This is a genomic window from Ramlibacter sp., assembly GCF_036383835.1.
In the GTDB taxonomy this organism is placed as follows: Bacteria; Pseudomonadota; Gammaproteobacteria; order Burkholderiales; family Burkholderiaceae_C; genus Ramlibacter.
The window spans coordinates 1-54,458 of sequence record NZ_DASVNN010000089.1 but is presented as its reverse complement, the minus strand read 5'-3'; the positions used below and the strand labels follow the sequence as shown (position 1 = coordinate 54,458).

The 54,458-nt window shown below is 68.6% G+C and carries 60 protein-coding genes and 2 tRNA genes (1 of these 62 running past the window's edge); 34 read left to right on the top strand and 28 right to left on the bottom strand.

The genetic code is table 11. From position 1 onward, the window contains the following. Positions 1-587, bottom strand: partial view of a maleylacetoacetate isomerase gene (gene maiA / locus VF522_RS14565; protein ID WP_330909004.1) — the 5' portion only. Its footprint begins 55 nt before the window's first position; only the first 587 of its 642 coding nucleotides appear in the window; its start codon is at positions 585-587; its stop codon lies off the left edge, out of view. A gap of 54 nt (positions 588-641) precedes the next feature. Here maiA and VF522_RS14560 point away from each other — a divergent pair, with 54 nt between their 5' ends. Further along, positions 642-1,583 carry an alpha/beta hydrolase gene (locus VF522_RS14560; RefSeq protein WP_330909003.1) on the top strand — a complete coding sequence of 314 codons (942 nt, stop codon included), beginning with the start codon at positions 642-644 and terminating at the stop codon, positions 1,581-1,583. 98 nt (positions 1,584-1,681) lie between these two features. Here the strand turns inward: VF522_RS14560 and VF522_RS14555 are convergent, their stop codons facing one another. After that, positions 1,682-2,335, bottom strand: a complete 654-nt coding sequence (locus VF522_RS14555; protein WP_330909002.1) for an OmpA family protein — start codon at positions 2,333-2,335, stop codon at positions 1,682-1,684. Positions 2,336-2,432: 97 nt separating this feature from the next. Beyond that, positions 2,433-2,885 carry a MarR family winged helix-turn-helix transcriptional regulator gene (locus tag VF522_RS14550; RefSeq protein WP_330909001.1) on the bottom strand — a complete coding sequence of 151 codons (453 nt, stop codon included), beginning with the start codon at positions 2,883-2,885 and terminating at the stop codon, positions 2,433-2,435. Positions 2,886-2,973: 88 nt separating this feature from the next. On the opposite strand from VF522_RS14550, the gene VF522_RS14545 reads away from it, so the two are divergent. From VF522_RS14545 to VF522_RS14515, 7 genes are all read left to right on the top strand, one after another. Beyond that, positions 2,974-4,320 (top strand): FAD-dependent oxidoreductase, encoded by a 1,347-nt coding sequence (locus tag VF522_RS14545; RefSeq protein ID WP_330909000.1) that lies wholly within the window; start codon positions 2,974-2,976, stop codon positions 4,318-4,320. 10 nt (positions 4,321-4,330) lie between these two features. Next, complete coding sequence (gene gtdA / locus VF522_RS14540; protein WP_330908999.1) at positions 4,331-5,389, top strand: gentisate 1,2-dioxygenase; 1,059 nt, start codon at positions 4,331-4,333, stop codon at positions 5,387-5,389. After that, on the top strand, positions 5,386-6,087 hold the full coding sequence (locus tag VF522_RS14535; RefSeq protein ID WP_330908998.1) for a fumarylacetoacetate hydrolase family protein: 702 nt from the start codon (positions 5,386-5,388) through the stop codon (positions 6,085-6,087). Before gtdA ends, VF522_RS14535 begins: the two co-directional genes overlap by 4 nt. Before the next feature lie 111 nt (positions 6,088-6,198). Next, the gene (locus tag VF522_RS14530; protein WP_330908997.1) at positions 6,199-6,687 is read left to right on the top strand and encodes a TRAP transporter small permease; all 489 of its coding nucleotides are present in this window, start codon (positions 6,199-6,201) and stop codon (positions 6,685-6,687) included. Beyond that, entirely contained in the window at positions 6,684-8,003 is a 1,320-nt protein-coding gene (locus tag VF522_RS14525) for a TRAP transporter large permease (protein WP_330908996.1), read from the top strand. The genes VF522_RS14530 and VF522_RS14525 overlap by 4 nt, the downstream gene beginning before the upstream one ends. Before the next feature lie 66 nt (positions 8,004-8,069). Continuing rightward, positions 8,070-9,140, top strand: coding sequence for a TRAP transporter substrate-binding protein (locus tag VF522_RS14520; RefSeq protein ID WP_330908995.1), 1,071 nt, complete (start codon positions 8,070-8,072; stop codon positions 9,138-9,140). 52 nt (positions 9,141-9,192) lie between these two features. Beyond that, entirely contained in the window at positions 9,193-9,741 is a 549-nt protein-coding gene (locus tag VF522_RS14515) for an NUDIX hydrolase (protein ID WP_330908994.1), read from the top strand. A 7-nt stretch (positions 9,742-9,748) separates the two neighbouring features. Here the strand turns inward: VF522_RS14515 and VF522_RS14510 are convergent, their stop codons facing one another. The 15 genes from VF522_RS14510 to VF522_RS14440 all read right to left on the bottom strand — a co-directional run bounded on the left by VF522_RS14510 (position 9,749) and on the right by VF522_RS14440 (position 24,536). Continuing rightward, on the bottom strand, positions 9,749-11,854 hold the full coding sequence (locus tag VF522_RS14510; protein ID WP_330908993.1) for a serine/threonine-protein kinase: 2,106 nt from the start codon (positions 11,852-11,854) through the stop codon (positions 9,749-9,751). A 72-nt stretch (positions 11,855-11,926) separates the two neighbouring features. Next, the gene (locus VF522_RS14505) at positions 11,927-13,027 is read right to left on the bottom strand and encodes a type VI secretion system-associated FHA domain protein (protein WP_330908992.1); all 1,101 of its coding nucleotides are present in this window, start codon (positions 13,025-13,027) and stop codon (positions 11,927-11,929) included. A gap of 2 nt (positions 13,028-13,029) precedes the next feature. Then, positions 13,030-13,917 carry an adenylate/guanylate cyclase domain-containing protein gene (locus VF522_RS14500; RefSeq protein WP_330908991.1) on the bottom strand — a complete coding sequence of 296 codons (888 nt, stop codon included), beginning with the start codon at positions 13,915-13,917 and terminating at the stop codon, positions 13,030-13,032. Between the two features lie 85 nt (positions 13,918-14,002). Next, a tRNA-Pro gene (locus VF522_RS14495) sits at positions 14,003-14,079 on the bottom strand. A gap of 55 nt (positions 14,080-14,134) precedes the next feature. Next, positions 14,135-14,590 (bottom strand): MerR family transcriptional regulator, encoded by a 456-nt coding sequence (locus tag VF522_RS14490; protein WP_330908990.1) that lies wholly within the window; start codon positions 14,588-14,590, stop codon positions 14,135-14,137. A 155-nt stretch (positions 14,591-14,745) separates the two neighbouring features. Next, complete coding sequence (locus tag VF522_RS14485) at positions 14,746-15,096, bottom strand: integration host factor subunit alpha (RefSeq protein ID WP_330908989.1); 351 nt, start codon at positions 15,094-15,096, stop codon at positions 14,746-14,748. A gap of 47 nt (positions 15,097-15,143) precedes the next feature. Next, complete coding sequence (gene pheT / locus VF522_RS14480; RefSeq protein WP_330908988.1) at positions 15,144-17,561, bottom strand: phenylalanine--tRNA ligase subunit beta; 2,418 nt, start codon at positions 17,559-17,561, stop codon at positions 15,144-15,146. Positions 17,562-17,581: 20 nt separating this feature from the next. Continuing rightward, on the bottom strand, positions 17,582-18,640 hold the full coding sequence (pheS, locus tag VF522_RS14475) for a phenylalanine--tRNA ligase subunit alpha (RefSeq protein WP_330908987.1): 1,059 nt from the start codon (positions 18,638-18,640) through the stop codon (positions 17,582-17,584). Between the two features lie 93 nt (positions 18,641-18,733). Next, positions 18,734-19,093, bottom strand: coding sequence for a 50S ribosomal protein L20 (gene rplT / locus VF522_RS14470; protein WP_330908986.1), 360 nt, complete (start codon positions 19,091-19,093; stop codon positions 18,734-18,736). 24 nt (positions 19,094-19,117) lie between these two features. Continuing rightward, the gene (gene rpmI / locus VF522_RS14465; RefSeq protein WP_013901101.1) at positions 19,118-19,321 is read right to left on the bottom strand and encodes a 50S ribosomal protein L35; all 204 of its coding nucleotides are present in this window, start codon (positions 19,319-19,321) and stop codon (positions 19,118-19,120) included. 169 nt (positions 19,322-19,490) lie between these two features. After that, on the bottom strand, positions 19,491-20,090 hold the full coding sequence (gene infC / locus VF522_RS14460) for a translation initiation factor IF-3 (protein WP_330909041.1): 600 nt from the start codon (positions 20,088-20,090) through the stop codon (positions 19,491-19,493). A 73-nt stretch (positions 20,091-20,163) separates the two neighbouring features. Then, positions 20,164-22,071, bottom strand: coding sequence for a threonine--tRNA ligase (gene thrS / locus VF522_RS14455; RefSeq protein WP_330908985.1), 1,908 nt, complete (start codon positions 22,069-22,071; stop codon positions 20,164-20,166). A 182-nt stretch (positions 22,072-22,253) separates the two neighbouring features. After that, positions 22,254-22,445 (bottom strand): hypothetical protein, encoded by a 192-nt coding sequence (locus VF522_RS14450; RefSeq protein ID WP_330908984.1) that lies wholly within the window; start codon positions 22,443-22,445, stop codon positions 22,254-22,256. Between the two features lie 118 nt (positions 22,446-22,563). Next, positions 22,564-23,901 (bottom strand): isocitrate lyase, encoded by a 1,338-nt coding sequence (gene aceA / locus VF522_RS14445; RefSeq protein WP_330908983.1) that lies wholly within the window; start codon positions 23,899-23,901, stop codon positions 22,564-22,566. Between the two features lie 233 nt (positions 23,902-24,134). Further along, positions 24,135-24,536: a gamma-glutamylcyclotransferase family protein gene (locus VF522_RS14440; RefSeq protein WP_330908982.1), complete on the bottom strand. Its 402-nt coding sequence runs from the start codon at positions 24,534-24,536 to the stop codon at positions 24,135-24,137. Between the two features lie 24 nt (positions 24,537-24,560). Here VF522_RS14440 and VF522_RS14435 point away from each other — a divergent pair, with 24 nt between their 5' ends. Next, positions 24,561-25,472 carry a DMT family transporter gene (locus VF522_RS14435; RefSeq protein WP_330908981.1) on the top strand — a complete coding sequence of 304 codons (912 nt, stop codon included), beginning with the start codon at positions 24,561-24,563 and terminating at the stop codon, positions 25,470-25,472. Here the strand turns inward: VF522_RS14435 and VF522_RS14430 are convergent. Next, positions 25,469-25,963, bottom strand: a complete 495-nt coding sequence (locus tag VF522_RS14430; protein WP_330908980.1) for an Lrp/AsnC family transcriptional regulator — start codon at positions 25,961-25,963, stop codon at positions 25,469-25,471. The genes VF522_RS14435 and VF522_RS14430 overlap by 4 nt on opposite strands. A gap of 616 nt (positions 25,964-26,579) precedes the next feature. Here VF522_RS14430 and VF522_RS14425 point away from each other — a divergent pair. Further along, positions 26,580-27,032, top strand: coding sequence for an SWIB/MDM2 domain-containing protein (locus VF522_RS14425; protein ID WP_330908979.1), 453 nt, complete (start codon positions 26,580-26,582; stop codon positions 27,030-27,032). 769 nt (positions 27,033-27,801) lie between these two features. Here VF522_RS14425 and VF522_RS14420 read toward each other — a convergent pair. Together VF522_RS14420 and VF522_RS14415 are read right to left on the bottom strand one after the other, a co-directional pair. Further along, a complete protein-coding gene (locus tag VF522_RS14420) occupies positions 27,802-29,199 on the bottom strand; it encodes a sensor histidine kinase N-terminal domain-containing protein (protein WP_330908978.1) in 1,398 nt (465 codons plus the stop codon). Further along, positions 29,186-29,860 (bottom strand): response regulator transcription factor, encoded by a 675-nt coding sequence (locus VF522_RS14415; RefSeq protein WP_330908977.1) that lies wholly within the window; start codon positions 29,858-29,860, stop codon positions 29,186-29,188. Before VF522_RS14415 ends, VF522_RS14420 begins: the two co-directional genes overlap by 14 nt. Before the next feature lie 220 nt (positions 29,861-30,080). On the opposite strand from VF522_RS14415, the gene hppD reads away from it, so the two are divergent. The 5 genes from hppD (at position 30,081) to VF522_RS14390 (ending at position 33,275) form a co-directional block, all read left to right on the top strand. Beyond that, on the top strand, positions 30,081-31,163 hold the full coding sequence (gene hppD / locus VF522_RS14410; protein ID WP_330908976.1) for a 4-hydroxyphenylpyruvate dioxygenase: 1,083 nt from the start codon (positions 30,081-30,083) through the stop codon (positions 31,161-31,163). A gap of 233 nt (positions 31,164-31,396) precedes the next feature. Then, on the top strand, positions 31,397-31,705 hold the full coding sequence (locus VF522_RS14405; RefSeq protein WP_330908975.1) for a hypothetical protein: 309 nt from the start codon (positions 31,397-31,399) through the stop codon (positions 31,703-31,705). 84 nt (positions 31,706-31,789) lie between these two features. Next, positions 31,790-32,473 carry a response regulator transcription factor gene (locus VF522_RS14400; protein ID WP_330908974.1) on the top strand — a complete coding sequence of 228 codons (684 nt, stop codon included), beginning with the start codon at positions 31,790-31,792 and terminating at the stop codon, positions 32,471-32,473. Beyond that, positions 32,474-32,851, top strand: a complete 378-nt coding sequence (crcB, locus tag VF522_RS14395; protein ID WP_330908973.1) for a fluoride efflux transporter CrcB — start codon at positions 32,474-32,476, stop codon at positions 32,849-32,851. It abuts the gene before it with no gap. Positions 32,852-32,930: 79 nt separating this feature from the next. Further along, positions 32,931-33,275 carry a hypothetical protein gene (locus tag VF522_RS14390; protein ID WP_330908972.1) on the top strand — a complete coding sequence of 115 codons (345 nt, stop codon included), beginning with the start codon at positions 32,931-32,933 and terminating at the stop codon, positions 33,273-33,275. On the opposite strand, the gene VF522_RS14385 is transcribed toward VF522_RS14390, so the two are convergent. Further along, positions 33,272-34,579 (bottom strand): hemolysin family protein, encoded by a 1,308-nt coding sequence (locus VF522_RS14385; RefSeq protein ID WP_330908971.1) that lies wholly within the window; start codon positions 34,577-34,579, stop codon positions 33,272-33,274. The two genes, VF522_RS14390 and VF522_RS14385, sit on opposite strands and share 4 nt — an antisense overlap. 44 nt (positions 34,580-34,623) lie before the next feature. Here VF522_RS14385 and VF522_RS14380 point away from each other — a divergent pair, with 44 nt between their 5' ends. Then, complete coding sequence (locus VF522_RS14380; RefSeq protein ID WP_330908970.1) at positions 34,624-35,571, top strand: DUF2971 domain-containing protein; 948 nt, start codon at positions 34,624-34,626, stop codon at positions 35,569-35,571. 8 nt (positions 35,572-35,579) lie between these two features. Then, positions 35,580-36,410 (top strand): symmetrical bis(5'-nucleosyl)-tetraphosphatase, encoded by an 831-nt coding sequence (locus tag VF522_RS14375; RefSeq protein ID WP_330908969.1) that lies wholly within the window; start codon positions 35,580-35,582, stop codon positions 36,408-36,410. Positions 36,411-36,516: 106 nt separating this feature from the next. Here VF522_RS14375 and VF522_RS14370 read toward each other — a convergent pair whose 3' ends face one another. Both VF522_RS14370 and ypfJ read right to left on the bottom strand, forming a co-directional pair. Next, the gene (locus tag VF522_RS14370) at positions 36,517-37,932 is read right to left on the bottom strand and encodes a DEAD/DEAH box helicase (RefSeq protein ID WP_330908968.1); all 1,416 of its coding nucleotides are present in this window, start codon (positions 37,930-37,932) and stop codon (positions 36,517-36,519) included. A gap of 67 nt (positions 37,933-37,999) precedes the next feature. Continuing rightward, positions 38,000-38,875, bottom strand: coding sequence for a KPN_02809 family neutral zinc metallopeptidase (gene ypfJ, locus VF522_RS14365; RefSeq protein WP_330908967.1), 876 nt, complete (start codon positions 38,873-38,875; stop codon positions 38,000-38,002). A 27-nt stretch (positions 38,876-38,902) separates the two neighbouring features. On the opposite strand from ypfJ, the gene pcp reads away from it, so the two are divergent. The 7 genes from pcp (at position 38,903) to VF522_RS14330 (ending at position 44,681) form a co-directional block, all read left to right on the top strand. Next, positions 38,903-39,571, top strand: a complete 669-nt coding sequence (gene pcp, locus VF522_RS14360) for a pyroglutamyl-peptidase I (protein ID WP_330908966.1) — start codon at positions 38,903-38,905, stop codon at positions 39,569-39,571. A gap of 44 nt (positions 39,572-39,615) precedes the next feature. Then, a complete protein-coding gene (locus tag VF522_RS14355; RefSeq protein ID WP_330908965.1) occupies positions 39,616-40,467 on the top strand; it encodes a 3',5'-nucleoside bisphosphate phosphatase in 852 nt (283 codons plus the stop codon). Then, on the top strand, positions 40,464-41,369 hold the full coding sequence (locus VF522_RS14350; protein ID WP_330908964.1) for a DMT family transporter: 906 nt from the start codon (positions 40,464-40,466) through the stop codon (positions 41,367-41,369). Before VF522_RS14355 ends, VF522_RS14350 begins: the two co-directional genes overlap by 4 nt. A 3-nt stretch (positions 41,370-41,372) precedes the next feature. Further along, positions 41,373-42,008 (top strand): L-threonylcarbamoyladenylate synthase, encoded by a 636-nt coding sequence (locus VF522_RS14345; protein ID WP_330908963.1) that lies wholly within the window; start codon positions 41,373-41,375, stop codon positions 42,006-42,008. 35 nt (positions 42,009-42,043) lie between these two features. Then, positions 42,044-42,712, top strand: coding sequence for a site-2 protease family protein (locus VF522_RS14340; RefSeq protein ID WP_330908962.1), 669 nt, complete (start codon positions 42,044-42,046; stop codon positions 42,710-42,712). A 1-nt stretch (position 42,713) separates the two neighbouring features. Continuing rightward, the gene (locus tag VF522_RS14335) at positions 42,714-44,009 is read left to right on the top strand and encodes a tryptophan--tRNA ligase (RefSeq protein ID WP_330908961.1); all 1,296 of its coding nucleotides are present in this window, start codon (positions 42,714-42,716) and stop codon (positions 44,007-44,009) included. A 78-nt stretch (positions 44,010-44,087) separates the two neighbouring features. Continuing rightward, a complete protein-coding gene (locus VF522_RS14330; RefSeq protein ID WP_330908960.1) occupies positions 44,088-44,681 on the top strand; it encodes a response regulator transcription factor in 594 nt (197 codons plus the stop codon). Between the two features lie 60 nt (positions 44,682-44,741). Here the strand turns inward: VF522_RS14330 and VF522_RS14325 are convergent, their stop codons facing one another. After that, positions 44,742-46,157, bottom strand: a complete 1,416-nt coding sequence (locus VF522_RS14325; protein WP_330908958.1) for a HAMP domain-containing sensor histidine kinase — start codon at positions 46,155-46,157, stop codon at positions 44,742-44,744. Positions 46,158-46,364: 207 nt separating this feature from the next. Here VF522_RS14325 and VF522_RS14320 point away from each other — a divergent pair, with 207 nt between their 5' ends. The 9 genes from VF522_RS14320 to VF522_RS14280 all read left to right on the top strand — a co-directional run bounded on the left by VF522_RS14320 (position 46,365) and on the right by VF522_RS14280 (position 51,640). Next, the gene (locus VF522_RS14320) at positions 46,365-46,601 is read left to right on the top strand and encodes a KGG domain-containing protein (RefSeq protein ID WP_330908957.1); all 237 of its coding nucleotides are present in this window, start codon (positions 46,365-46,367) and stop codon (positions 46,599-46,601) included. 169 nt (positions 46,602-46,770) lie between these two features. Next, a complete protein-coding gene (locus tag VF522_RS14315) occupies positions 46,771-47,037 on the top strand; it encodes a hypothetical protein (protein WP_330908956.1) in 267 nt (88 codons plus the stop codon). 103 nt (positions 47,038-47,140) lie between these two features. After that, the gene (locus VF522_RS14310) at positions 47,141-47,866 is read left to right on the top strand and encodes a Ku protein (protein ID WP_330908955.1); all 726 of its coding nucleotides are present in this window, start codon (positions 47,141-47,143) and stop codon (positions 47,864-47,866) included. Positions 47,867-47,878: 12 nt separating this feature from the next. Beyond that, positions 47,879-48,226, top strand: a complete 348-nt coding sequence (locus VF522_RS14305; RefSeq protein WP_330908954.1) for a hypothetical protein — start codon at positions 47,879-47,881, stop codon at positions 48,224-48,226. After that, positions 48,223-48,687 carry a BON domain-containing protein gene (locus tag VF522_RS14300; RefSeq protein WP_330908953.1) on the top strand — a complete coding sequence of 155 codons (465 nt, stop codon included), beginning with the start codon at positions 48,223-48,225 and terminating at the stop codon, positions 48,685-48,687. The genes VF522_RS14305 and VF522_RS14300 overlap by 4 nt, the downstream gene beginning before the upstream one ends. 28 nt (positions 48,688-48,715) lie before the next feature. Continuing rightward, positions 48,716-49,009 (top strand): hypothetical protein, encoded by a 294-nt coding sequence (locus VF522_RS14295; RefSeq protein WP_330908952.1) that lies wholly within the window; start codon positions 48,716-48,718, stop codon positions 49,007-49,009. A gap of 103 nt (positions 49,010-49,112) precedes the next feature. Further along, complete coding sequence (locus VF522_RS14290) at positions 49,113-50,474, top strand: hypothetical protein (protein ID WP_330908951.1); 1,362 nt, start codon at positions 49,113-49,115, stop codon at positions 50,472-50,474. A gap of 203 nt (positions 50,475-50,677) precedes the next feature. Beyond that, positions 50,678-51,142, top strand: a complete 465-nt coding sequence (locus VF522_RS14285; RefSeq protein WP_330908950.1) for a hypothetical protein — start codon at positions 50,678-50,680, stop codon at positions 51,140-51,142. Between the two features lie 339 nt (positions 51,143-51,481). Continuing rightward, the gene (locus VF522_RS14280; RefSeq protein ID WP_330908949.1) at positions 51,482-51,640 is read left to right on the top strand and encodes a hypothetical protein; all 159 of its coding nucleotides are present in this window, start codon (positions 51,482-51,484) and stop codon (positions 51,638-51,640) included. A 16-nt stretch (positions 51,641-51,656) separates the two neighbouring features. Here the strand turns inward: VF522_RS14280 and VF522_RS14275 are convergent. Beyond that, positions 51,657-51,747, bottom strand: a tRNA-Ser gene (locus VF522_RS14275). Between the two features lie 81 nt (positions 51,748-51,828). Continuing rightward, positions 51,829-53,145 carry a serine--tRNA ligase gene (serS, locus tag VF522_RS14270; RefSeq protein WP_330908948.1) on the bottom strand — a complete coding sequence of 439 codons (1,317 nt, stop codon included), beginning with the start codon at positions 53,143-53,145 and terminating at the stop codon, positions 51,829-51,831. A 52-nt stretch (positions 53,146-53,197) separates the two neighbouring features. Between serS and VF522_RS14265 the strand changes: the two genes are divergently transcribed. After that, entirely contained in the window at positions 53,198-53,614 is a 417-nt protein-coding gene (locus VF522_RS14265) for a VOC family protein (protein ID WP_330908947.1), read from the top strand. Here VF522_RS14265 and VF522_RS14260 read toward each other — a convergent pair. After that, a partial coding sequence (locus VF522_RS14260) for a threonine/serine dehydratase (protein ID WP_330908946.1) occupies positions 53,615-54,458 on the bottom strand: 844 nt, incomplete at its 5' end. It abuts the gene before it with no gap.

Sequence of the window (54,458 nt, the reverse complement as noted above, 5' to 3'; positions counted from 1 at the left end):
TGCATGCAGTTCTCGAACGCGCCCATGGTGCGCGGCAGGCCGCTGAAGTCGACGTCGAAGCGCTGGCCGTTGAAGATCTGCGGCACCAGGCAGCAGTCGGCGAGCGTGGGCGTGTCGCCGAAGCTGTACTTGCCGGCGGGCAGCTGCTGCAGTTCGCGCTCGAACATCTCCAGGCCGGTGCGCACCCAGTGGCGATACCAGGTGTTCTTGTCCTCCTCTTCCACCTTCAGGTCGCGCACCAGGTACTTCAGCACCCGCAGGTTGTTGAGGGGATGGATCTCGCAGGCGATCAGCTGCGCGAGCGAGCGCACGCGGGCGCGGCCGATCGGGTCCCGCGGCAGCAGCGGCGGATTCGGGTGGGTCTCGTCCAGGTACTCGATGATGGCCATCGACTGGCTCAGGAGCTGCCCGTCGTCGAGCGCCAGCGTCGGCACCAGCTGCGAAGCCGACACCGCGGCGTACTTCTCCTGCTTGTGCTCGCCCCTGGGCAGGTGCACCGGCAGGTAGTCGTAGGCCAGGCCCTTGAGTTCGAGCGCGATACGCACGCGGAAGGACGCGGAGGATCGGAAGTAGTTGTGCAGCTGCATGGCGCGAAGCATAAACCTTGACCGTACACTGCGGCCCGACACCAGGAGACGAGCATGCTGCATCCCCAGGCCCGCGCCCTCTTGCGCCTGATCGAGGAGAAAGGCGTCCCGCCGACGCACACCCTCTCGCCGGCAGAGGCGCGTGCGTTCTACCTGCAGCGGCGCACCTTCGTGCAGCCCGATCCGCCGGAGGTGGGCTCCGTCCGCGAGCTGGAAGCCAAGGGTCCGGCCGGCACCATTCCGCTGCGCAGCTATCGTCCTTTGGGTGCGCCGGCCGACGCGATGTTGCCGGTCCTCGTCTACTACCACGGCGGCGGCTGGGTGGTGGGCGACCTCGATACGCACGACGTCCTCTGCCGGGAGCTGTGCAACCTCTCCGGCTGCGCGGTGATCGCGGTCGACTACCGCCTGGGGCCCGAGCACCGCTTCCCCGCCGCGGTGGACGACGCGCTCGCGGCCGCGCGCTGGGTTCGCGAGGAAGCGGCGGCGCTGAAGGTGGATGCGTCGCGCATGGCCGTCGGCGGCGACAGCGCCGGCGGCAATCTCGCCGCGGTGGTGGCGCTGGCTGCGCGCGAAGCGGGCGACCTGCCGATCGCCTTCCAGCTCCTGATCTATCCGGCGACCGACCAGCGCCGCGGCGCACCTTCGCACACCACCAATGGCCAGGGCTACCTGCTGACGAAGGAGTCGATGGACTACTACCACGACCACTACGTTGCGGACCTGGCGCGGGACCTGGACTGGCGCGCTTCGCCGCTGCTGCATGCGGACCATGCGAAGCTGCCGCCGGCCTTCGTGCTGACCGCCGGCTACGACCCCCTGCGCGACGAGGGACTGCAGTACGCGCAGAAGCTGTCGGAAGCGGGCAGCCGCGCGAGCCTCGTGAACTTCGAACGGCAGATCCACGGCTTCATCACCATGGGGCGCGTGATCGACGAGGCGAACGTGGCGGTGGAGTTGTGCGCGGGGCAGTTGCGGCGCGAGTTGAACCCGTGACGCGCTGAGCGGATGCCGGACCCCATTCGGCCGGCAGGCAAGCTGCACGGCCGAACGGAATCGGTGCGACCACCGCAGCGGCCGCTAGTCCGCGCGGCTTAGCGCGAGGCGACGCGCTCGCCGAGGAAGATCTCGACGCGGCGATTGCGCGCGCGGCCCGCGTCGCTGGTGTTGTCGGCCACCGGCTCGTGCTCGCCGCGGCCCGCCACCACCACCTGGTTCGGGCTCACGCCGCGCGACACGAGATAGTTCTTGGTCGCCTGGGCGCGCTCCAGCGAGAGCCGGTTGTTCAGCTCGTCGCCGCCGGTGCTGTCGGTGTGGCCGATGATGCGCACCTCGGTGTTCGACTGCCCTGCCAGCCCGTTGGCGAACTGGTCGAGGATCGGCCGCATGTTCGACTTGATGTCCGCGCGGCCGGTGTCGAAGGACAGGTCGCCGGGCACGTTCAGCTTCAGCTGGTTGTCGGGCGTCTGCACCACGGCGACGCCGCTGCCCATGGTGGCGCGCTCCATGGCGACGCGCTTCTGCTCCATGTAGCGGGACCAGACGTAGCCGCCGGCCGCGCCGACGCCGGCGCCGATCAGCGCGCCCTTGGCGTCGTGGCCGATGGCCGCGCCGGCGAGCGCGCCGACGCCGGCGCCGATCGCCGTGTTGCGGGTGGTGGGCGACATGTTGCCCATGTTCATGTCGGCGCAGCCCGCCAGGACGGTGGCGGCGAGGGCGACGGACAGGGTGGCGTGTTGGATTTTCATGAGCTTTCTCCTTTGGTTTCGAAGCCCATGCATTGAAGTGCAGCGGAGCTCGCCTGCCCGTCGGACGAAGCCGACTCTTTAGCTTTGTTGCGACTGCTTACTCCACCGGCGTGGAGATGTTCTCGTGCGCGGCGACCACCCGGTCCAGCAAGGCGATCAGCTGCTCGCGCTCGCCGTCGTCCAGCGGTTCCAGGATGCGTTGCTGGACCTTGCCGACGGAGCGCTTCATGCGGCGCGCCGCGGCGGCGCCCTCCTCCGTCACCCACAGCAGCTTGCGGCGCCGGTCGTTGCCGGCGGGTTCGCGCCGCACCCAGCCGCGCGCTTCCAGCCGGGTGATGACGGAGCCGAAGGTGGCGGCATCGAAAGCGACCTTGCGCGCGAGCGTCACCTGGTCCTCGCCCGGATCCTCCAGCAGCGCGTTGAGGATCGCGAACTGCACCGGCGTCACCTCGAAGTCCGCCGTCTCTTCCATGAAGATCGCCACTGCCACCTGGTGCGCGCGCCGGATCAGGTGGCCCGGCGCATGCCGGAAATCGAAGCTCTTCGCCATGCGGGCCAGTGTAGCGGCGCACCCGCGCCTTGCGCCACGCCGAATTGATACGTATGCTTATCAATCTCCGAGCAGTTTTTTCCAGGAAATGACCCTCACCCTCATGGAACCCGCCCGGCAAGTGCCGGTGCACGGGGAATACGACGTCGTCGTGCTGGGCGGCGGCCCCGCCGGCATGGCCGCCGCCGTTGCCGCCGCGCGCAGCGGCCGCAAGACCCTGCTGGTGGAACGCTACGGCTTCCTCGGCGGCATGGGCACGGCCGCGGGCGTGACCAACTTCTGCGGCCTGCACGCCAACGTGCACGGCGAGATCCGCCAGGTGGTGCACGGCGTGGCCGACGGCCTGCTGGAACGCATCGCGCGGCTCGGGGGTCTCAACGCGCCGCATTCGCTGTTCGGCCACAAGATCGTCGCCCAGGCCTACGACACGGCGGCCTACAAGATCGCCGCCGACGACCTGCTGCTGTCCGCCGGGGCGGAGATCCTGTTCCATGCGCTCGCGGCCGGCGTGGCGATGGATTCGGCGCGGCGCGTGCAGGCGCTGCTGGTGGAAACCAAGTCCGGGCGGCGCGCCATCCTCGGCCGCGCCTTCATCGATGCGTCCGGCGACGGCGACCTCGCGGCCTGGGCCGGTGCGCCCTGGGACAAGGGCGACGGCCACGGCAACATGCTGTACCCCTCGACCATGTTCCGCCTCAACGACGTGGATCCGGAACGCGCCGGCAAGGCCTGGGAGGTGATCCCCAGGCTGATGGCGCAGGCGGAAGCCGAGGGCCGCTACCGGTTCCCGCGCAAGGGCGCGATCGTGCGGCCGCAGAAGAGCGGCATCGAGTGGCGCGTCAACCTGACGCAGCTGGCCAACCGCGACGGCAACGCCATGGACGGCACCGATGCGCAGGAACTCTCGGACGCCGAGGTGCTGGGCCGCCGGCAGATCGCCAGCGTCGCCGGCTTCCTGCGCGAAGTGCCCGGCTTCGAGCGCTGCTACGTGTCCGACATCGCGCCGCAGGTGGGCATCCGCGAAACCCGCCGCGTGCGTGGCCTCTACCAGCTCACCGAATCGGACGTGATCGATTGCGCGAGCTTCGACGACACCGTCGGCGTCAACGGCTGGCCGCTGGAGCTGCACCTGAAGGGCGACGTCGAATTCCGCTGGCCGAAGATCCCGGAGAGCCGCGGCTTCAACCAGCTGCCCTATCGCATGACGATCCCCCAAGGCCTGGACAACGTCTGGGTCGCGGGGCGCTGCGCCTCGATGTCGCACGAAGCGCAATCGGCCGCGCGCGTCACCGGCGCCTGCTTCGTCATGGGCGAGGCCGCGGGTGTCGCCGCGCACCTCGCGCTGCACGCTGGCGGCAGCGCCGCCGAAGTTTCCCTTCCCGACCTGCAGGCGCGCCTGGAAGACAATGGCGCGTACCTGGGCCGCACCTGGTGAGGAGTCCCGCATGAACGCCCCCCTGCCCACCGCGCAGCTGCGCCAGCAGCTGTACCGCGACATGGACCCGCACCACCTCACGCCGCTGTGGGAAGTGCTGCATGCCCTGGTGCCGCCGAAGCCGAACACGCCCTGCGTGCCGGCCTTCTGGAAGTACGACGAGGTGCGGCCCTACCTGATGCGCGCCGGCGAGGTGATCACCGCCGAAGAAGCGGTGCGCCGCGTCCTGATCCTCGAGAACCCGAAGCTGCGCGGGCAGTCGGCGATCACGCAGTCGCTCTACGCGGGCCTGCAATTGATCCTCCCGGGTGAAGTCGCGCCCAGCCACCGCCACACGCAAAGCGCGCTGCGCTTCATCGTCGAGGGTTCCGGCGCCTACACCGCGGTGGACGGCGAACGCACCACGATGAAGCCGGGCGACTTCATCATCACCCCGAGCTGGACCTGGCACGACCACGGCCACGAGTCCGACGGCCCGGTGGTGTGGCTCGATGGCCTCGACATCCCGATGATCCGCTTCTTCGATGCGGGCTTCGCCCAGAACGACACGAGCAAGTCGCAGCAGGTCACGCGCACCGAAGGCAGCAGCTTCACGCAGTACGGCCACAACATGGCGCCGGTGCGCTCCACCTCGCCCTACGGCAAGTCCTCGCCGATCTTCAGCTATCCCTACGAGCGCAGCCGCGAGGCGCTGGAACGGCTGGAACGCAGCGCGCCCGTCGACGCCTGGGACGGCGTGAAGCTGCGCTACGTGAACCCGCTCACCGGCGGCTGGCCGATGCCCACGATCGGCACCTTCCTGCAGAAACTGCCCGCGGGCTTCGACGGCCAGGGCTGGCGCCAGACCGACGGCGCCGTCTACAGCGTGGTGGAAGGCGAAGGCGAGGTGTCCATCTCGCGCGACGGCGGCGAGGAGGTGCGCTACGCCTTCGGACCCCGCGATCACTTCGTGGTGCCGTCGTGGCACACTGCCCGCCTCGCGTCCGCGAAGGGCTGCGTCCTGTTCAGTTTTTCCGACCGCCCCGTGCACGACGCGCTGGGCATCCACACCGAAGAAAGGTTGTCATGAGCTACGTTTTCCAACCCGCGCCCACGGTGGCCGTGCCCGTCGTCGGCCGCTCCGAGCGCTTCCCCGTTCGCCGCATCTACTGCGTGGGCCGCAACTACGTGGAGCACGCCAAGGAAATGGGCTTCACCGGCCGTGAAGCGCCCTTCTTCTTCTTCAAGCCGGCCGACGCCGCAGTGGTCGTGAACGCCGGCGAGACGGCGTCGATCCGCTATCCCAGCCTGACCAAGGACCTGCACCACGAGATCGAGCTGGTGGCCTGCATCGGCACGGGCGGCAAGAACATCAAGGCCGCCGACGCGAAGAAGCACATCTTCGGCTACGCCGTGGGCCTGGACATGACCCGCCGCGACCTGCAGGGCGAGCAGAAGAAGCTCGGCCGCCCCTGGGAGATCGGCAAGTCCTTCGAGGAGTCCGCCCCCATCGGCCCGATCACGCCCGCGGCGCAGGCCGGCGACGTCGAGAACGCGGAGATCTGGGTGCAGGTGAACGGCAAGGACCGCCAGCGCAGCAACGTCTCCAAGTTGATCTGGAACATCGGCGAGATCATCGAGCACATCTCCGCCGCCTGGGAGCTGGCGCCCGGCGACCTGATCTACACGGGCACGCCGGAAGGCGTGGCCGCCGTGGTGGCCGGCGACACGCTGCACGGCAGCGTGGGCGGCCTCACCGAGATCAAGGTGAAGGTCCAGGCGGCCTGACGCCGGCGGCCGCGCGCCCAGCGCGGCCGTTGGCCGATAATCGCGCATCCCGCGGGCGCCGCCGGCCGGCGCCACGCCGCCCCGCAAGCGAAGAACAACGAGGAGCAGCGTTTGCGCATCCTGGAACCCCTGGCCAAGTTCTGCGCCGCACTGGCCGGCCTGCTGCTGACAGGCATCACGCTCATGACCTGCGGCAGCCTGATCGGGCGCAACACCACCGGTGACTCCATCGTCGGCGCCTTCGAACTCACGGGGGTCGCGGCCGGCGCCGCGATCGCGCTGTTCATGCCCCTGTGCCAGGCCCGGCGCGGCAACATCATCGTCGACTTCTTCACCGCCGGCGCCAGCCCGCGCACCCAGTCCGCGCTGGACCGCTTCGGCGCCCTGCTGCTGGCACTGATCTTCGCCCTGCTCGCCTGGCGCACCACGCTCGGGGGCCTCAACAGCTACTCGTCCCACTCCGAGACCCAGATCATGGGCTTCCCGGAATGGGTGGTGTACGCCTTCATGGTGCCGGCCTTCGTGCTCGCCGGCCTGATCGCCCTGCACCAGGCGGTGTTCGGCTTCCACGTGGCCGAAGACGCGGAGAAGGCGATATGAGCCCGCTGATGCTGACAGCCCTGATCTTCGGCTCGATGCTGGTGCTGATGGCGATCCGCGTGCCGATCGCGGTCAGCATGTTCAGCGCCGGGGCCATCGGCTACGTCGCGCAGACCGGCTGGCTGCCGTTCGCCAATTTCCTCAACACGCAGGCCTTCGCGCGCTTCGCCAGCTACGACCTCTCCGTGATCCCGCTGTTCATCCTGATGGGGCACTTCGCCACCAAGGGCGGGATCAGCAAGGCGCTGTTCGAATTCGCGGCGGCCGTGATGGGCCGCTTCAAGGGCGGGCTGGCCATGGCATCGCTGCTCGCCTGCGCCGCCTTCGGCGCCATCAGCGGCTCCTCCGTCGCGACGGCGGCCACGATCACGAGCGTGGCGCTGCCCGAAATGCGCCGCCACGGCTACTCCGGCCGCATCGCCACCGGCACCCTCGCGGCCGGCGGCACGCTGGGCATCCAGCTGCCGCCCTCGATCGTGCTGGTGATCTACGCGATCCTGACCGAGCAGAACATCAGCAAGCTGTTCGCCGCGGCCGTCCTGCCCGGCATCATCGCCATGTTCGGCTACATGATCGCCGTCGGCGTCTACGTGCGCATGGTGCCCGGCCACGCACCGAACGTGGAGGAAGCACCCCCGCCCATGACGCTGCATGCAGTCCTCGGCGTGCTGCCGATCCTGGTGATCTTCCTGCTGGTGTTCGGCGGCATCTACGGCGGCTTCTTCACGCCCACCGAAGGCGCGGCCGTCGGCGCGGCCACCACCTTCCTCACCGCGCTGCTCAAGCGGGAGATGGACTTCGCCAGGCTGCGCGAGTGCTTCTACGGCACCGCCACGAGCGCGGCGATGATCTTCCTGATCTTCCTCGGCGCCGACCTGATGAACTCCGCGCTGGCGCTCACGCAGGTCCCCAACCAGCTGGCCGCGGTGGTGGCGGGCTGGGGCGTGTCGCCGCTGCTGGTGGTCGTGGCCATCCTGCTGTTCTACGTGCTGCTCGGCGCGGTGATGGACGAACTGTCCATGCTGCTGCTGACCATCCCGATCTTCTTCCCGATCGTCATGGGGCTGGACTTCGGCATGCCCAAGGAATCGGCGGCGATCTGGTTCGGCATCATGGTGCTGATGACGGTGGGCTTCGGCCTGATCGCGCCGCCCGTGGGACTGAACGTGTACATCGTGAACGGGCTGTCCCGGGACGTGTCCATGGGCGAGACCTACCGCGGCGTGATGCCCTTCCTCCTGAGCGACGTCATCCGCACCATGCTGTTCCTGTTCTTCCCCATCATTCCGCTCTGGCTGGTGGGCTTCATCCGTTGAGGGAAAGCCCCGTGGCGCCGCCCACCCGCGCGGCATAAGTTCATCCAACCCCCACGGAGAAGCAGAATGATCCACAGACGTACGCTCCTGAAGTCCACCGCCGCGGCGGCGCTGGGCGCGCCCGGCCTGAGCGGCCTCGCGCAGCAGGCCGTCACGCTCAAGTTCCATACCTTCATGGCGCCGCAGTCCAACGTGTGGCTGACCATGCACAAGGCCTGGATGGAGAAGGTCGAAAAGGATTCGGGCGGCCGCATCAAGTTCGAGGGGTATCCGGCCATGCAGCTGGGCGGGACGCCCGTGCAGCTGTACGACCAGGCCAAGGACGGCGTGGTCGACATCGTGTGGACGCTCCCGGGCAACACGGCGGGCCGCTTCCCCCGCATCGAGGTCTTCGAGCTGCCCTTCGTCATGAACAACGCGGAGGCGACCTCCAAGGCGTACTGGGAGTACGTGCAGACGGTCGCGCCCGACGAATTCAAGGACACGCAGGTGCTGGCGCTGCACGTGCACGGCCCGGGCATGTTCCACACCAAGGAGAGGCTGGTGAAGACGGCCGACGACCTGCGCGGCCTGAAGGTCCGCGGTCCCACCCGCCAGATCACCAAGATGCTCGGCTTCCTCGGCGCGACGCCGGTGGGCATGCCGCTGCCGCAGATCCCGGATGCGCTGTCCAAGGGCACCATCGACGGCTGCGTGATCCCGTGGGAGGTGGTCCCCTCGGTGAAGGTGCACGAGCTGACGAAGTTCCACAGCGAGTTCGATCCCGCCGGCGGCGCGCTCTACACCACCACCTTCGTGATGGCGATGAACAAGGCGAAGTACAACTCGCTCGCGCCCGACCTGAAGAAGGTGATCGACGCCAACTCGGGCCTGGCCACCTCGGCCTGGCTGGGCAAGGTGCAGCAGGGCAACGACGCGGTGGGCCGCAAGTTCGCCGTGGACCGCAAGAACACGATCCACACCATCTCCGCCGCGGACGCCCAGGAGTTCAAGCGCAAGGCGCGCCTGGTCGAAGTGGAATGGGTCGAGGACATGAACAAGCGCCACTTCGACGGCAAGAAGCTGCTCGAAACCGCGCGCGCCCTGATCGACAAGCACGGCAAGGGCACCGCTGCGGCGCCCGCCAGGAAGGCTTAAACTTCCGGCAGAACCCGCCGCAAGGGCTCCCTCGGGAGCCCTTGTTCTTGTCGTGAACCTGCGCAGCCCCATCAAGCATTGCCGCAACTGCGGCGCCGCCGTCGTCTACCGCCTGCCGGACGACGGCGATACGCACGAGCGCGCCGTCTGCCCTGCGTGCGACACCATCCACTACGAGAACCCGCTGAACGTGGTGGGCACGGTGCCCTGGCTCGGCGACCGCGTGCTGCTTTGCAAGCGCAACATCGAGCCGCGCTGGGGCAAGTGGACGCTGCCGGCGGGCTTCATGGAACTGGGCGAGACCACCGCCGAGGGTGCCGCCCGCGAGACGCACGAGGAGGCCGGGGCGCAGATCGAACTGGAAGGCCTGTTCACGGTCCTCAGCGTGCCGCGCGTGGGCCAGGTGCACCTGTTCTACCGCGCGCGGCTGCTGTCCGACGTGTTCGACCCCGGCTTCGAGACGATCGAGGCGCGCCTCTTCACCGAAGCCGAGATCCCCTGGGAGGAGATCGCCTTCCGCACGGTGAAGGAAACGCTGGAGCGCTTCTTCGCCGACCGCGCCCGCGGGCAGTTCGGCGTGCACGCGCTGGACATCGTCTAGGCCGCGCTCAGCGCGTCTGCTTGCTTTCTTCGCGCAGGCGCGCCTCCTCGCGGCGCTTCACGCACAGCGGATGGCTGCGCGCACCCGGCTTGTCGCAATGCTCGGCCAGGCACAGTTCCTTGGAGAGGAAGATCTTGTCGCGGCACTGCTCGACGGCCTGGTAGCTGCTGGGAGTGGCGGCCACCGGGGGCGGTACGGGCCGCGCGGGCTCGGGATCGGCCCGCACCGGCGCGGCAACGGCGGCGACCGGCCGCGGAGGCTCCGGCGCGGACGTGGCCGCGGAGTTCTTCGCAGTTGCCTTGGCCGGTGCGGGCTCGGCCTTCTTCGGCACGGGCGCGGGAGCCTGCGTGTGCGCGGCCTTGCCGTTTGCAGCCGGAGTCGCGGCGGGCGCGGCGGCCGTCACCGCGGGTGCCGCGGGCGCATCGGCCGGGGCAGGCGGCGCCGCGTTGGAAGGATAGTCCGCGGCTGCGGCGGCCACCGCCGTCGCGGGCGCGCCGGCGCCCTGCGCGACCTGCTTGTCGCCGCGCGCCAGCATGAAGGCCAGGACGCCCGCCAGCGCGAGCACGCCGATGCCGGCCAGTGCCGCCACGGGCCGCTTCTTGCGGGCCGGCGCGGGCGGCACGCTCGTGTCGTCGTCCTCTTCGGGCACGCTGCGCACCGCGGGCGCGGCGGCAGGCGCGGCGGCGCGTGCCGCCACGGCAGCAGGCTGCGGGCGCACGAGTGCCTGGTCGCCCGAAGCCGCCGCGAGGGGCTGCGTGGCCGTGAAGTCCGTGTCCGTTCTGCCCGCAGCGGCGCCGGACGGGCTCGCCGTGGGTGGCAGCGGGAGGCGCGTGTACTCCTCCTGCACCCACTTGCCGGGACGCAGGACCGACGCTTCACCCGCGGCGATCGGGCGCGACGTGTCGGTGCGCAGGCGGGTGGCTTCGTCGTCGGGCGCTTGCGTGGACGGGAACTGGGTCGCGGCGAACACGCTGCCGGAGGTTCCCGGCTGGCTGCCGCCGATCGCCGTGGCTTCGCCGCCGGCCAGCTTGCGCAGGCGGCGCCGGGCGAGATCCGCGTAGATGCCGGCGGGGAACTTCTCCAGGAAGACCCGCAGGTCCTCCGGATCGCCGGAGTCCTTGACGTCCTTCCAGTAGACCAGTTCCAGCTCCTGCGTCACGGAGCTGGGGCTGGTGGGCAGGCTGCCGGGCACGCTGCCGGGAATGCTGCCCGGGGCCGTGAGCGGCCGCGAGCCGTTCTCGAGCCGCTTGTTCGGATTGAGCGGCGGCACCACCGTCTGGTCCTCGGCGCGGCGGATCGCCGCCTGCAGCGCGACGGCGAAGTCGCGCGCCGTGGCGAAGCGCTCGTCCCGCGTCTTGGCCAGCGCGCGCGCCACCACCGCATCGAGCGCCGCCGGCAGCCGCGGGTTCACCGAGCTGGGCGCCGGCGGATGGTGGCCGATGATCTGGTGGATGATGGAGAAGTCGTTGTCGCCGTCGAAGGGGCGCTTGTCCGTCAGCAGCTGGTACAGCACCACGCCCACCGAGAACAGGTCCGCGCGCGAGTCGATCTTCTGCCCCTGCACCTGTTCCGGCGCCATGTACTTGAGCGTGCCGACCATGCTGCCCTGCGTGCGCGTGGCCTCGCCGGAGTCCTGGATGCGCGCGACGCCGAAGTCGGTGAGCTTCACGCGGCCGCCGGGCTCGAGCAGCAGGTTGGCCGGCTTGATGTCGCGATGCACGATGCCCTGCTTGTGCGCGTAGTCCAGCGCGCTGAGCAGGTCGCGGATGATCTTCAGCGACTGCTCCAGCGAATAGCGGGTGCCGCGATCGAGGTGGTGCTTGAGGTCGTCGCCCTGGATGTACTCCATGACGAGGAAGGCGACGTCGCCGTCCCGGTCGGAGTCGTAGACGCTGACGATGTTGGGATGCTGCAGGCGCGCGGCGGAACGCGCCTCGGTGCGGAAGCGGTGTTCGTATTCGGCCGCCGCTTCCTCGGACAGGTTCTCGACCTTGACGGTCTTGATGGCGACGCGCCGATCGAGGTTCGGATCCCGGCCCTCGTAGACCACGCCCATGGCTCCCTTGCCGAGGACCCGGAGAACTTCGTACCGTCCCAGCTTTTTGAGAGTCACTTCAGTCGTCGCGCCAAGCGAAACAGATGGAAACGCATTCTAGCCCGCGCCCCGCCCTCAAGGCCGAGTTCCTCAGGGGCCCGCCCGGCCCGTTGTGTTGCGTTTCGCACGCATCAGAGCGCGGGCATACGCCACCGGGAAGTGCCGGGCCAGCAATTCCTGGATCCAGGCGGATTCGGCGATCCGGCGCTCCCCGTAATCCTTGGCGAAGGCGTCCCAGGCGCGCGCGGATTCGAAGATGCGGGCACCGCCACCGAGCAGGCGCTGCTTGAGCGCCTCGGGGTCGAATTCCCGCACCACGGCTTCCACGGTGTCCTGCAACGCCCCGGCCATGGTTTCCTCGTGCGTCGTGAGTTCCGCCACGAGCTGCGCGACCGCGCGATCCGGCGGCATGAAGCCGGCCGCGGCGGCCTGGCCGCCGAACAGGTAGTACAGCTTGTCCTCCAGGGGCATGTCAAGCCGCAGCGCGTTCGCCTCGCGCGGCTGCGCCTGCGTGGGCTCCTCGGGGCCCGCCTTCTGCCGGCTCGCGGCGGCCGCCTGCACGGCCTGCAGCAGGCCCTGCAGGGCGATGCGCGTGAGCCGGCCGATGGTCTCCATCTCGCCCTGCGTCAGCGCCTTGCGGGCCGAAGCTTCGAGCCCCAGGCCGGCGAGGAAAGGCTGCAGGTCCTCGGCCGGCGCCAGGGCGTCGGCATGCATGCTGCCGCCCGGCGAACCCGGCCCGAAGGTGCTGTGGAAGCCCCAGTCGCCGAAAGGATCGTCCTCGGGCGGCAGGCCGGGCACCGTCTCGGCGCCGGGCCCCATCTCGGCGGCCTGCTTCTGGAACTCGGCCCAGGGGTCCGGCTCCGGCAGGCCGGTGCGCGTGGGCTCCATCACCGTCACGTCGATGCGGAACGCCGACAGCACCAGTGCGTCGCCGGCGTCCAGCACGCCGCGCGTGCCCGGGGGCAACTCGCCGGTCGCGGTGTCGACGCCGTTGACCACCGACAGCACGTGGAAGTGCAGCTGGTCGCCGTGGTTCCACACGCTCAGGTGGCGGCGGGAGATGTTGCGTTCGGGGTCGGGCAGGCAGATGCTGCAATCGGCGTCGCGCCCGAGGACCAGGGGCGGGTCGCCGGGCTCCAGCCGCCGGGTGACGTCCAGCCCGGGGCCGGCGACATGCAGTTCCAGGGCCACGCTCAGCCGACGGAGAAGGTCGCGACCGGGGCGGCTTCGGAGTTGCGGTCGCAACCCAGCGCGATCTGGCCCTGCCCCACGAGGTAGCACTCGGTCCGGCGCAGGACCACGGGCTCGAGCTGGTTGCCGAAGTAGACCCAGGTGCCGAAGCTGGAGGCGTCGCTCAGCACGAAGTGCCCGCCGCGCCACTCGATGGTGGCATGCAGGCGCGAGACGCGCGAATCGTTCAACGGCAGGTCGGCCGTCGCCGAGCGGCCCAGCGTGATCGCCTCGCCGCGCGGCTGCAGCGTGCAGCTCTGGTCGCCGATGCGCACGGCGAGCCGCGCCTCGGAGGCCTCGGCGAACATGGACACGCCCATGACGGTGGCTTCCGCATCGCGGTCCGGCTGCCATTCGACGCGGAACACCTCGGTGACTTCGGCCTTGCCGCGCAGGTACATGGGTCCCAGGCTGCGCAGCTTGCCCTGTTGCGGCGGCAGCAGGGCGTCGCGCACCCGCTGCGAAGTGAGGATCTGGTCGGCGCCCGCCAGGTCCGCCAGGCGGGCGGCGCTGTTGACGGCGTCGCCGTAGCAATCGCCCTGGATCTCGACGACTTCGCCGGATTCGATGCCCATCTGCATCTGCACGGGACGGCCGGTGCCGCCGGGGCGCACGGGCTTCTGCAGAAGGCGTTCCTGGATGGCGATGCAGGCGGTGAGCGCCTGGGATTCGTCGTTGAAGACGACGAACAGGCCGTCGCCGAGCAGCTTCACCACCCGGCCCTTGTGCTGTTCGAAGATCTTGGCCAGTGCCGTCGTCAACTGGGTGACGAAGCGCCCGGCGGTCTCGTCCCCGAGCCGCTCGAAGATGCCGGTGCTCCCTACCAGATCAGCGAAAACAACGGACGCCATGCGCGGCCATTATGCCCGTACCACTCCGGGAACCCCAGCAATGAGAAAGCCGGTTGGCCTTTCGGTCCAACCGGCTGTTGTTTGTTGGTCGGCGTGGCGGGATTCGAACTCGCGACCCCTTGCACCCCATGCAAGTGCGCTACCAGGCTGCGCTACACGCCGAAGCCCTCGATTATAGCCGGTACTTTCACCCGGAAAAATCGGGAGTCGAATTTTCTCAGTGGATGGAGCTGAGGAGATCGCGGATTTCGAACAGCTCGCGCCGCAGGAGCTGCAGCTTCTGCGTGATCGCGTCGCGCTCGTCCGGCGGCGCATCCTCGAACTGGCTCTCGCCGAAGGTGGATTCCTCCACTTCGATCATCTCGTCGACGCCATCGAGCATCACCTCGCCGGCGCGGCGCTTGTCGCGTTCGACCTGCACGATCTCCTGCAGCTTGTTGCGCGCGCCGCTGATGGTGAAGCCCTGGTCGTACAGCAGGTCGCGGATGCGGCGGATCATCAGCACCTCGTGGTGCTGGTAATAGCGGCGGTTGCCGCGCCGCTTCATGGGCCGCAGCTGCGTGAACTCCTGCTCCCAATACCGGAGCACGTGCGGCTTGACGCCGCACAGCTCGCTCACCTCACCGATGGTGAAGTAGCGCTTGGCTGGGATTGCCGGGAGGCCTTTCTCCATTGAAATCAATCTACTAGGAGAGAAAGCTTCGAGGTTACTCTAAGACCGCCCGGCTGCAAAGCGGGTCGCAACCGGCGGTGTTGCGCCGCCGCGCTTTTCGGTTCTTTTCGGTTGAGCGTCGGGCGTTGGGGGTCGAGCGGTAGCCCGGCAGCCGCTCAACGCTCTTCGATCAACGCCGAACCGGCTTCCTGGCCGTTGCCCTGGATCTGTTCCTTGAGCTTGTGGCTGGCGTGGAAGGTGACGACGCGGCGCGCCTCGATCGGGATCGCCTCGCCGGTGCGCGGATTGCGTCCGGGGCGCGGCGCCTTGGTGCGGATCTGGAAGTTGCCGAAGCCGGAGATCTTGACGTCCTTGCCCTCGACGAGGCTGGCGGAGATCAGGTCGAAGAAGGCGTCGATCATGTCCTTGGACTCGCGCTTGTTCAGCCCGATCTGCTCGAACAGCAGTTCCGCGAGCTGCGCCTTGGTCAACGCCGGCGTCTCCAGGCTCTCGACGGCAAACTCCATGATGTCCTCTCGCGGCAGCGCGCTTGTCGTTGTCAGGTCCGCCATGCTCAGCCCCTCAGGCGGCCGCCCAGTTGCGCGGAGATCCTCTCCACCACCGCGCGCACGGCCGATTCGATCTGGTCGTCGGTCAGTGTGGCGTCGGGGCGCGCGAGCGTCAAGCGCACGGCCAGGCTCTTCTCGTTCATCGCCAGACCGGCGGTCGCCTGCTGCGGCTTGTACACGTCGAACAGCAACGCATCGCGCAGCAGCCCGCCGGTGTCGGCACCGCGGATCGCGGCCATCAGCTGGCCGTGCGTGACCTTCTCGTCGACGATCACCGCGATGTCGCGTTCGGCCGGCTGGAAGCGCGGCACGGGTTCGAATTGCGGCACCTGGCGCGCCGTCACGGCGTCGAGATCCAGCTCGAACAGCAGCGGCGTATGCGGCAGTTCCCACTGCTGGCGCCAGCGCGGATGCAGTTCGCCGACGAAGCCGGCTTCCCGGCCGTCGATGCGGATGGATGCGCAGCGCCCCGGATGCATGGCGGGATGCGCGCCGGGCGCGAACTCCGCCTGCAGCGGCGCAAGCAGCGCCTGCACGTCGCCCTTCATGTCGTAGAAATCCACGTTCTGCGGCTTGCGGGCCCATTGCAGGCCTTCGGGCGCGCCATAGGCGAGGCCGGCGACCTTCATCGGCTGGCGCACGCCGCGCACGGTGGTGTCGGTGGTCTGCACGGCGTCGTCGCGCACGAACACGCGCCCCAGCTCGAACACGCGCACGCGCTCGGCCTTGCGATCGAGGTTGTGCTTCAGCACCTGCAGCAGCGAGCCGACCAGCGAGGAGCGCATCACGCTCATCTGGCTGGCGATCGGGTTCAGCAGCCGGATCGGGTTCGGGTTGCCGGCGAGTTCCTTCTCCCAGTGCTCCTCGACGAAACTGAAGTTGATCGTCTCCTGGTAGCCCTGGGCGGCCAGCAGGCGGCGCACCGCGAAGCGGCTGCGGCGGTTCTCCGCCGGCAGCTTGGCCGTGATCGGCGCGAGCGGCGGCGTGGTCGGCAGCTGGTTGTAGCCGATGACGCGCACCACTTCCTCGATCAGGTCCTCCTCGATCGCGAGGTCGAAGCGGTACGGCGGCGGCGTGACGGTGATGACACCGCCCGCGGCCTGCGCCGGCAGGTGCAGGCGCCGGAAGGCGTCCAGGCACTGCTGCTCGCTCACCGGCATGCCGATCACCTTGGCGGCGCGCGCGACGCGCAACTGGACCGGCTTGCGCTCGGGCAGCTTCGCGACCTGGTCGTCCATCGGGCCGGGCTCGCCGCCGCAGATGTCCAGGATCAGGCGGGTGATGTAGTCGATGTGTTCGACGGTCTGGCTCGGGTCGACGCCGCGCTCGAAGCGGTGGCCCGCGTCGGTGGAGAAGTTGAAGCGGCGGGACCGGCCCTGCACCGCTTCCGGCCACCAGAAGGCGGCCTCGACGTAGACGTTCCTCGTGTCGTCGGACACCGCGGTGGCGTCGCCGCCCATGATGCCGGCGAGCGATTCGACTTCCCTGTCGTCGGCGATCACGCCGACCTTTTCGTCCACCTCGATCGTGTTGCCGTTCAGGAGCTTGAGCTGCTCGCCCTTGCGGCCCCAGCGCACGTCCAGCGCGCCGTGGATCCTGTCCTGGTCGAAGATGTGCGAAGGCCGGCCGAACTCGAACATCACGTAGTTGGAGATGTCCACCAGCGCGGTGACGCTGCGCTGGCCGCAGCCGGCCAGGCGCTCCACCATCCACTGCGGCGTCTTCGCCTTCGTGTCCACGTTGCGGATCACGCGGCCGGAGAAGCGGCCGCAGAGATCGGGCGCGCTCAACTTCACCTTCAGCTTCTGGTCGTGCGTCGCCTGCACCGGCGCGATCTTCGGCTCGGCCAGCGGCGCACCCGTGAGCGCCGACAGCTCGCGCGCGACGCCGTATACCGACAGTGCATGCGCGAGGTTGGGCGTGAGCTTCAGCGTGAAGACGTGGTCGTCGAGGTTCAGCACCTCGCGGATGTTCTTGCCGACCGGCGTGGACGCATCCAGCTCCAGCAGGCCGCCGTGGTCCTCGCTCAGCTTCAGTTCGCGCGCCGAGCACAGCATGCCCTGGCTCTCGACGCCGCGCAGCTTGCCCAGCTTGATCGCGAAGGGCTTGCCGTCCTCGCCCGGGGGCAGCTCGGCCCCGACCAGGGCCGTCGGCACCTTGATGCCGACGCGGGCGTTGGGCGCGCCGCACACGATGTTCAGGAGAGCGCCCTGCCCCACGTCCACCTGGCACACGCGCAGGCGGTCGGCGTTGGGATGCTGCACGGCTTCCTTGATCTCGCCCACGACCACCTGGCTGAAGGGCGGCGCGATGGGGCGGAGCTCCTCCACCTCCATGCCGCCCATGGTGAGCACGTCGGCGATCTGTTGCGTGGTCAGCGGCGGGTTGCAGTACGCGCGCAGCCAGGACTCGGGGAATTGCATGTGGTCTCGAACGGAAATCGTTAGCGGAACTGGCGCAGGAAGCGGATGTCGCCTTCGAAGAACAGGCGCAGGTCGTTCACGCCGTAGCGCAGCATGGTCAGGCGGTCGGGGCCCATGCCGAAGGCGAAGCCGATGTGCTTCTCGGGGTCCAGGCCCATGTTGCGCACCACCGCCGGGTGCACCTGTCCGGAGCCGGCCACTTCCAGCCAGCGGCCGGCCAGCGGCCCGCCCTGGAACTGGATGTCGATCTCGGCGGAAGGCTCCGTGAAGGGGAAGAAGCTCGGGCGGAAGCGCAGCGCGAGGTCGTCGCTCTCGAAGAAGGTGCGGCAGAAGTCCGTGAACACGACCTTCAGGTCCTTGAAGCTCACGTTCTCGCCCAGCCAGAGGCCTTCGCACTGGTGGAACATCGGCGAGTGCGTCGCATCGCTGTCCACGCGGTAGGTGCGGCCGGGCGCGATCACGCGGATCTCCGGCAGCGGCTCGCCGCGCTTCACGGCGTCCGCGTAGCGCTTGATGTGCTGGTGGGCGAAGCGCACCTGCATCGGGCTGGTGTGCGGCCGCAGGTTGTAGGGGATGCCGTCGTCGCCGTCGATGTCCACGTAGAACGTGTCCTGCATCGAGCGCGCGGGATGGTTCGGCGGGTTGTTCAGCGAAGTGAAGCTGTGCCAGTCGCTCTCGACTTCCGGGCCGTCGGCCACGTCGAAGCCCATGCTGGCGAAGATCTGTTCGATGCGCTCCAGGGTGAGCGACACCGGGTGCAGGCCGCCCGGCTCGCGCACGCGTCCCGGCAGCGAGACGTCCAGCGCCTCGGCTTTCAGCTGCGCTTCCAGTTCGGCGCCGGCCAGGGCCTGGCGGCGCTCGTTCAGGGCCACCTCGATCGCCTGCTTGGCCTGGTTGATCGCCGCGCCGCGCGTCTTCTTCTCCTCCACGGAGAGCGCGGCCAGCCCCTTCATCAGCTCGGTGATGCGGCCGGACTTGCCGGTGTACTGCGCCTTGGCGTTCTCGAGGTCCGCGGGCGTGGCGGCGCGCGCGAAAGCTTCACGGGCGCCGGCGACGATCGAGTCGAATTCTTGGTTCATGGAGAGAAAAAAACAGGGCTAGCGCCTTTCAGCCCTAGCCCTGTCCTTATGGGTTGCACCGGATGCGGCCCGAAGGCCGCATCACCGCGAAACTCAGGCAGCCAGCTTGGCCTTGACCTGGTTCACGATGCCGGTAAACGCCGCCGGATCGTGCACGGCGATATCGGCGAGGACCTTGCGGTCGATGTCGATGCCGGCCTTGCGGATGCCGTTGGCGAACTGGCTGTAGGTCAGGCCGTTGGAACGCGCTGCGGCGTTGATACGGGCGATCCACAGTTGGCGGAAGACGCGCTTCTTGGTACGACGGTCACGGTAGGCGTACTGGCCCGCCTTCATCACCGCTTCCTTGGCAATGCGGAAGACATTGCCGCGGCGGCCGCGGAAACCCTTGGCGAGGGCGAGGACCTTCTTGTGACGGGCGCGAGCCGTTACACCACGTTTGACGCGAGGCATGTGTGTTCTCCTTGTCTCGGTGGTTTACAGGCCGGCGAACGGCAGCATCTGCGCCATGTGACCCATGTTGGTCTCATGCACAGCGACTGCACCACGCAGGTGGCGCTTGTTCTTGGTGGTCTTCTTGGTCAGGATGTGACGCTTGAAGGCTTGGCCGCGCTTGACGGTCCCGCCGGGACGCACGCGGAAGCGCTTCTTCGCGCCGCTCTTGGTCTTCATCTTGGGCATGTACATGCTCCTTCTTCGTTGTGCTCGTGAGGCGTCAGGGGGAAATTCCCCCTGCCTTGATGGCCCCGAGCCACTTTTGAGTGGCGAGACTGGGCTCTCCACTTGCGAGGGGACAAAAGCCCCCTCTTCTCACCGCCATCGCGGCGACCAACCGTGATGGCTTTGAAACTTACGCCGTCGTCGCCGGCGTGCCGGCGGGTTCGGTGGCGGGCTTGACAGCCGCCTTCTTCTTGCCCGGCGCGATCATCATGATCATCTGCCGGCCTTCGAGCTTCGGGAACTGCTCGATGAGGATGGTGTCCCCGAGGTCGTCCCGCAGCCGCTGCAGCAGCGCCATGCCGATTTCCTGGTGCGTGATCTCGCGGCCGCGGAACCGCAGCGTGATCTTGCACTTGTCGCCTTCGGCCAGGAAGCGGCGGATGTTGCGCAGCTTGATGTTGTAGTCACCGTCGTCGGTGCCCGGCCGGAACTTGACTTCCTTGATCTCGATGACCGTCTGCTTCGACTTCGCTTCCGCAGCCTTCTTCTGTTCCTGGTACTTGAACTTGCCGTAGTCCATCAGCCGGCAGACCGGCGGAATGGCGGTGGCGGCAATTTCCACCAGGTCCACGTCCAGCTCGCCTGCCATCCGCAGAGCCTCCTGGAGGCTCACGATGCCCAGGGGCTCGTTGTTGGGCCCGCTGAGGCGGACTTCCGGGGCCATGATCTCCCGGTTCAGGCGGTGCTTGCGTTCCTCGCGCTGGCGGCGGTCGCGAAATTCAGTAGCGATGGTCTTGCGTCCTGTTCAAAATCTATAGCAACACCGTCAAGGTGCGCGCGGCTCGCAGCTGCCTCCGTGAGATTCAGCGCTTGCTGGCGATGTCTTCGGCGATCCTCTTTCCGAACGCCTCGATCGACATCACACCCAGGTCCTGGTTGCCCCGGGCGCGCACCGCGACGGCACCAGCCGCCTTCTCTTTCTCGCCGACGACGAGGAGGTAAGGCGGCTTTTGCAGCGAATGCTCCCGTATTTTATACGTGATCTTCTCGTTGCGCAGATCCGTCTCGACCCTAAGCCCTTGATTCCTCAGCGTTTTGGCCAGATCCCGTACGTAATCGGCCTGGCCGTCGGTGATGTTGAGGATCACGGCCTGCGTCGGCGCGAGCCAGGCCGGCAGCGCCCCGGCGTGCTGCTCGATCAGGATGCCGATGTAACGCTCGAGGCTGCCGACGATGGCCCGGTGCAGCACCACCGGCCGGTGGCGCGCGCCGTCCTCGCCGACGTATTCGGCGTCCAGCCGCGTCGTCAGGTTGAAGTCAACCTGCATCGTGCCGACCTGCCACTGCCGGCCGATGGCGTCCTTCAGCGTGTATTCGATCTTCGGGCCGTAGAAGGCGCCGTCGCCCGGGGAGATCGTGAACTCGCAGCCCGAGCGGCGCAGCGATTCCATCAGCGCGTTCTCCGCCTTGTCCCACAGTTCGTCGGAGCCGATGCGCGCCGCCGGCCGCGTCGCGACCTTGTAGATGATCTCGGTGAAGCCGAAGTCCGCGTAGACCTTGTGCAGGACCTTCGTGAATTCCTCGCACTCCGGCAGGATGTGGTCCTCGGTGCAGAAGATGTGGCCGTCGTCCTGCGTGAACCCCCGCACGCGCATGATCCCGTGCAGGCCGCCCGAAGGCTCGTTGCGGTGGCACTGGCCGAACTCGCCGTAGCGCAGCGGCAGGTCGCGGTAGCTCTTCACGCCCTGCTTGAAGATCAGCACGTGGCCGGGGCAGTTCATCGGTTTCAGCGCGTACTCGCGCTTCTCCGACTCCGTGACGAACATGTTCTCGCGGTACTTGTCCCAGTGGCCCGTCTTCTCCCACAGCGACTTGTCGAGGATCTGCGGACCCTTGACCTCCAGGTAGCCGTTGTCGCGGTACACCTGCCGCATGTACTGCTCCACGGCCTGCCAGATGGCCCAGCCTTTCGGATGCCAGAACACCACGCCGGGGGCCGTGTCCTCGAGGTGGAACAGGTCCAGCTCACGGCCGAGGCGGCGATGGTCGCGCTTCTCCGCCTCTTCCAGCATCGTCAGGTACTGCTGCAGCTCCTCCTTGGAGGCCCAGGCCGTGCCGTACACGCGCTGCAGCATCTCGTTGCGGTGGTCGCCGCGCCAGTAGGCGCCGGCCACCTTCATGAGCTTGAAGTGCTTGAGCTTGCCCGTGCTCGGCACGTGCGGGCCGCGGCAGAGGTCCTCGAAGCCGCCTTCGGCGTACAGCGAGACGTCCTCGCCCTGCGGGATGCTGCCGATGATCTCCGCCTTGTAGTGCTCGCCGATCTGCTTGAAGTGCTGCACGGCCTCGTCGCGCGGCAGCACGCGGCGCGTCACCTTCTCGTCCCTGGCGGCGAGCTCGCCCATCCGCTTCTCGATCGCGACCAGGTCCTCGGGCGTGAAGGGCCGCTTGTACGCGAAGTCGTAATAGAAGCCGTTCTCGATCACCGGGCCGATCGTGACCTGCGCGTCGGGATAGAGCTCCTTCACCGCATAGGCCAGCAGGTGCGCCGTCGAGTGCCGGATCACGTCCAGGCCCTCGGGGTCCTTGGCCGTGAGGATCGCGAGCCGCGCGTTGTCGCGAATCGTGTGCATCGTGTCCACCACCTTGCCGTCCACCTTGCCGGCGATGGCCGACTTGGCGAGGCCGGGGCCGATGGAGGCGGCGACGTCGGCCACCGTCACGGGAGCGGGGAACTGGCGAAGGGAACCGTCGGGAAGCGTGATTTCGATCATGGTGTCTGAGGCGTTCGAACAACAAAAAAGCGCGGTGGCAGCCGCGCTTTTCGGTGGACGAAGCAACTCAGTGCACGCGCGACGACCCGGCCGCTAGCAGGCCGTGGTTCCTTCCGGAGGAGTTCGCGGTGTCATAACCAGGGTGCCTTTCTCGTCCTTGTTGCCCGTGGGAGGGGCCGATTCTACCCCGCCACGTAGCCCGTGCCGGAGCAGCGGTGGCAGTCGGTGATCACCGTCTGCTTCTCGACCTCGAACTTCTCGTTGATGTTCTCGCTGTCGATGCGCAACTGGCCAGCGCCGCCGCAATCGGGACAGGGCTTGCCGCTGAGGCTGGCCATGTCGAACTTGCCGGTGTCATCGCTCGTCTCCGCCATCGGGTCTCCTCACTGCCGGGATAGCTCGACTGTAACGAGAAGCGAAGGAAACACAAAGCCCGCGGGCGATGCCGCGGGCTTGCGTTCGTCATCCCCGCGGAGGCGGGGATCGAGGGCTTCAGGCGACCTTCCGCTCCTCCTGGTGCCCGTCGAAGAACTGCTCGTCTTCGGTCGACCCTTTCAGGGCCGCCGTGGACGACAGGGCTTCGATCGTGGTGGTCACCGAATCGAAGTAGCCGGTGCCGACCTCGCGCTGGTGCTTCACCGCGGTGAAGCCCTTCTCGGCCGCCGCGAACTCCTTCTGCTGCAACTCGACGAAGGCGCTCATGTTGTTGCGCGCGTAGCCGTAGGCCAGTTCGAACATCGAGTAGTTGAGGCTGTGGAAGCCGGCCAGCGTGATGAACTGGTACTTGTAGCCCATGGCGCCCAGCTCCTTCTGGAAGCGGGCGATGGTGGCGTCGTCGAGGTTCTTCTTCCAATTGAAGGACGGCGAGCAGTTGTAGGCCAGCAGCTTGCCGGGGAACTTCGCATGGATCGCGTCGGCGAAGTCCTTGGCGAACTTCAGGTCCGGCGTGCCGGTCTCGCACCAGATCAGGTCGGCAACCTCGGCGTAGGCGAGGCCGCGGCTCACGGCCTGGTCGAAGCCCTTGCGGGTGCGGTAGAAACCTTCGACGGTGCGTTCGCCGGTGCAGAAGGGCTGGTCGACCGGGTCGACGTCGCTCGTCACGAGGTCGGCCGCTTCGGCGTCGGTGCGGGCCAGCAGCACGGTGGGCACGCCCATCACGTCGGCGGCCAGGCGGGCGGCCACCAGCTTGGCGACGGCCTCGCGCGTCGGCACCAGCACCTTGCCGCCCATGTGGCCGCACTTCTTGACCGAGGCCAGCTGGTCCTCGAAATGCACGCCGGCGGCGCCCGCCTCGATCATGGCCTTCATCAGTTCGAAGGCATTCAGCACGCCGCCGAAGCCGGCTTCGGCATCGGCCACGACCGGCGCGAAGTAGTCGACGTAGCCCTCGTCGCCGGGACCCTTGCCTTCGCTCCACTGGATCTGGTCGGCGCGCTGGAAGGTGTTGTTGATCTTGCGCACGACCTTCGGCACGGAATCCACCGCATAGAGCGACTGGTCGGGGTACATCTCGCCGGTGCTGTTGGCGTCGGCCGCCACCTGCCAGCCGGAGAGGTAGATCGCCTTGAGGCCGGCCTTCACCTGCTGCATGGCCTGGTTGCCCGTGAGCGCACCCAGCGTGTTCACGAACGGCTCGGTGTTGATCAGGTTCCAGAGCTTCTCGGATCCGCGCCTGGCCAGCGTGTGGTCGATCTGCAGCGAACCGCGCAGCTTCACCACGTCGGCGGCGCTGTAGCCGCGCTTGATGCCTTTCCAGCGCGGGTTCTCGGCCCAGTCCTTTTCGAGCTGGGCGATCTGCTGTTCGCGGGTGAGGTGGGTCCAGTTGCTCATGTTCACTCCAGTGCGTTGATGTCGAACCGTTTCGCGACGGGGGCCGCGCTGGAATGAACTTTAAGTCTTGTAGAAGACTTCGTGTGGCTCTTCTGTCTTATACAAGACTAAATATTTTCATCAACAAAATCAGAGACTTGCATTTTGCATTTCGCTATCCGGAAGAAGTTTTCCCATATTGGAAAATTTTGCGGCAGCGCACAAGCGTCGTTTTTTGCAATGCGAAACGCGAATCAGGCGCCGTGAAAAACGATCCAGTCGCCGTGCCCGATCACCTGCTTTTCGCGAACGCGCTCCGGATTGATCTCGTACACGAGGCAGCCCATCGAGTTTCCGTTCACCGCGACGTCGATCTCGCGCTTGAAGTACTCGCTGTCCGCCCCCGGCACGATCTGCTCGATCCGGTCGAGGACGACCTCGAGCTCCGGCGTGATGCGGTACACCTCGCCCACCACGGTGACGGCCTCCTCGCCACCGAGCGTCAGGCCCGGATACCGGTCGACGTGGTACAGCACGCCCTGCACCTCGCCCATGCCCACGTAGCCGGGCGCGGGCTGCAGGCGATTGATGTCGTTGCGGCCGCCGCGGCGCAGGGTGCCGTAGACGAAGACGTGGCGCAGGGGGGCTTCGGGCATGATGCGTCGTTTCGCGCATTGTCGATGAGCTTCACGCCCAGCCGCCCACTCGCCTACGCCTGCCTCGCCCTGAGCATGTCGCTGGTGGGCAGCTACGTGGCGCTGTCCAAGCCGCTGGTGGCCGCCATCCCCGTGTTCCTGCTCGCGTGGCTGCGCTTCGGCATCGGCGGCCTGGCGATGCTGCACTGGCTGCGCAAGCCGGCGAGCGAACCGCCGATGACGCCACGCACGCGCAGGCTGCTGTTCCTCGAATCCTTCCTCGGCAACTTCCTGTTCTCGATCTGCATGCTGTTCGGCGTGAGCATGACCAGCGCCGTGTCGGCCGGCGTCATCATGGCGGCGATCCCGGCGACCGTGGCGATCCTGAGCCGCATCTTCCTGCGCGAGCCGATCCCGGGCCGCACCTGGACGGCGATCGCCTGCGCGGCCCTGGGCATCGGCCTGCTCGGGCTCGCCAGGCCGTCGCACGAAGACGGCGCGACGGGTGCCGGCGGCCTCGCCTGGCTGGGCAACCTGCTCGTGTTCGGCGCGGTGCTGTGCGAGGCGTCGTATGCGGTGATCGGCAAGGCGCTCACCGGCGCCCTCGGACCCAAGCGCATCACGGCGCTGATCAACGTGTGGGGCTTCCTGCTGGTCACGCCGCTGGGCCTGTGGGCCGCGCTGCGCTTCGACTTCGGCGGCGTCGCGACGGGCAGCTGGCTGCTGCTGGTGTTCTACGCGCTGGCCGCCAGCGTGTGGACGGTGTGGCTGTGGATGACCGGCCTGAAGGTGGTGCCGGCGGCCCAGGCGGGCGTGTTCACGGCGATGCTGCCGGTATCGGCGGCGGTGGTGGGGGTCGCGGTGCTGGGCGAAAAGCTCACCTTCCTGCAGGGGATGGCCTTCGTGTCGGCGCTGGCGGGGGTGGTCCTCGCCACGCTTCCGGCGCGCCGGGACTAGCGCCCCGTGACCTTCCGGATCGCCGGCTTGATGTTCTCCCGCTGCGCCGGCAGCACCGCCGCGCTCTCCCGCGGCACGTTCAGCACGATCGAGGTCGAGGTGTCGGCCAGCAGGCTGAACTTCGTCACGACGGCGTCGAGGTGCTCGACGTCGATCACGGCGATCTCCAGGATCCAGCTGTCCGCGCCCGCGACGTTGAAGGCGTTCACCACCTCGGGCGTCTGCTCGATCAAGCCGAGGATGCGGCCGTACTCCACCCGGCCGACGCGCAGGATCGCGCGGATGCCGTAGCCCAGGCGCTGGTAGTCCACGGCCGCCCGGTAGCCCCTGATGAAGCCGGCGATTTCCAGCTTGCGCACGCGCTCGGTCACCGCCGGCTGCGACAGCTGCACCTGCCGGCCCAGCTCCGCCATGCTGATGCGGGCGTCACGCTGCAGTTCCGCCAGGATGTGCGCGTCGTGGGCGTCGAGCTCTGGAACTTCTGTCGGCATGGTGGTTGACCTTCAAAATCAAGGCAGTTGTCGCTCTCTGCCTTGAATGATGCACCCAATGGTTCAGCCGGGCAAGCCAGGATCGAGGCGGCAGCCCATCGGAGCACCGGATTCCGGCCGGAACCGCACGTCGACTCATTGGGGGCGGCCGCCGCCGCGATCGCAACGGTGCCGGTGCGCGGCACTGCGCGGCCTCGGGCAACGTCCGCACCTGCCACGCCCGCCCCGATCGCCGCGCTCCGTGCGCTTCGCGATCGGCTCGCGGGAGCCGCGGGCGCGCTGGTTTCTCCAGCGAAAACTCGTGTGGCGACGCGATGTTGATGGCGCTTTCTCTCGCAATGGGTGAGCAGCGCAGCACGCGGCGCGCTCGATCCCGCTCGCACCCGGAGAGTCCTGCACGGGAGGCGCGTGCATCGCGCGAGGCGTGTTCCGCGCGGGCGCGCTGCTGACTTTCAGGGGGAAAACCGCGTGCGCGCGCGGATGAAAAAGCAACATCTCCCAGCGAAAAACCGTTTTTTCCGCTTGGACGCACCCTTTTTCTCCTTTAGCATCCGCAGTGCCAGTGCGAGTGCAGTTTTCACTGGTGGTTCATCAACTTCTAGAAGGAAAATCGATCATGGCAACTGCAAAGAAGGTGGCGAAGAAGGCGCCGGCGAAGAAAGCTCCGGCCAAGAAGGCCGTCGCGAAGAAGGCGGCCCCGGCCAAGAAGGCCGCGGCGAAGAAGGCGCCCGCGAAGAAGGCTGCACCGGCCAAGAAGGCAACTGCGAAGAAGGCGGCCCCGGCCAAGAAGGCTCCGGCGAAGAAGGCGCCCGCGAAGAAGCGCACGCCCAACGCGGCGTTCATGAAGCCCCTGACCCCGGACGCATCCCTGGCCGCCGTGGTGGGCTCGAACCCGCTGCCGCGCACGGAGATCGTGTCGAAGCTGTGGGCCTACATCAAGAAGAACAAGCTGCAGGACCAGGCGAACAAGCGCATGGTCAACGCGGACGACAAGCTGCGCGTCCTGTTCGGCAAGGGCCAGGTGTCCATGTTCGAGATGGCTGGCCTGATCGGCAAGCACGTCAAGTAATCGGACCCGTCCGATCGCTGAAAAGGCCGGCTCTGCCGGCCTTTTTCTTTGGGCGAGCCATCCGCGCGCACGTCATCCCCGCGCAGGCGGGGATCCAGGGCGCACGTCATCCCCGCGCAGGCGGGGATCCAGGGCTTCCTGTCTTGAAGCGGCTGCGCCGCTTCCCGCTTTTGAGCAACGGGCCGCGTCACGTCAGGCGGCGCGGTCTCGTACCCTCGAATGGTGGGCAAGCAAGCTTGCCCACCCTACGCCAGGACCCATGACGGTGGTAATGGCAAGGCACCAATGCGCCACCGCCCTGCCCTGCTGCCAGCCCCCGTGCGGGCGGGGCCGGGGTCGCGCATGAAGGCATGGCGCCTGCGAGGACCGGGCAGGCGGCCCAGCGCGGCTACGAGAGCGCGTAGCGCGTATCGAGCCGCGCGTACGTTTCCGACTCGCGACACCGGTGTTCGAGCGGAATGTTTGACCGCGCGCGGGCAAACACGCAGCGAGTTCGGTCGCGGGGGCCGCCTGCCCGGGCCTCGCAGGTTTGCCGAGCGCCGCAGGCGCGAAGGACGCCATGCCAGCGCGACTCCGGCCCCGCCCGTGCGGGGGCTGGCAGCCGGCGGGATGCGAAAAAGCGGGAAGCGGCGCAGCCGCTTCGGAGACAGGAAGCCCTGGATCCCCGCCTGCGCGGGGATGACGGGGAGGCCGCCTGCGCGGAGATGACGAAGGGGCCGCCTGCGCGGGGATGACGAAGAGACTGCCTTCGCGGGGATGACGGGAGAGGTCAATCCTCCCGCGAATGGAAGAACACGCTGAACGTGTTTCCCACCCCGTCCACGTCCTCTTCCAGCGTGATCTCCGCGCCGTGCAGCGTCGCGATCTCGCTGACGATGGCGAGGCCGAGGCCGCTGCCGTCTTCCTGGTTGCCGAGGAGGCGGTGGAAGCGCTCGAAGATGCGCTGGCGTTCGGCCACCGGGATGCTCGGGCCGTCGTCGCTGATCGCGAGCCGCACCTGCTGGTCGGCGCTGCGGCCGGTGCGCACCGTGACGCGGCCGCCCGGCTGGCTGTAGCGGATCGCGTTGTCGATCAGGTTGTTGATCAACTCGCGCAGCCGGTCCCGGTCCGCGTCGATCACCAGCGGCTCGTCGTCGGTGCCCTCGAAGCCGAGGTCGATGCTGCGCTTGATCGCATGCGGCACCCAGTCCATGCTGACCTCCAGCGCGAAGGCGTTCAGGTCCAGCGGCTGCAACTGCACCTTGTCCAGGGCGTTCGGCTCGTTGCGCGCCAGCGAGAGCAGTTGCCGCACCAGGCGCGACAGGCGGTCGGCGCTGATATAGAGCTGCGCCAGCGAATGCTTCACGCGCTCTGGATCCGTTTCGCGCAGCGCCAGTTCGATCTGCGCCTTCAGGCCGCTCACCGGCGTCTTCAGCTGGTGCGCCGCATCGGCCACGAAGCGGTTCTGGAAATCGAAGGTGGTGCCGAGGCGCCCCATCAGCTCGTTGACTTCGTCCACCAGCGGCCGCACCTCGCCGGGCACGTCGTGCGTGTCGATCGCGCTCAGGTCCAGGTGGGAACGGTTGGCGAGCGCATCGCGCAGCCGCTGCAGCGGCTGCAGGCCGCGCGAAACGCCGAACCAGACGACCGCCGTCGCCATCACGATCAGCAGCAGCTGCGGCAGCACGGTCGAAACCACCATCTCCCAGGCCAGGCGCGTGCGCTTGTGCAGCGTTTCGGCCACCTGCACGTGCACTTCCGGCGCGCCGGGCGTCGTCTTGATCGGCATGCGCGCCGACACCAGGCGCACTTCCTCGCCATGCAGCTCGACGTCCCGGAAGCGCGGCTCGATCCGCCCGCGCAGCACGCCCGGCGCGGGCAGTTCCGCATCGCCGCCCAGCAAGGTGCCGTCGGTGGCGTCGACGCGGTAGTACAGGCGGTCCTGCGCGTCGGTGAGCAGCACGTTGGCCGCGGCGTCCGACAGCTCCATCCGCGGCCGCCCCTCGCCGGGCTTCGCGTGCAGCACGATCTCGCGCGCGATCTCGTGCAGCGCGCGGTCGTAGGCCAGGTTGGCGAAGCGCAGCGACACGAAGTAGGCGGTGGCGGTGTCCAGCGCCAGCAGCAGCAGCAGCGGCCCGAGCAGCCACGCGAGCAGCTTGCGCTGCAGCCGCGGCTCAATCCTCCGCATCGGCGCGTTCCATGAGATAGCCCATGCCGCGCACCGTGCGGATCTCGCAGCCGAGCGGCTCCAGCTTCTTGCGCAGGCGGTAGACGTACACCTCGATGGCATTGGCACCGACCTCGTCGCCCCAGCCATAGAGGTGGTTGACCATCTGCTCCTTGCTGACCACGCGGCCCTCGCGCATCAGCAGCAGCTCCAGCACCGCGAGTTCGCGCGGCGACAGGTCCAGCGACTTCTTGTCGTGGAAGACGCGCCGGCCCACGGTGTCGAAGCGCAGCAGGCCGTGCTCCAGGTAGGGCGTGGAATTGCTGCCCCGGCGCAGCAGCGCGCGCACGCGCGCTTCCAGCACCGGCAGGTCGAAGGGCTTGGCCAGGTAGTCGTCGGCGCCGAGGTCCAGGCCCTTCACCTGGTCCTCCAGGCTGTCGAAGGCCGTGAGCATCAGCACCGGGATGGTGGAGCGGCGCGCGCGCAGGCGCCGCAGCACGTCCAGGCCGCTCAGGCCCGGCAGGCCGATGTCGAGGATGGCCAGGTCGTAGATCGCCAGCGTGAGCGCATGGTCCGCCTCCTCGCCGGTGGACACGTGGTCCACGGCGTGGGCGGACTGCACCAGCGCGCGGGAAAGCGCGTCGGCCAGTACCTTGTCGTCTTCAACCAGCAGGATCCGCATCGGCGGCAATCCTAACGCGAGCGCGGCCGTGTGCCGCGCCGGTCTGGCGCCGTCCGCCGGGTCGCGGCACAATCGGGGCTCCATGCCCGGCTTTGCCCTCTTCATCGGCGACCACCTCGCACGCAGCGTGCGCGGCATCCCCGGTGCGCCTCCCCGCTGACGCAAAACCGCCGCGCGCCCCGCCGCGCACCGTGTTTCGTCATCGTCAAAGGAGTCCGCAATGGCCGATCTGTTCGAGAACCCCATGGGCCTGATGGGGTTCGAGTTCGTCGAGTTCGCATCCCCCGTCCCCGACCTGCTCGAGCCGCTGTTCGAGAAGATGGGCTTTTCCCTCGTCGCCCGCCACCGTTCCAAGGACGTGCTGCTGTACCGGCAGGGCGCCATCAACTTCATCGTCAACCGCGAGCCGAAGAGCCAGGCGGCCTACTTCGCCGCGGAGCACGGCCCGTCGGCCTGCGGCCTCGCCTTCCGCGTGAAGGACGCCCACCAGGCCTACTACCGCGCGCTGGAGCTCGGCGCGCAGCCGATCGAGATCCCGACCGGCCCGATGGAGCTGCGGCTGCCCGCCATCAAGGGCATCGGCGGCGCGGCGCTGTACCTCATCGACCGCTTCGAGGACGGCAAGTCCATCTACGACATCGACTTCGAATTCCTCGAGGGCGTGGAGCGGCGGCCGAAGGGCGTGGGCCTGAAGGTGGTGGACCACCTCACGCACAACGTGTATCGCGGGCGCATGGCGCACTGGGCGGCCTTCTACGAGAAGCTGTTCAACTTCCGCGAGATCCGCTACTTCGACATCCAGGGCGAATACACGGGCCTCACCTCCAAGGCGATGACCGCGCCCGACGGCCTGATCCGCATCCCGCTGAACGAGGAATCGTCCAAGGGCGCCGGCCAGATCGAGGAGTTCCTGATGAAGTTCAGCGGCGAAGGCATCCAGCACGTGGCGCTGCTCACCGACAACCTCCTCGACACCGTCGACCAGCTGCAGATGGCGGGCATCCCGCTGATGACGGCGCCCAACGACATCTACTACGAGATGCTGGCGGAGCGCCTGCCGGGCCACGGCCAAAACGTGCCGGAACTGCAGGCGCGCGGGATCCTGCTGGATGGCTCTACCGCGGACGGGCGCAAGAGGTTGCTGCTGCAGATCTTCAGCGAGACGCTGCTCGGCCCGGTGTTCTTCGAGTTCATCCAGCGCCAGGGCGACGAGGGTTTCGGCGAGGGCAATTTCAAGGCCCTGTTCGAATCGCTGGAACGCGACCAGGTCCGACGCGGCGTGCTCGCCGTCAACGAAGCCTGAGCCTTTCTTCACGGACGGTCCAGCCACCGGCGATACCGTCCTGCCTGCAAGCAAGACACGGCCGCCGCCGCCCCTTCGCTTCGGCGACGGGGCGGCGGTGCGCTTGGCCCACCCGCAGCCTTCCGGCGGTCCTACAGGCCCGTTTGGGTGTGCGGCGCACGATTCGCTCCCAGAAGCGCAGACCAGTCCTCGTCCCGTAGCCTGCAGATGCGCTCACACCTCAGGAGTTTGGAATGAAAGCCGTCGTCTTCTGCGCTGCCCTCGCCACTTTCGCCGTGGCTCCAGCCTTCGCCCAGGACCTGATCGCCCGCCAGGGCGACGATTCGGTCCGCCTCTCCGAGGAAGCCTGCAAGAGCGACCTCGTGCTGAGCCGCATCGAAACCGGCACCGCCGGCGAGTACCGCGCCGCCTCCGCGATGTTCCAGGGCCAGCGCTTCCAGGCCTGCTGGCGCATGGTGGGCAACGCCGCGTACCTCGTGTACGAGGACGGCGACCAGGGCATCATTCCCGCCCACGAACTGAAGCCCGAGCTTTCCGCTTAAGCAGCTTCCTGCCACCGACCGCGCAACCGGGCGTGGTCCTCGGCGGGTGATGCACTATCCTCGGGCTATCGCCCCTGGAAGCCCATGACCCGCGTCCTGATCCTCGAGGATGACCCGACCACGTCCGCCATGCTGGTGGGCGTGGTTCGCCGCCAGCAGTGGGAGCCCCACCCCTGCGACGAGCTTGCCGCTGCCTGGAAGCTGCTGCGCGAGCAGCCCGTCGACATGGTGCTGCTGGACCTGAGCCTGCCCGATGGCGAAGGCACGGACCTGCTGCAGAAGATCCGCCGCGCCACCCAGGGCGAACTGCCGGATGCCAAGACGCCGGTGCTGGTCGTCTCCTCGCGTTCGCAGCTGCAGTCGCGCCTCACCGCCCTGGACCTCGGCGCCGACGGCTACGTGATCAAGCCGGTGCACCTGGAGGAAGTGGCCGCCGTGATGCGCGCGCTGCTGCGCCGTCGCACGACGCTCTCGGCGGGACAGATCACCCATGGCGACCTCGTGCTCGATCCGAACAGCCGCTTCGTGCAGAAGAAGGGCGCGACCGTCGAACTGACGGAGCAGGAGTTCGCGGTGCTGCTGGCCCTGCTGGAAGACCGCCCGGGCACGCTGAGCCGCGCGGACATCCAGGCGCGCACCGGCAACCGCGTGGGCGACGGCAGCGCGGTGGAGGTGCACGTGCACCACCTGCGCCGCAAGCTCGGCGATCGGGTGATCCAGACGGTGCGCGGCGCCGGCTACCGCATCGGCCCGGTGGAGGCCGCCTAGGTGCTGGCGGCCGTCCTCGCGATTTCCGTCGGCGCTTCCCTCGGCGCGCTGCTGCGCTGGGTCCTGGCGCTGAGGCTCAATGCCCTGCTCCCGTCGCTGCCCCTCGGCACGCTGGCGGCCAACCTGATCGGCGGCTTCGTGATCGGGCTCGCGATCGGCTGGCTCGACCGCCACCCGGAACTGCCGCCGCAGGTGCGCCTCTTCATCGTGACGGGCTTCCTGGGCGGACTCACCACCTTCTCCACCTTCTCGGCGGAAGTGGTGCTGCACCTGGACCAGGGCCGGCTGCTGTGGGCCTTGATGCTGGCCGGCAGCCACCTGGCCGGCTCGCTCGTGCTCACGGCGCTCGGGCTGGCGACCGTCCGTGCCATGGCGTAACAAAAGGTTAGGCAAACGTACTATGGATGAGATGTCTTTCTCCTAGAGCGCGAGCTCTTGGGGGAGGGAGACTGCGTGCATGCTGACCTTGACCTTGGATGCACTGCGGAGGCTGCTGGCCCTGGGCCGTCGCGATGCGCAGGACGCCCCCGACGGCGGGGTCGCGCCATCCGTTTCAGGCCACAAGCTGCGGCGTGGCAACCTGATCTTCCGCCTGCGCGCATGGCCGCAGCTGGAGGAATCGGGGCGCACCGCGGAGATCTACCGCATGCTGTCGGTGATGAGCAGCCAGCCCGTCAACCGCGACTGGCTGGAATCCCGCTGCCGGATGGCGCCGCAGCAGCTCGACGCGCTGCTGCAGAAGCTGGTGGCGGAAGGCGCGCTGGAAGTGATCGACCCCGGGCGCTTCGCCGGTCCGGCCTAATCGTAGGTGCCGGCGTCGGCCGGCTCCCGCACCGCCTGCGCCAGCACCTTGTCGATGCGCCGGCCGTCCAGGTCCACCACCTCGAACACCCATTCGCCGCAGTCGATGCGCTCGCCCGGACCGGGCAGGTGGCCCGACACGGCCATCAGCAGGCCCGCGAGGGTGTTGTAGCGGCCCTTGTCCTCCTCCGGCAGCTCGCGGATCTCCAGCCGCGCCTTCAGCTCGGACACGGGCATCAGTCCTTCGAGCAGCCACGAGCCGTCGTCGCGCTGCGTGGCCCAGGCCTGCAGGTCGCCCGCCGGCTGCAGTTCGCCGGTGATCGCTTCCAGCACGTCGTGCGGCGTGATCAGGCCCTGCACCACGCCGTATTCGTCGACCACGAACACCAGGCGCGCGGCCTGCATGCGGAACTGCTCCAGCAATTCCATGCCGCTGAGCGTCTCCGGCACGAAGATCGCGGGCACCGCATGCGGCTCCACCGGTCCCTCGTGCTGCGGGCCGAGCGAGATCAGCCGCGAGACGCTCACCAGGCCCACGACGTCGTCCAGCGAGCCGCGGCACACCGCGTACCAGGAATGCGCGTCGCTCTCGCCCGCCCGCCGCAGGGCCTCGCGCACCGGGGTGGCCGCGTCGAACCACTGCACGTCCGAGCGCGGCACCATCATCGAGGTCAGCGCCCGGTCGTCGAGGTGGAACACGTTGCGCACCATCTGGTGCTCGTGCTGCTCGATCACGCCGGCATCGACGCCCTCTTCCAGGCTGTGCGCGATCTCTTCCTCCGTCATGCCGCGCGGCGTGGTGGTGTCGATCGCGAGCAGCTTGAGGATCGCCTGGGTGGAACCGGAAAGCAGCTTGACGAAGGGGCCGGCGGCCTTGGACAGCCAGCGCATGGGACGCGCCGCCCAGCGCGAGACCTGTTCCGGATAGAGCTGGCCGATGCGCTTGGGCACCAGCTCGCCGAAGATGATGGTGACGTAGGTGATGAGGGCCACCACGATCGCGGTGGCGGCGATGCCGGCGGGCCGCTCGGGCACGCCCCAGCGATGCAGCGCCAGCGCGACGTCCCCGCTGAAGGCGGCCTCGCCGATGATGCCGTTGATGATGCCGATGGAGGTGATGCCCACCTGCACGGTGGACAGGAACTGCGTGGGCTGGTCCATCAGCTTCAGCGCCGCCCGGGCGCCGCCGTCGCCGGCTTCCGCCATCGCGCCAAGGCGCGCCTTGCGGCTGGAGGCCAGCGCCATCTCGGACATGGCGAAGAGGCCGTTGAGCAGCGTGAGCAGCGCGATCAGCAGGAAATCCATGAATCAGGACAGAATGGGAGCATCGGACTTTACTGCAACGCATCGTGCCCGAAGAACCGCTGGACCGCGTGCTGTGGTCCGACATGCAAGCCCAGCCCGCGTCCGGCCAGCTGCCGCTGCTGGCCCATTACACCTCCATCGGCACCCTCGAACGCATCGCGCAGACGGGCGAGATCTGGTTTTCCAACCCGCTGTACATGAACGACGTGGACGAGTTGCGCTACGGCATGAACCTCGGGTTGCATGCGGTGCGCACGCACACGGGCCTGCGCGAGGCCTGCCCGCCGGACCACTACAACGCGCTGCTGGACGCCTTCGACGCCCTGTACAGCGCCTTCGACGGCGAGTCGGCCTTCGACGTCTACGTCTTCAGCTGCTCGGAGCACGACGACGAGATCGGCGACGACGGGCTGCTGTCGATGTGGCGCGGCTACGGCGGCGACGGCAACGGCGTGGCGATCGTGTTCGACATGGCGCCGCTGCTGGCCGCCCGCACGCCGCTGCTGGTGCGGCAGGTGCAGTACCTGTCGTACGAGGCGAGCGAAGCCTGGATGGAGCAGAAGCTGCAGCAGTTCGCCAACGCGCTGCGGCGTGCCGGCGGCCCGGTGTCGGGCATGCAGGCGGCCGCGCAGGCGCTGTTCGAGCGCATCAAGCTGTTCGCGCTGTTCACCAAGCACCGCGGCTTCCACGAGGAGCGCGAGTGGCGCATCGTCTACCTGCGCGAGCGCGACGCCGGCGGCATGTTCACGCAGCAGCTGTCGTACGCGATCGGCGGCCGCGGCATCGAGCCGCGCCTGCGCTTCACGACCGACGCGCTCGGCCCGCAGGGCAAGGGCCCCGAGCTGCACGACATGGTGCAGCGGATCATCCTCGGCCCGGTGCTCGCCACGCCGCTGGCGCTGCGCTCGGTGGTGCGCATGCTGGAGCTGTACCAGCCCGCGTGGTCCGATCGCGTGGCGCGATCGAGCACGCCGTACCGCTCGCAGCGCTGACGCTCCGCATGGCGAACTACCTCCTCGGCGACATCCAGGGCTGCGACGCCCCGCTCGAACGGCTGCTCGGCCAGCTCGCTTTCTCCCCGAGCCGCGACACGCTCTACGTGCTGGGCGATCTCGTCAACCGCGGTCCGGCGTCGGCCGCGGTGGTGCACCGGCTCATGGCGTACGGCGACGCGGCGAAGTGCCTCCTCGGCAACCACGACCTGAGCCTGCTGGCGGTGGCGCATGGCCACCGCGCGCCGCACCGCAACGACACCATGGACGACATCCTCGGCGCGCCGGATCGCGAGGCGATGCTGGACTGGCTGCGGCATCGCTCCATGGCCCTGCATGCGCACGGCCTGCTGATGGTGCATGGCGGCGTGCTGCCCCAATGGGACCTGCCGCAGGTGCTGTCGCTGGCGGGCGAGCTGGAGGCCGTGCTGCGCGGGCCGGACCTGCCGGCCTTCCTCGCGCGGATGTGGGGCAACCAGCCGGATCGCTGGGACGACGCGCTCACCGGCGCGGACCGCCTGCGCGTGGTCGTCAACGCGCTCACGCGCCTGCGCTTCTGCACGCCGGACGGCGCGATGGACATGAAAGCTTCGGGCGGGATCGGCAAGGCGCCGCCCGGCATGCTGCCCTGGTTCGACGTGCCGGGCCGGCGCACGGCGGACGTATGCATCGCCTTCGGGCACTGGTCGACGCTGGGTTACCTGCGCCGGCCCGACATCGTCTCGCTGGATACCGGGTGCGTGTGGGGCGGCTGCCTGAGCGCGCTGAAGCTGTCCGATGACGGACGCCACGAACTGGTCCAGGAGCAGTGCGAGCAGGCGCAAGCGCCGGGGGAGTGAGTTTCGTCATCCCCGCGCAGGCGGGGACCCAGGGCTTCCAAAAGAAAATGCCCGCAGCTGCGGGCATCCCTGAAGCTCCGGCCCCCCGCCTGCGCGGGGGTGACGGTCATTGCGTGCTCTTGAACAGCGCCGCCACCTTCCGCTTCGGCTTGATGTTCGCCGAGACCCTTCCGCCCGCGGGCTTGGCGCCGGCATCCCACGACGGGACTTCCTCGCGCTGGGGCGACTCGTAGGGCTGGTCGAAGAAGGGATCCCTGGGCTGCTGCGGCGCCCGCGATTCGCGGCGGGACTCGTGGCGTTCGCGGCGCTCCTCGCCGTCCTCGCCCTGCTCGCGCCAGGCGCGGCGGCCGTCGTTGATGCGGCCGCGCGGGCGGTCGTCCTCGAACTCGATCGGCTCGATCTCGATCTTGCGTTTGAGCAGCTTCTCGAGATCCGCCATCAGGCGGCCGTCGCTGGGCGACACCAGCGTCACCGCGAGGCCGGAAGCGCCGGCACGGCCGGTGCGGCCGATGCGGTGCACGTAGTCCTCGGCGTTGAAGGGCACGTCGAAGTTGAAGACCGCCGGTACGTCCTTGATGTCGAGGCCGCGGGCCGCGACGTCGGTGGCGACCAGCAGGTCGACCTCGCCCTTCTTGAAGGCGTCGAGCGCCTTCAGGCGCTCGTCCTGGCTCTTGTCGCCGTGCAGCGCGGTGGTCTTCAGGCCCTCACGCTCCAGGGAGCGCGCGAGCCGTGCGCATCCGAGCTTGCTGTTGACGAACACGAAGGCCTGGCTGATCCCGCGCTGCCGCACGATCTGCTTGACCGCACGCCGCTTGTCGTCGTCCGGCACGTTGAAGAAATGCTGTTCGACCGTCGAAGCCGTGGTGTTGGGCCGCGACACCTCGATGGTCACCGGGTCCTGCAGGTAGCTGGCGGCCAGCCGCTTGATCTCGGGCGAGAAGGTCGCGGAGAACAGCAACGTGATGCGCTGCTTGGGCAGGTACGACAGGATGCGCTGCAGGTCCGGCAGGAAGCCGATGTCCAGCATGCGGTCGGCCTCGTCCAGCACCACGTATTCGACCTGGTTCAGGACGGCGTTCTTGGCCTCGATGTGATCGAGCAGGCGGCCCGGCGTGGCCACCAGCACCTCGACGCCGCGCTTCAGTTCGGCGGTCTGCGGCTTCATGTCCATGCCGCCGAACACCACCGCGCTGCGCAGGTTCGTGTACTTGGAATAGAGCTTGACCTGCTGCGCCACTTGGTCGGCCAGCTCGCGCGTCGGCAGCAGCACCAGCGCGCGCACCGGGTGCCGCGCCGGCGAGGTGGAGGCGTTCTCGTGCTTCAGCATGCGCTGCAGCAGCGGCAGCGAGAAGGCGGCCGTCTTGCCGGTGCCGGTCTGCGCCGCGCCCATCACGTCCTTGCCGGTCAGCACGACGGGGATGGCCTGCGCCTGGATGGGCGTCATGCTCTCGTAGCCCATCTCGGCCACGGCCCGGGCCAGCGGCTCGGCGAGGTTCAGTTTGGAAAAGGCGGATTCGGACATCAACCGGCGATTGTCGCATTACCGCAAAAACCGGGCCAGGGAGCCCCAAATGGGGGCCATCCCGGCCTCAGAGATTGCGGGTATTGAACGTATCGCAGGACTTGACGCTGCCCGTCTTCAGGCCCGTCATGAACCAGCGTTGCCGCTGCTCGCTGCTGCCGTGCGTGAAGCTTTCCGGCACCACGGCGCGGCCGGCGTTGGCCTGCAGCGCGTCGTCGCCGATCTTCTGGGCGGCGTTCATCGCTTCCTCGATGTCGCCCTGCTCCAGGATCTGGCGCTGGTTCTGCGCGTGGTGGCCCCAGACGCCGGCGAAGCAGTCGGCCTGCAGCTCGAGGCGCACGCTCAGCGCGTTGGCCTCGCCGCGGCTGCGCGCGGCCTGCTGCGCGCCCTGCACCTTCTCGCTGATGCCCAGGAGGTTCTGCACGTGGTGGCCGACCTCGTGCGCGATCACGTAGGCCTGCGCGAAGTCGCCGGGCGCACCCATGCGGCTCTTCATCGTCTCGTAGAAGCTCAGGTCGATGTAGACCTTCTGGTCCAGCGGGCAGTAGAAGGGACCCATCTGCGCCTGGCCGGCGCCGCAGCCGGTGCGGATCGCGCCGCGATACAGCACCAGCTTGGGCTCCACGTACTTCGCGCCGCCCTGCTGGAACTGCTGCTTCCACACGTCCTCGGTGTCGGCGAGCACGGTGGAGACGAACTGGCCCATCTTGTCGGTGGCCGGCGGCGCCGGCGCCGGGCCCTGCTGCTGCACCTGCGGTGCGCCGCCGCCCGACATCATCCCGATGATCTCGAGCGGATTGATGCCCAGGAGGGCGCCGCCGATCAGGGCCACGACGATGGTGCCGATGCCGATGGTGCCGCCGCCGAGGCCGAAGCCTCCCCCGCCACCGCTGCTGCGTTGGTCCTCGACGTTCGATGAAGTGCGGTTGCCTTCCCAGCGCATACGGTTCTCCTGCTGTAGAGTCTTTGCATGCTAGCGAGTCCCAGCACGCCTCCGCGTAAGCCGCCGACCGTATTGGTCACCGGCTTCGATCCCTTCGGGGGTAGCGCGGTCAATCCCAGTTGGGATGCCGTCCATGCCCTACACGGCCGGACCATTGCCGGGCACCAGGTCGTCGGCGGCGAGATCCCGACGATCTTCGGCACCTCGCTGGCCCGGCTCGCCGCCCTCATGGAAGAGCACCGGCCCCGCCTCGTGATTTGTACCGGCCAGGCGGGGGGCCGCGGCGCGATGTCGCTGGAGCGGGTGGCGATCAACGTGAACGATGCACGCATTCCGGACAACGCCGGCAGCAAGCCGATCGACGTCTCCATCGTCGCCGACGGCCCGGCCGCGTACTTCACCAGCCTGCCGATCAAGGCGATGCTGCAGGCGCTGCTCGACGCCGGCGTGCGCGCAGAGGTTTCGCAGACGGCCGGAACGTTCGTCTGCAACCAGACTTTTTACGGATTGATGCACCTTCTGGCGCGGCCGGAGTGGCAGGGCACCCGCGGCGGCTTGGTCCACGTGCCCTTCCTGCCCGAACAGGGCATGCCCTGCATGCGGGTGGAAGAGATCGTGCGCGGGCTGGAGATCGCGATCATCACCGCGCTGTCGACGCACCACGACATCCGCAAGGAGGCGGGCGCGCTGAATTGACTCGGCGCGGCGCGGGGACACGCCCCGCCGCCTAGAATCGGGCAGTGGCCACCCTCAACGCCGACCTGCATTGCCATTCCGTCGTCTCCGACGGGACGCTGGAGCCCGAAGTGCTCGCGGCGCGCGCGGCAGCCAACGGGGTGGAGCTCTGGGCCCTGACCGACCACGACGAGATCGGCGGCCAGCGCCGGGCCGCCGAGGCCGCCCACGCCCACGGCATGCAATACCTCACCGGCACCGAGATCTCGGTGACCTTCGCCCACGAGACGGTGCACATCGTCGGCCTCGGCTTCGACGCCGAAGATCCGCAGATGCACCGCGGCCTGCAGCAGACGCGCGGCGGCCGCGGCAACCGCGCGCTGGACATCGCCGCCGGCCTCGCGCAGGCGGGCATCCCGAACGCCTACGAAGGCGCGCTGAAGTTCGTCGGCAATCCCGACCTCATCTCGCGCACCCACTTCGCCCGCCACCTGGTCGAGTCCGGCGTCTGCAAGGACACCGGCGACGTGTTCCGCCGCTTCCTCACCGAAGGCAAGCCCGGCTACGTGCCGCATCGCTGGGCCTCGCTGAAGGACGCCGTGCGCTGGATCACGGATGCCGGCGGCCTGGCGGTGATCGCGCATCCGGCCCGCTACCGGTTCACCGCCAACGAGGAATACGCCCTGTTCACCGAGTTCAAGGCGCATGGCGGCCGCGGAGTGGAGGTGGTCACCGGCAGCCACACGGCGGCCGAAGCCACGAAGTACGCCGCCACGGCGCGCGAATTCGACCTCGCCGCCTCGCGCGGCAGCGACTTCCACAGCCCGGACGAGAGCCACACCGACCTGGGCCGGCTGCCGCCCCTGCCCGGCGAGCTGACGCCGGTGTGGGAACTGCTGGCCGACCGCATCCTGTGACGGCACGCGCCGCGGCCCTGGCGCTGCGCAAACCCCATGCCCTCGCGGGCATCGCGCTGGTGATCGGCGCCGGTGCCTGCTTCGCCGCGCTCGACACCACCACCAAGTACGTCAGCGCCTCCGTGCCGCTTTTGATGGCGCTGTGGTTCCGCTACTTCTTCCAGGCCGCGGCCACGACGGTCGCCGTGATGCCCACGCGCGGCTGGCGCGTGTGGCGCACGCGCCGGCTCGCCTGGCACCTGCTGCGCGGCCTGCTGCTGCTCACGAGCAGCCTGCTGGCCTTCCTGAGCCTGCGCTACCTGCCGGTCGGCGAATTCACGGCGATCGTGATGATCACGCCGCTGGCGATCACGGTGCTGGCGGCGACCCTGCTCAAGGAGCCGGTGTCGCTGCTGCGCTGGATGCTGGTGGCCGGCGGCTTCATCGGCACGCTGACCATCATCCGGCCGGGCGGCAGCGCCTTCGGCTGGAGCAGCCTGCTGCCGCTCGCGCTGGTGGCCAGCAACTCCTGGTTCCAGGTGCTCACCAGCAAGCTGGCGCGCACCGAGGATCCGGTGACGATGCACCTCTACACCGGCTGGACGGGCACGCTGCTGTCGGCACTGGCCCTGCCCTTCGTCTGGACGGCGCTGCCCGATCCCTGGCTGTGGGCCGGCCTCGTCTTCATGGGACTGACGGCCACCGTCGGCCACTTCATGCTGATCCTGGCCTACTACCGCGCGCCGGCGGCGACGCTCACGCCCTATCTCTACAGCCAGATCGCGTTCGCGATGCTCGGCGGCCTGCTCGTGTTCTCGCACGTGCCCGACCACCTGTCGCTCGCCGGCATCGGCATGATTGCGTTCTGCGGCGCCGCCGGGGCCTGGCTCACGGTGCGGGAACGGCGCGAAGCAGGCACTTGAGGCATGGCGCAATATTTCGAGATCCACCCCGACAACCCCCAGCCGCGGCTGCTGAAACAGGCGGTCGCCATCCTGGCGGGAGGGGGCGTGATCGCGGTGCCGACCGACTCCAGCTATGCGATCGCCTGCCACCTCGACGACAAGGCGGCGGTCGACCGCCTGCGGCTGATCCGGCGGGTCGACGAGAAGCACCACCTCACGCTGCTCTGTCGCGACCTGAGCGAGCTCTCGAACTACGCGCGGGTGGACAACAAGCAGTACCGCCTGCTCAAGTCCGCCACGCCGGGCCCCTTCACCTTCATCCTCGATGCGACGCGCGAGGTGCCGCGCCGCGTGAGCCACCCGCAGCGCAAGACCATCGGCCTGCGGGTGCCGGACCACAAGGTGCTGCAGGACCTGCTGGAGTTGCACGGCGAGCCGCTGCTCTCCACCACGCTGATCGATCCGCAGCAGGGCGAGCCGCTCAACGACCCCGAGCGCATCCGCCAGCGCTTCGAGAAACTGCTCGATGCGGTGATCGGCTCGGGCGCCTGTCCCGACCAGCCGACGACGGTGGTGGACCTCACCCCGATGGGGACGGGCGGGGAGGCGGTGCTGGTGCGGCAGGGACGCGGCGACCTGGGGCGATTGGGCCTGTGAAAGTGGCCCGGACGGGCCTCTGACACAATCGACGGGTGGATATCGACAACCTGATCCAGACCGTCCTGATTTACGCGCTGCCGGTGCTCTTCGCGATCACCGTGCACGAGGCGGCCCACGGCTACGTGGCGCGCTACCTCGGGGACAACACCGCCTACATGATGGGGCGGGTCACGCTCAACCCGGTGAAGCACATCGACCCGATCGGCACCATCCTGATGCCGCTGATGCTGTACTTCGCCACTTCGGGCGCCTTCCTCTTCGGCTACGCCAAGCCGGTGCCGGTGAACTTCGGCCAGCTGCGCAGGCCCAAGCGCGACATGATCTGGGTGGCGCTCGCCGGGCCGGCCTCGAACTTCCTCCAGGCCATCCTGTGGGCGATCCTGTTCGCGCTGTTCAAGGGCTTCGGCGTCGACGAACGCTTCTTCCTCGAGATGGCCCGCGCCGGCGTCCTGGTGAACCTGGTCATGTGGGCCTTCAACCTGTTCCCGCTGCCGCCGCTCGATGGCGGCCGGGTGCTGGTGGGCCTGCTGCCCGCGCGCCAGGCCTATGCGCTCTCGCGCATCGAGCCCTGGGGCTTCTACATCGTGATGGCCCTGGTGCTGTTCGGGATCGTCAGCAACTACTGGCTGCGGCCGCTGATCGCCTTCGGCTACTGGATCCTCGGCGTGCTGATGACGCCCCTGCAATTCCTCTTCTCCTGACATGAGCGCACCCGTCGTCCGGTACCTCACCGGCATCACCACCACCGGCACGCCGCACCTGGGCAACTACGTCGGCGCGATCCGGCCGGCCGTGCAGGCGAGCCGCCGGGCCGGCACGGAGAACTTCTACTTCCTCGCCGACTACCACGCCCTGATCAAGTGCGACGAGCCGGCGCGCATCCAGCGCTCGACGCTGGAGATCGCGGCGTGCTGGCTGGCCGCGGGCCTCGATCCGGCGCAGGTGTTCTTCTACCGCCAGTCCGACATCCCCGAGGTGACCGAACTGACCTGGCTGCTCACCTGCGTGACCGGCAAGGGCGTGCTCAATCGCGCGCACGCGTACAAGGCGCAGGTGGACAAGAACACGGCGGCCGGCGCCGACGTGGACGCGGACGTCACCATGGGCCTGTTCATGTACCCGGTGCTGATGGCCGCCGACATCCTGATGTTCAAGGCGCACCGGATCCCCGTGGGCCGCGACCAGATCCAGCACATCGAGATGGCGCGCGACATGGCGCAGAGCTTCAATCACCTGTACGGCGAGCACCTGGTGCTGCCCGAGGCGGAAGTGGACGAATCGGTGGCGCTGCTGCCCGGCCTCGACGGCCGGAAGATGAGCAAGAGCTACGACAACGTGATCGGCCTGTTCGCGCCGCGCGAGCAGGTGCGGAAGTCGATCTTCTCCATCGTGACCGACTCGCGCGCGCCCGGCGAGCCCAAGGAAGTGGAAGGCTCCGCGCTGTTCCAGATCTACCAGGCCTTCGCCTCGGCGGAAGAGACCGCGCAGCTGCGCCAGGCCTACGCGGAAGGCATCGCCTGGTCCGAGGCCAAGCAGATGCTGTTCGATCGCATCGACCGCGAGATCGCGCCCATGCGCGCGCGCTACGATCACCTCGTGGCCCATCCCGACGAACTGGAACGCATCCTGCAGGCCGGGGCGGCCAAGGCCCGCGAGCGCGCGGCGCCGCTGGTGCGCGAGATGCGCGAGGCGGTGGGCCTGCGCAACCTGGCCACCGCCGCCGGTGGCGGCAAGAAGGACAAGGCCAAGGCCGCGGTTCCGGGCTTCAAGCAGTACCGCGAGGGCGACGGCCTGTTCTACTTCAAGTTCGTCGACGCCCAGGGCAAACTGCTGCTGCAAAGCGCCGGTTTCGCCTCGCCCAAGGAAGCGGGACAGGCGATCGCCAGCCTCAGGCAGACGCAGGCGCTGTCGGCGACCGGCCTGACGCTGCTGGCGGACGGCGTTTCGGCGGAACAGGTGGCGGCGGCCCTCAAGGCCCTCGCCGACAACGGGAACTAAGGAGTTAGTACGGACTTCCTCATGGAAGACCATGTATCCTTGCCGGACATTTCGGCTCGAAAACCTTTGTCAAAACCCATGACCTTGTATGTCATCGACGACCATCCGCTGATGCGCGAGGCGGTCGTGATGCTGCTGCGCCGGATGCGCCCCGGCGCCAACGTCGTCGAACTGGACCGCCTCGGCGGCATCGAATCGGCCGTGAAGCAGCACGGCGCCCCCGACCTCATCACCCTGGACCTGAAGCTGCCGGACACCACCGGCAACTCCGGCGTCCACGAACTGAAGAAGCGCTTCCCGGAGACCCCGCTGGCGGTGCTGTCCGCGTCGCCCGCGTCCGATGCCGAGGAGCAGTGCATCGAAGCCGGCGCCGACATCTACATCGAGAAGTCCTCGGGCGGCCTGGAGATCGGCAATGCCCTGCGCGCGCTGCTGTCCGCCGACGGCCAGTTCGAGGAGCTCGCGCCCACGGACAGCAAGCTGTCCAAGCGGCAGAAGCAGCTGATCGTGATGCTCGATCGCGGCCTGTCCAACCGCGAGATCGCCGACGAACTCGGGATCAGCGAGCACACCGTGAAGGTGCACCTGTGGCGCCTGTTCCGCCGGCTGGGAGTGAAGAGCCGGACGCAGACGATCCATTACGCCCGGATGCACGGGTTGCTGGCTTCCTGAGGGTTGGTTGCTGGGGTTGCACCCCAGCCTACGTTGCACCCCAGCCTACGTTCACCCGAGCTACGGTTCGCGGCCCATCCGGGCCACCGAAGCCACCGCCCGGTCCGCCGCGGCGCGCGGGTCGGTCGGATGCAGCATCAGCCGGAACACCGTGCCGCGCCCCACGCGTGAGCGCAGCTCCAGGGGATGCCCCAGGATGTGGGTGAGCCGGCCCACGATGTAGAGCCCCAGCCCGAAGCCTTCCTCGGTGCCGGCGTGGCCCGGCACCTTGTAGAACTCGCGGAAGATCTCGCGCTGGTGCACCGGAGCGATGCCCACGCCGGTGTCCCAGATCTCGATGCGCAGGCCCTCGCGGGTGGCGCGCGCGGCAACCAGGATGCCGCCCTTCTGGGTGTACTTGACGGCGTTGGAGATCAGGTTGCCGACGATCCGCTGCAGCAGGATCGGGTCGCTCACGGCCGTGCCGGGGCGCAGGTGCAGCCGGAACTTCAGTCCCTTGGCCTCGCACAGGGGCCGGTATTGCAGTTCCAGCTCGCGCAGCAGCTTGACCACGCTGACCGGCTCGATGTTCAGGCGGATCTTTCCGGAGTCCAGCCGCGCCAGGTCGAACAGCGAGTCGAACAGCCGGTTCACCGCCTTGGTCGATTCCACGATCTTCGGCGCCAGTTCGTGCACCAGCTCCGGCTCGCTTCCCAGCCAGTCGGCGTAGAGGCCCAGCGCGTGCACCGGCTGGCGGATGTCGTGCGCCGCGCTGGCCAGGAAGCGGTTCTTGATCTCCACGGCGTCCAGCGCCGCCTGCGTCTGCCGCGTCAGCGAGTCGATCAGCTGGGTGTTGCGGAACTGCAGCTCGAAGTTGCGCCGGTGGGTGTCGTGCAGCCGGTCGCCGGCGTGCCGCAGCACCTGCCACAGGATCAGGAGCAGCGCCACCAGCCACCAGTGGTAGGTGGGGCCCTGCAGCCCGAGTTCGCCCGCCATGCGCCAGCCGATCACGGCCAGCGCGGTGGCCGCGAACGTGTCGAGGTAGCCGCGCATGACGGGACGCTGGCTGGAAAGCGTGTTGATCGAGAACATCGCCAGGCCGGCGACGGCCAGCCAGCAGACGAACTGGTCGGCCAGCGAGGTCCGGTCGAAATACAGCATCGTCGCCAGCCCCCACGCGAGGGCCGAGAGCGGCCACACCAGCCGGTGCCGGCGGAAGAAGGCGAGGTGTTCGTCGGTGCCCTCCTGCATCACCTCGCGCTCGTACAGCCGCAAGATCCCGAGCCGCCAGGCCGTCATCGCGAGCATCAGGAGCAGCCACACCGAAATCAGCAGCGGCGACGTGTCGTCCCACAGCACGCCCACGATGATCGCCACCAGCGCCAGTCCCACCCATTGCGTATTGCGCTGGGTGCGCATCAGGCTGCGAACGAGCTCTCCCTCGACCCAGTGCCCCTCCGCCGACGGCGTCGGCGGGGGCAGGCTCTCCGTTTTCATGCGGCGAGTGTAGTGGCGCGATGCGCGCGGCTTCCGCGCGAGCCCGCATCGCGGAAGGACACGACCGACAAAGGTATGGGTGTCGTCCTACAAGACCCGGCATGGAAACCCAACAGACTCTGCCGTTGCGTTGACTGATGTGAAGAGCCGCCAGCGCACCCAACCTGGACACGTTTGTTCGCAGACCAACCTAGAGACGAGGACCCCATGGATTCCCAAACCGCCCACGACACCGACAACGTCAAGCCCGCTCCGAAGAAGTCCCTGCGCGGTTTTGCCGCAATGGATCCGCAGCGCCAGCGCGAGATCGCCAGCCTGGGTGGCCGCGCGGCCCACCAGAGCGGCCATGCCCACGAATTCACCAGCGAAGAAGCCCGCGCCGCCGGCAAGAAGCGCCACGCCCGCGCGACCGCCTCCGGCGTCAGCGAAGCCCCCCGCGCCTGACTCCCGTCGTGCGTAGGACGGGCCGGTCCGCTCCTGAGCCAAGGAGCTGACAGGCCCCGGCCAGCCGGCCGCCTAGGATGGTCTCATGCCATCCACCTTGGCTCCCCCGCCTGCGACGGAGCCCTGCCCCCTGCAACACGCGCCGGCGCAAGCACATGCTTCGCCGGCGTTGCAGCTTGCGCAGGCCAATCGCGCCCTCTGGATCGCGACGCTGTCGCTCATGACGGCCTACATGCAGACCCTGGCGCCCGCCCACCGCTACCTGCTGGCCCGGCGCATCGGCCGCAACCTCGACACCCTCTCGCGCCAGGATTGCTTCGATGCGGGCTGCCGCGCCAGCTTCGGCCGCCTGGCACGGCGCTGGCAACTGCGCGCCGAGCAGGCCGCGCCCGAGGGTCCACGGCCCGCCGGCGCCCTGATGCGCCTCTTCCTCTGAGCTACCCCTCTTTGGGATAGGCGCCTGCCTACAGGACGCGCGGGGCGCGTCCGACAGAGCCGGCCCATGCTCGTCCGCACACTGCGGGAAACATTTGCACGCAATGGCAGACACCAAGGGCATGGCCAGGACCTCCACGCGATCGCTGTGGAAAGGCGCCATCACGTTCGGCCTGGTCCACATCCCGGTCGGCCTGTATTCGGCGACCGAGGAGACCGACGTCGACTTCGACTGGCTCGACCGGCGCACCATGGACCCGGTGGGCTACAAGCGCATCAACAAGCGCACCGGGCGGGAGATCGACAAGGAAGACGTGGTCAAGGGCGTGGAGCACGGCAAGGGCAATGACGTCGTGCTCACGCAAAAGGAGATCGCCGAGGCGTATCCGCGCACCACGCAGACCATCGAGATCGAGACCTTCGTCGGCCCGGCCCTGGTGCTGAACCTGCTGCGCTGGGGCGGCGAGATCCGCTCCTGGGAAGACCTGCCGCTGCCGCCGGAGGGCAGGAAGGCCGGCATCAAGGAAGCCGAGATGAAGATGGCGAAGCAGTTGATCGGGGACAGGAGCGGCCATTGGAGCGCCGCGGAGTTCCGCGACAGCTTCCACGACGCGATCATGGCGCTGGTGGAGAAAAAGGCGAAGGCCGGCGACACGGAAGCGGTGGAACCGCTGGAGGAAGCGCCGGAGGCCCGGGGCGCCGAGGTGATCGATCTCACCGAACTGCTGCGCCGCAGCCTGCAGGGCGGATCGCGCAGCGCGCCGCCGGCGCGCAAGGCGGTCGCAAAGAAGGCCGCGGCCAGGACCACGCGCGCGAAGCGCGCGGCCTGAGGCGCCGGCGACATGGGCTCGACCCCTTACCTGGCCGCCTGGCTGCTCGCCGCGCTGGTGGCGGTCGGCATCCTGAGCTGGCGGCTCGCGCACTACACGCAGCACCACGACGACCGCGGCTTGCAGGCCCAGCACCTGGCACAGGCCCTGCAGCGCTACTCGGACTGGCTGCGCGCCCAGCGGCTGGCCGCGGCCTTCGACGGCGAAAGCCCGGAGGCGGCCGCCGCCATGGATGAAGCCTGCACCATCCACTGGCTGAATTCGCACGACAAGCGGCGCTTCATCGCACTCTGGCGGCAGCACCACTTCGCCTTGCACCTCAGCATGAACCCACGGACACCGAATCGGAGGACGCCATGAACAGGCCTTTGGGCACCCTCGGCGCCGTCGCCGCCGGCGCGCTGGCGATGTACTACCTGGACCCCGAGCTGGGCCCGCAGCGGCGCAGGCTGCTGGCCCAGCTGGTGCGCAGCGGCCTGCCCGGGGGCGAGCGCGGCCTGCAGGGCCGCGGCCGCTCCGGCCGGCGCGCCTACCTGCACATTCCCTCGGCGGATCCGCAGAGCGACGCCGAACTGCGGGACCGCATCCAGGAGCGGCTCGGGCGGATGGTGAGCCACCCGCGCGCCATCCAGGTGAGCGTGGACAACGGCGTGGTGCGCCTGAGCGGCAGCGTGCTCGCCAAGGAGCGCGAGGGGCTGCTGGCACAGGTGCAGCAGATGCCGGGCGTGCAGAAGCTGGTGAACGCCATGAGCGCGCACGACCTGCCGCAGGAGATGGCGAGCCGCAACGAAGCAGTTTCCACCGCGGCGCCGAGCCGTTAGCATCGGCGGCATTCCCAAGCCGCCCTTCATGACCCGTCGCAAGCGCATGCTCCTCGCCGCCGCCGTCGCGGCGCTCCTGGTCCTGGGCCTGTCGCTGTACCTGCATTCCTGGGGCGGCGTGGTGCTGCTGGCCGTGGCCGCGGCCGGCTTCGCCTGGTACCGCGTGCAGGTGGCGCGTGGCGAAGCCGCGGAGCAATTCTTCGGCGACGCCGGCGAGGACACGCGGCTGACCAGCTTCCAGGGCGGCTCGCCGAGCGAGATGCCGCCGCTGGATCGCACCGTGCCGCCCCCGCGCGGCCGCAACGACCCCCCGGGTTCCTGATCAGCCACCTGATCCGGCTTCGCCTGCTGACCGGCTCCTACAAACCGGCCGAGCTGGCCGCCGTATGTTGAGTGCCATCGACTCAACTAGCGGAGGTATCTCCATGAAAACCAGACTACGTTCCACCGTGGCGGCCGTGATGCTGCTGGGCCCGCTGGCGGCGACCCTCGTGGCCGAACCGGCCGCCGCGCAGCAGCGCGCAGTGGTGGCCACGCCGCAGATCGCCAACATGACGCTGAACTCGGACGAGGGCCTGTCGCCGGGCGCGACCCTGCGCTTCCAGCTCTCGGCCACGCCCAATGCGCGGCGCGCCAGCGTGACGCTGGGCAACAGCCGCATCTCCGTGCCGCTGCGCCAGCAGACCCGCGGCAACTACACCGGCTCGTACATCGTGCGCCGCAGCGACCGCATCGACCCGACGCAGCTGATGACCGCGCGGGTGCAGTTCGGCGAGCGCTCGTATTCGCGCCAGTTCAACTACCCGGCGTCCTTCCAGGCGCTCGCGATGGGCGGGGCCCCGGCGGCGCCGCAGGACACCATCGAGCGCTTCGTCATGCGTCCGATGGGCCGACTGGAGGCGGGACGCGAACTGCGCTTCCGCCTCGTCGGCAAGCCGGGCGGCGACGCCTGGATGGACATCCCCGGCGTGATCCGCGGCATCGACCTGACCGAAGTTCGCCCCGGCGTCTACGAAGGCAACTACACGATCCGCCGGCGCGACAACCTCGGCGCCTTCGACGGTGCGATCGCGACGCTGAAGCACGGCGACCTGCGGGCCACCCAGCGCGTGGACGTGCGCGGCGGCGATCGCGAGTTCGGCGGCCCGGCGCGCGACGAGCGCGCCCCGCAGATCTCCGAGATGACGCCCGGCAACGGCGACCGCGTCACCGAGCGGAACAACACCCGCATCTCCGCGCGCCTGTCCGACGAGGGCACCGGCATCGATCCGCAGTCCGTGCGCCTGCGCCTCAACGGGCGCGACGTCACCGCCGATGCGCGCGTGAACGAGGACCGCGTCGTGTTCCGCGACGACCTCGACCCGGGCCGCTACACCGCCGAACTGACCGTCCGCGATCGCGCCGGCAACAGTTCCACCAAGGCCTGGACCTTCGACGTGACGGGCGAGCGCAACGTCGGCACCGGCCCCCTGCCGCTGGAAGTGACCAGCCACAGCAACAACATGGTGGTGGACGCCAACGGCAACCTGGCGATCCGCGGCCGCACGGCGCCGTATGCGACGGTCCGCGTGCAGGTCGATTCCGTCGCCAACGTTGCCGGCCTGCTGGGCGTTTCCCAGCCGGTGCTGGACCAGACGGTGCAGGCGGACCGCGAGGGCCGCTTCGGCGTGACGGCCAACCCGCGCGGCAGCGTCATCCCGGGCACCCGCTACGACGTGCGCGTCACGTCCAACAGCGGCAGCCAGACGGCGGAAGAACGGCTGACGCTGATCCAGCGCCAGGGCTGAGGCTTTCCGTGCCCTGCCAAGCCCCGCTCCGGCGGGGCTTTTTCCTGGCGACGGGCGCCCGGAGCGTTCGATACAAACTGCAACATTTCTCACGACACCCCCCGGTGGGGAGGATGAGCGGCACCTGGCGCACTCCCGGCGGCCTTACGGAACTCACTGATCGCACCTGATACTTCTTGCAACACATGTGACGGAGAGCCGCCATGCAGCAACAAGTCCGGTCCCTGGCCAGCGCCTTCAGCCTTCACCGGCTGCGCATCGCCCTGGCCGCGCTGATGGCTGCTGTGACCGTCTCGATCGTCAGCCCGCCCGCCCACGCGAATCCGGCCGCCAAGGCCACGGAGCGTGAGTTCGCGGAGGCTGTCGAGCAGTTCAAGCAGGGCAAGCGTTCGCTGGCCTTCGGCAAGTTCATCCGGCTGGCCAACCGGGGCGACGTGGACGCCGCGCGCATCGCGCTGTTCATGCACGGCTACGGGCCGACCCTGTGGGGTGCCCACTGGGAGGCGGACCGGGAGGACGTCGAGTACTGGGCGACGCTGGTGCGAAACAGCGCCACGGCCGGGCGCCCGCAGCCGGCGTTCGATCCGGTGGCGGTCGTGCCGAAGGTGAAGGTCAAGCAGGTGCGCAGTTCCACGCCGGTCGTGGTGGGACGCAGCTCCGGGGAATAGCGACTGGGGAGTCGTTTGGGGAAGGGCCCTGATGCAAGCGGGGCCCGGTGGGAGAGCCCCGCTGAAAAGCGGGGCTCCTTTTTTTGTCCCCTCCGGCCCGGCGCAGCCTGGTTCGGCACTGCAAAGTTGCAACTTTGTACCTATGTGTAGGAGGCACGAAACCGCGTCCCCCGCTTTCGTCCCACCCGCCTTCCGCCGGTCGCCTCCGCCAGCACGTGTCTTGTGTGGCAACGTGTTACTCCGAATAATCGCACTCCAGAGCGAGGGGGGTGCGATGTGAGATTCACGGCCTGCAGATGCGAGCCCGTCTACTACCAGCGTGAACGCCGGAGCGGGTGGATGAAGCTGATCGAGTCACGCAGGCTGTACCGTTGCGTGGCGTGCGAATCCCTTCTGTTCATCCGGCCCGTGGCCGAAGCGAAGGAGTTCGAGGACAGCGCCCCCGACAACCCCGAGCCCCCTCCTGCGGAGGACGACCCAAGAGCAAAACCCGCCTGATGGCGGGTTTCTTGATTGGCGGAGCAGGTGGGATTCGAACCCACGGTACGGCATAACCGTACACCGGATTTCGAGTCCGGCGCATTCGACCACTCTGCCACCGCTCCTGATTCGGTTCGCGTGGTGCGAAGCCAAGCATTGTAGTCGATTGTCATTGCGGCCTCGAGCCACAATCCATGGATCCCGGGTCAAGCCCGGGGTGACAAGGTGTCGACGCCACCCATGTACGTCCGCAGCGCCTCCGGCACCGTCACGCTGCCGTCCGCGTTCTGGTAGTTCTCGAGGATCGCGACCAGCGTGCGGCCCACCGCCAGGCCGGAGCCGTTGAGCGTGTGCACCAGTTCGTTCTTGCCCTGCGCGTTCTTGAAGCGCGCCTGCAGGCGGCGCGCCTGGAAGGCCTCGCAGTTCGACACCGAGCTGATCTCGCGATACGTGTCCTGCGCCGGCAGCCACACCTCGAGGTCGTAGGTCTTGGCGGCGCCGAAGCCCATGTCGCCCGAGCACAGCAGCATCACGCGGTAAGGCAGTCCCAGCTTCTGCAGGATCGCTTCCGCGTGGCGCGCCATCTCCTCCAGCGCCTCGTAGCTCTTCTCGGGATGCACGACCTGCACCATCTCCACCTTGTCGAACTGGTGCTGGCGGATCATGCCGCGCGTGTCGCGCCCCGCGCTGCCCGCTTCCGAGCGGAAACAGGGCGTGTGCGCCGTCAACTTGATCGGCAGCTGCGCCTCGGCCACGATCTCGTCGCGCACGAAGTTGGTCAGCGTCACCTCGCTCGTCGGGATCAGGTACAGCGCCTGCTGCTCCTCGGAAGCGAGGCCGTCCTGGCCGCCCTTGCTCACCGCGAACAGGTCCCCTTCGAACTTCGGCAGCTGGCCCGTGCCGCGCAGCGTGGCTTCGTTGACGACATAGGGCGTGTAGCACTCGGTGTAGCCGTGCTCGCGCGTCTGCACGTCCAGCATGAACTGCGCGAGCGCGCGATGCAGCCGCGCGATCTGCGACTTCATCACCGTGAAGCGCGCGCCACTGAGCTTCACGCCGGTGGCGAAGTCCAGGCCCAGCGGCTCGCCGATGTCGACGTGGTCCTTCACCGCGAAGTCGAACCTGCGCGGCGTGCCCCACTGGCGCACTTCGACGTTGCCGGACTCGTCGGCGCCCTTGGGCACGCTCTCGTGCGGCAGGTTCGGCACCGCCAGCAGCAGCGCCTGCATCTCGGGCTGGATCTGCTCCAGGCGGGCGGCGGACTGGTCCAGTTCCGCCTTCGCCTGCGCCACCTCGGCCATCACCGCATCGGCCGACTCGCCCTTGGCTTTCAGCTGGCCGATCTGCCTGGACAGCTGGTTGCGGCGCGCCTGCAGCTCTTCGGTGCGCGTCTGGATCGTCTTGCGTTTGGCCTCCAGCCGCTGGAAGGCCTCGACGTCCAGGAAGGTCTGCGGGGATTTGCGCGCCTCCAGCCGTGCGATCACGGAGGGCAGGTCTTTTCGTAACAGGTTGGCGTCGAGCATTCCCCGATTTTATTCGGCGGCCTAGGATGCACGGTTCACAGGAGAACCAGCGATGGCCATGCAGCTCGATTGCTACCTGAACTTCAATGGCAACGCCGAGGAGGCGCTCAACTTCTATGCCCAGGCCCTGGGCGGCAAGGTCGGCACCCTGATGCGGTACGAAGGCTCGCCCATGGACAACAAGGACCTGCCGGCGAACTGGAAACAGAAGGTCCTGCACGGCACGGTCGACGCCGACGGCGCGCAGATCATGGCCAGCGACACCTTCCCCGGCATGCCGCACGGCGGCTTCGCGGGCTTCGGCGTGTCGGTCTACATCAAGGATGGCGTGGACCGCGCCCGCAAGGTGTTCGACGCGCTCGCCGCCGGCGGCCAGGTGACCATGCCCTTCGCCCCGCCCTTCTGGGGTGGGCACTTCGGCATGCTGGAGGACAAGTTCGGCGTGCCGTGGATGGTCAGCACCGAGTGATCAGGCGAGCGTCGCCGGATCGAGGTTGGCGCCGCAGACCACCAGCGTGACCGTCTCGCCGGTCCGCGGCACGTAGGCGCGCGTCTGCAGCGCCGCGAGCGGCAGGGCCGCCGCGGGCTCCACCGCCAGCTTGCATTCCTTCCACAGCGTGAGCTGCGCGGCGCGGATCGCGTCGTCCGGGAGCAGCAGGGCGTCGTGCACGTGGCGCTGCGTCACGTCCCAGGCGATCGCGCCGATGCGGCGCGCCCCGAGCGAATCGGCTGCGATGCCGCTCACGCTCACGTCCACCGGTTCGCGCGCCGCGCGGGCGCGGTGCAGCGTCGGCGCGAGTTCTGGCTCCAGCGCGATCACGCGGCTGCGCCCCTCGAACCAGCCGGCGATGCCCGCGACGAGACCGCCGCCGCCGACGCTCACCAGCACGCTGTCCGGCGTGCGGCCGCCCTGCTCCTCGATCTCCATCGCGAGCGTGCCGGCGCCGGCGGCGACTTCCGGCTGGTCGTAGGCATGCGTGAGGAGCGCGCCGGTTTGCCGCTGGCGCGCCAGGCAGGCTTCCAGGGCTTCCGCATACACCGCGCCGGTGACCACCACTTCGGCGCCGAGTTCGCGCAGCCTGGCCTGCTTGGCGGCGCTGCTCACGGTGGGCACGAAGACTTCGCAGCGCAGGCCCAGCGCCCGCGCCGCAGCCGCCGTGGCGATGCCGGCATTGCCGCCGGAGGCGACGATCACGCCGGCGGGCGGAATCGGGTTCGCCAGCAGGCGGTTGAACATGCCGCGCGCCTTGAAGCTGCCGCCCACCTGCAGGTGTTCCAGCTTGAGCCACAGTTCGGCGCAGTCGATGCCGAAG

Excerpts from the sequence above, each read along its gene's own strand:
- VF522_RS14305 (WP_330908954.1), top strand. The coding sequence starts at position 47,879 with ATGGGCTCGACCCCTTACCTGGCCGCCTGGCTGCTCGCCGCGCTGGTG.
- VF522_RS14525 (WP_330908996.1), top strand. The coding sequence starts at position 6,684 with ATGAGCCCGCTGATGCTGACAGCCCTGATCTTCGGCTCGATGCTGGTG.
- VF522_RS14430 (WP_330908980.1), bottom strand. The coding sequence starts at position 25,963 with ATGCCGACAGAAGTTCCAGAGCTCGACGCCCACGACGCGCACATCCTG.
- serS (WP_330908948.1), bottom strand. The coding sequence starts at position 53,145 with ATGCTCGACGCCAACCTGTTACGAAAAGACCTGCCCTCCGTGATCGCA.
- VF522_RS14285 (WP_330908950.1), top strand. The coding sequence starts at position 50,678 with ATGCAGCAACAAGTCCGGTCCCTGGCCAGCGCCTTCAGCCTTCACCGG.
- gtdA (WP_330908999.1), top strand. The coding sequence starts at position 4,331 with ATGAACGCCCCCCTGCCCACCGCGCAGCTGCGCCAGCAGCTGTACCGC.
- hppD (WP_330908976.1), top strand. The coding sequence starts at position 30,081 with ATGGCCGATCTGTTCGAGAACCCCATGGGCCTGATGGGGTTCGAGTTC.
- VF522_RS14440 (WP_330908982.1), bottom strand. The coding sequence starts at position 24,536 with ATGCCCGAAGCCCCCCTGCGCCACGTCTTCGTCTACGGCACCCTGCGC.
- VF522_RS14310 (WP_330908955.1), top strand. The coding sequence starts at position 47,141 with ATGGCAGACACCAAGGGCATGGCCAGGACCTCCACGCGATCGCTGTGG.
- VF522_RS14490 (WP_330908990.1), bottom strand. The coding sequence starts at position 14,590 with ATGGAGAAAGGCCTCCCGGCAATCCCAGCCAAGCGCTACTTCACCATC.
- VF522_RS14500 (WP_330908991.1), bottom strand. The coding sequence starts at position 13,917 with ATGGCGTCCGTTGTTTTCGCTGATCTGGTAGGGAGCACCGGCATCTTC.
- VF522_RS14450 (WP_330908984.1), bottom strand. The coding sequence starts at position 22,445 with ATGGCGGAGACGAGCGATGACACCGGCAAGTTCGACATGGCCAGCCTC.
- rpmI (WP_013901101.1), bottom strand. The coding sequence starts at position 19,321 with ATGCCCAAGATGAAGACCAAGAGCGGCGCGAAGAAGCGCTTCCGCGTG.
- VF522_RS14345 (WP_330908963.1), top strand. The coding sequence starts at position 41,373 with ATGGCGCAATATTTCGAGATCCACCCCGACAACCCCCAGCCGCGGCTG.
- pheT (WP_330908988.1), bottom strand. The coding sequence starts at position 17,561 with ATGCAATTCCCCGAGTCCTGGCTGCGCGCGTACTGCAACCCGCCGCTG.
- pcp (WP_330908966.1), top strand. The coding sequence starts at position 38,903 with ATGCTAGCGAGTCCCAGCACGCCTCCGCGTAAGCCGCCGACCGTATTG.
- VF522_RS14555 (WP_330909002.1), bottom strand. The coding sequence starts at position 2,335 with ATGAAAATCCAACACGCCACCCTGTCCGTCGCCCTCGCCGCCACCGTC.
- VF522_RS14415 (WP_330908977.1), bottom strand. The coding sequence starts at position 29,860 with ATGCGGATCCTGCTGGTTGAAGACGACAAGGTACTGGCCGACGCGCTT.
- VF522_RS14560 (WP_330909003.1), top strand. The coding sequence starts at position 642 with ATGCTGCATCCCCAGGCCCGCGCCCTCTTGCGCCTGATCGAGGAGAAA.
- VF522_RS14320 (WP_330908957.1), top strand. The coding sequence starts at position 46,365 with ATGGATTCCCAAACCGCCCACGACACCGACAACGTCAAGCCCGCTCCG.
- VF522_RS14520 (WP_330908995.1), top strand. The coding sequence starts at position 8,070 with ATGATCCACAGACGTACGCTCCTGAAGTCCACCGCCGCGGCGGCGCTG.
- VF522_RS14325 (WP_330908958.1), bottom strand. The coding sequence starts at position 46,157 with ATGAAAACGGAGAGCCTGCCCCCGCCGACGCCGTCGGCGGAGGGGCAC.
- VF522_RS14420 (WP_330908978.1), bottom strand. The coding sequence starts at position 29,199 with ATGCGGAGGATTGAGCCGCGGCTGCAGCGCAAGCTGCTCGCGTGGCTG.
- VF522_RS14265 (WP_330908947.1), top strand. The coding sequence starts at position 53,198 with ATGGCCATGCAGCTCGATTGCTACCTGAACTTCAATGGCAACGCCGAG.
- rplT (WP_330908986.1), bottom strand. The coding sequence starts at position 19,093 with ATGCCTCGCGTCAAACGTGGTGTAACGGCTCGCGCCCGTCACAAGAAG.
- aceA (WP_330908983.1), bottom strand. The coding sequence starts at position 23,901 with ATGAGCAACTGGACCCACCTCACCCGCGAACAGCAGATCGCCCAGCTC.
- ypfJ (WP_330908967.1), bottom strand. The coding sequence starts at position 38,875 with ATGCGCTGGGAAGGCAACCGCACTTCATCGAACGTCGAGGACCAACGC.
- VF522_RS14400 (WP_330908974.1), top strand. The coding sequence starts at position 31,790 with ATGACCCGCGTCCTGATCCTCGAGGATGACCCGACCACGTCCGCCATG.
- VF522_RS14330 (WP_330908960.1), top strand. The coding sequence starts at position 44,088 with ATGACCTTGTATGTCATCGACGACCATCCGCTGATGCGCGAGGCGGTC.
- VF522_RS14295 (WP_330908952.1), top strand. The coding sequence starts at position 48,716 with ATGACCCGTCGCAAGCGCATGCTCCTCGCCGCCGCCGTCGCGGCGCTC.
- VF522_RS14375 (WP_330908969.1), top strand. The coding sequence starts at position 35,580 with ATGGCGAACTACCTCCTCGGCGACATCCAGGGCTGCGACGCCCCGCTC.
- VF522_RS14405 (WP_330908975.1), top strand. The coding sequence starts at position 31,397 with ATGAAAGCCGTCGTCTTCTGCGCTGCCCTCGCCACTTTCGCCGTGGCT.
- VF522_RS14550 (WP_330909001.1), bottom strand. The coding sequence starts at position 2,885 with ATGGCGAAGAGCTTCGATTTCCGGCATGCGCCGGGCCACCTGATCCGG.
- VF522_RS14370 (WP_330908968.1), bottom strand. The coding sequence starts at position 37,932 with ATGTCCGAATCCGCCTTTTCCAAACTGAACCTCGCCGAGCCGCTGGCC.
- VF522_RS14545 (WP_330909000.1), top strand. The coding sequence starts at position 2,974 with ATGACCCTCACCCTCATGGAACCCGCCCGGCAAGTGCCGGTGCACGGG.
- VF522_RS14535 (WP_330908998.1), top strand. The coding sequence starts at position 5,386 with ATGAGCTACGTTTTCCAACCCGCGCCCACGGTGGCCGTGCCCGTCGTC.
- VF522_RS14435 (WP_330908981.1), top strand. The coding sequence starts at position 24,561 with ATGAGCTTCACGCCCAGCCGCCCACTCGCCTACGCCTGCCTCGCCCTG.
- VF522_RS14335 (WP_330908961.1), top strand. The coding sequence starts at position 42,714 with ATGAGCGCACCCGTCGTCCGGTACCTCACCGGCATCACCACCACCGGC.
- VF522_RS14425 (WP_330908979.1), top strand. The coding sequence starts at position 26,580 with ATGGCAACTGCAAAGAAGGTGGCGAAGAAGGCGCCGGCGAAGAAAGCT.
- VF522_RS14485 (WP_330908989.1), bottom strand. The coding sequence starts at position 15,096 with ATGGAGTTTGCCGTCGAGAGCCTGGAGACGCCGGCGTTGACCAAGGCG.
- thrS (WP_330908985.1), bottom strand. The coding sequence starts at position 22,071 with ATGATCGAAATCACGCTTCCCGACGGTTCCCTTCGCCAGTTCCCCGCT.
- pheS (WP_330908987.1), bottom strand. The coding sequence starts at position 18,640 with ATGAACCAAGAATTCGACTCGATCGTCGCCGGCGCCCGTGAAGCTTTC.
- VF522_RS14385 (WP_330908971.1), bottom strand. The coding sequence starts at position 34,579 with ATGGATTTCCTGCTGATCGCGCTGCTCACGCTGCTCAACGGCCTCTTC.
- VF522_RS14300 (WP_330908953.1), top strand. The coding sequence starts at position 48,223 with ATGAACAGGCCTTTGGGCACCCTCGGCGCCGTCGCCGCCGGCGCGCTG.
- VF522_RS14290 (WP_330908951.1), top strand. The coding sequence starts at position 49,113 with ATGAAAACCAGACTACGTTCCACCGTGGCGGCCGTGATGCTGCTGGGC.
- VF522_RS14280 (WP_330908949.1), top strand. The coding sequence starts at position 51,482 with ATGAAGCTGATCGAGTCACGCAGGCTGTACCGTTGCGTGGCGTGCGAA.
- VF522_RS14390 (WP_330908972.1), top strand. The coding sequence starts at position 32,931 with ATGCTGACCTTGACCTTGGATGCACTGCGGAGGCTGCTGGCCCTGGGC.